The sequence below is a fragment of the Streptomyces sp. MB09-02B genome (genome assembly GCF_033794485.1).
Lineage (GTDB): Bacteria > Actinomycetota > Actinomycetes > Streptomycetales > Streptomycetaceae > Streptomyces.
On sequence record NZ_JARGEE010000015.1, the window covers coordinates 1 to 47,225 of the forward strand.

The window sequence follows — 47,225 nt, forward strand, 5'->3', positions numbered from 1 at the left end:
CGTATAGATTTTTTTTCCTTTTTCTGGGGCCTGGGAGTGTTGTTTAGGGGCCGCCCTTTGGTGGGGTGGGGGGGCAACCCGGTGCGAGAGCGTCGGCTGTGTGCCCACGGTCGGCTGAGGCTGCCGGGGGCATGGCGGCTGTGTGAGGAGGCCACGGACCGCAGGGTCTGCCGGGACCTCGAGGACCGTTGGGCCGCGGGGGCGACAGGGTCCGCAGGTTCGGGGTGTGAGGTGCGGGGTGCGGGGTGCGGGGATCAGAGCTGGCCCAGAGCCCAGAACCCCACCGCGAAACAGGCCAGGGCAAGCAGCAGGATCGGGACGACCACTTTGGCGGGCGGGCCCGAACGGCGCCGGCGAAGGGCCCTCGATCGACGTGGAACCTGCGGGGGCCGAGCGGTGTATGAACCAGTAGAGGCGTACGCGTGCTGCTGCACCGCCGGGGCTGGGGCCTGAGAGAGGCCCAACGGCGGGTGCGGCTGGGGGGAGGGCACATGCGCGGGTTCGGAGTGTTGCGCTGGGGCTGTTCGGACGGGTGTCCCGGCAAGGGGACTGGCCTGCTGCTCGGGTTGCTGCTGTGGGTGCTCCAGGCCGGGGGTGTGCTGCTCGGCCCGTCGCGATGCTGCGTGGGCGGTGAGTACCTGGGGCGGGGGCAGATGAAAGCTGCCGGTGTCCGACATCGTGGAGTGGCGCGGCGGTGCGGGGGCGTCTTCGGGCCGGGGCGGTACGGCGGAGGGGGGCGACTCGGGCGATATGTGACCGGCGTGGGTCGACGACGCCGAAGACGCCGACGACGTGGGGGCGGAGTCCTGAGACCAGTGACCGGTTCCTGTTCCCGTGCCGGCGCCTGAACCAGTGCTCGGGTCGTTGTCTGTGACACCAGCACCGGCACCGGCACCGAACCCGGAGCCATTGCCGGAGCTGATGGAGTCGGTCTGGGGCGGGGCGGTTGTGGGCATCGGCGGCGGAGCTACGGAGCCTGTGCCCGTGTATGGGGGCTGAGGGGCGGCGCTTGGGGGCGGTGCCAGTGGCGCGGGGGCCCTCCCGGGCTGGGACGGCGGGTCCATGGGCGGCGGGCTGTACGCCGGTGGATGGTGAGGCGGTGGTGGGGTCGCGTCCGTGCTGGGTGAGAGGGCGGGCGCCGAGGCGGCGGCGGAAGCGAGCGGCGATGAAGGGGCGTACAGATGAGGTGAGTTGGGAGGGGCGTAGGTTCCCGGGCCGGGAGTGGGGGAGGACGTGCCGCTGGTGTCAGCGCCGGTGCTTGTGCCTGTTTTGTCCAGTCCCGAGGCTTTGTGCAGGGGACCTTCGGGAGCGAAGCCTGTGGGTAGCGGACCGAGTTGGTCGAAGACCTCCACCAACTCGTCGTCGGGTCCCGGCTCCGGCAGCAGCTCGATGGCTGCGGCCAGGGCTTTGCGGGCGCCTGTGGCGGTGCGGAAGCGGGAGTTGGGGTCCGGCTGGAGCAGCGTGGCGATGACCTGCCACAGCGGCTCGGGGATGCCTCGCGGTGCCTTCGGAGTGCCATGGGCAGCGAAGTGCTCGATGAGGGCCTTGGCGTCGGGCTTCGCGCCCTCCAGCAGGTACAGGGCGACGAGGCCCACTGCGAAGAGATCGGCCGGGAAATCCGGATCCGCGCCCAGCATCTGCTCGGGAGCGAAGTAACCCGGCGTTCCCACCACGTAGTTGGTCTCGGTCAGACGGGGCTCGCCCAAGCGCATGGCGATGCCGAAGTCGGACAGGCGCAGGCGGGGGCGGGCCGTGCCCGTGGCTTCCAGGAGCACGTTGGCAGGCTTGATGTCGCGGTGGATGACGCCCTCGGCGTGCACGGCGGCGAGGCCGGACAGGAGTTGATCGAGCAGACCGCAGACGTAGGCGGGTGGAAGGGGACCGTAGTCGTTGACGAGGTTGACCAGTGAGCCTCCGGCCACCAGGTCCATGGTGAACAGGACCTTGTCGTCGTCGGCGGCCCAGCTGGCGGGGGCGAGCACATGCGGGTGGTCGATCCGTACGGCCTGCTCGCGGACGAAGCGCAGCAGAGCGTGCGCGTCACGCTGTTGCAGGACCTTGGCGGCCACATAGCGGCGGCGGCGGTGGTCCCAGGTGCGCCAGACCGCGCCGACTCCCCCGCGCCCGATCGGGTCGACCAGTTCGTACCGGCCGGCGAAGACCTCACCCATGGCTGTGCGTCGTTCCCCCTTCGGCTCCCCTCTTGGCTGCCCGTCGGCGGAGGGCACGGCGCTCGCGCCGCCCTCCGCGGAGCCGGCTCGCACATGCCCGGCTTCCCCCGGAGCTGGTACCCGCTTCTGTCCCCCTGCCGCTCTGTCTGTTCCTGCTTCCGGTTCCTGCTTCCGGTTCCTGCTTCCGGTTCCTGCTTCCGGTTCCTGCGCGGAGCCTACGTCCACGACGCCGCGGCTCACGAGGGGCCTACAGACCCCTTTCCCCGTTTTCGGCCTCGGCCCGGTCGCCGAACCCCCTTTCGGGGACCGGGCCTTGCGCTCAGTTCTGGTGGGACTGGTAGTGCGCCACCGCGTCCGAGGTGCGGCCCGCGCCGTACACCCGGAGGAACTCTGCCAGCTCAGGGTGGGTCGGGGCGAGGGTGTCCGCCGCCTCGATGATGTCGCCCGCGGCTGCCACCGAGCGAAGCAGCGACTGGATCTCGCGGACGACCCGCTTGACCGTGGGCGCCCCCGAACTCGTCGTCGACTGCGTGGTGTTGCTGAGCACCGATCCCCCCTGTGACTTCTTGATCTCATCCATGCGCTCGGTCGCCTCGGCGGCGCTCACGCTGCCGTCCGCGACCTGACCCGCCAGGTCCTGCAGCAACTGCACCCGCTGAACCACTGCCGGGTTGCCGATCTTGGCACGCTGACCGCTCATCAGCTGCGACAGCATCGGTGCGGACAGGCCCAGAACCCCCGCGAGCCGGGCCTGGTTGAGACCCAGGTCCTCGATGAGCCTACGGAAGAGCGCCCCCAACGGCTCTCCGTACCAGTTCCGCTGCAGCTCCCGGGCTCTTGCGGTCGCTTCCTGCTGTGCGGCGTCCATTGCGTCTCCCCATCGCTTCCCCAAATACCGCGGTTCGCTGTAGCGAACCACGACGAGCATCTTACGGAGAGTGGTCGTTCACGGGGACCCCCAATCTTTTTGCGAGATCCCGGGGGTGACCCGGTACTCTGGTCTGCGAAGCCTCCCGGTGGTCCTTCTCTCCGGGTGGGTGCTTCCCTTCCGGGGCCTTAGCTCAGTTGGTAGAGCGCTGTCTTTGCATGGCAGATGTCAGGGGTTCGACTCCCCTAGGCTCCACAGCGGATGGACCGGGCCGGATGTCATAGGACATTCGGCCCGGTCTTTTTTCCTGCCCCGGCACTGTGGTCGTGGGTGGCGTCCCGGGCGGTGGTCGTCGCGATCGCTATGTGTGCGCTCACCAGAAAGAAGGCTGCTGGAACGGGGCAACGGGCGGTGGCGCGTGTTGGCGTACGCATATGCGAAACCAGTGTTCTGGGTCACAGTGCTGGGTGGCGGAATATGCACGTCACCCTTCGCAACCGGATCAGTACCTTCCGAATGATGGGGTGGCGGGTCCTTGCCGGGCGCCGCTGTTTCACGTGAAACAGCCCTGTGGGGCAGAAGACGTTCAAGTCTTCTGCCCCACAGGGCTGTTGAAAGATGCCCCGCCGAACGAACCCTCGGGCAGGGCCGGGCCGGGCAGACAAACGTCCTCCGACGCCGGCAGTGGTGGAGAAAGTGGCTTCGGCTGCCGGTGCTCAGTCGTTTCTCAGCGGCGGTTGTCCCGGTCGGCGGCCTCGTCCTCAGCCTGCTTGGCTTCGACCTCGGGGTCGAGAACGGACTGGCCGCTACCGTCCACCGAGGACAGACGACCGGAGTCGGAGACCTCAGTGGCTGCGGGGGGCTCGACCAGCCAGTCGGGGTTGGCCTGCTTGTCCCACCACTTCCAGGCGGCGAAGGCGCCGCCCGCCAGGACACCCAGGACGGCCATGCCCTTGGCGGCGCGGCCTAGCCTCGCCCGACGCTGCTGCCTGCGGACCAGCCGCTGGATCTGCTGGGGTGAGACCTGTCCACGCAGTGCGGCCAGCGCCGCGACACTGCGGGCGGTGGCCTCCTCGCGGACCGGGCCGGCGGCGGCCACAGCCTGCTCGATACGGGGACGGGAGTAGTCGGCGGCCTGGCGGGCCGCCTTGCGGGTGCGTGCGGCGGCTTCATGGGCCGCGTGGTCGACCTTCGGCGGCACATGCGTGCGAGCCTGCTCCAAGCGCGGGACGACATGGGCGCCGTACTGGACGCGTGCCTGTTCCGCGGCCTGCGAAACCTTCGGCGCGAGTCGTACACGTGCCTCCTGCGCGTAGTGCGAGGCCTTGTCCTTGGCCGTGTCGGCGTAGGGCGCCACCACTTCCGCGGCGTGCAGCACGCTTCCCTTCGCCGAGCCGGTCGCGGCGCGCACGCTGTCGATGCGGGTCACGGGATCCTCCTCCTCGGTGGCGTACGTAATTCGACTTTCCACCCTTTTGGGGATCATGCCTCTCGGAGCGCTCCGGGGCATGTGCGGGCGGGCATCCGGGTCATGGTCTCGACCCCGGCCGATCATCGACAGGAGCCGCTCATGAATCCGGTCACGTGCAATAGAGGATGAATGCGGGACAACGGGAACTTGTCCACGACAGGGCCGACAATGCCACGGATCGCCGCGAAGCGCGCCGGTACCGGTGGTACTCGGCCGGTTTTCCGCGCGCCCGCCGTACAAGAGCGTGGGCGTCGGGGGACGGACGGCGTCGTCCGTGCGAGGATCGGGGGAGTCACAAAGGACAACGGAAGGCAGATCGTGGCAGAGCAGCTGTACGCCACCCTGAAGACCAACCATGGCGACATCGAGGTGCGGCTGCTGCCGAACCACGCGCCCAAGACGGTCCGTAACTTCGTCGAGCTCGCCCAGGGCGAGCGTGAGTGGACCAACCCGGCCACCGGCCAGAAGTCCACGGACAAGCTCTACGACGGCACGGTCTTCCACCGGGTGATCAGTGGATTCATGATCCAGGGCGGTGACCCGCTGGGCAACGGCACGGGTGGTCCCGGCTACCAGTTCGCGGACGAGTTCCACCCGGACCTCGGCTTCGACAAGCCCTACCTGCTGGCCATGGCCAACGCCGGACCGGGCACCAACGGCTCGCAGTTCTTCATCACCGTTTCCCCGACGGCGTGGCTGAACCGCAAGCACACCATCTTCGGTGAGGTCGTCGACGCGGCCAGCCAGAAGGTCGTGGACGCCATCGCCGGCGCTCAGACCAACCCGCGCACCGACCGTCCGGTCAACGACGTCGTCATCGAGTCGGTCGTCGTCGAGACCCGCCAGGGCTGAGCCCTCGGGCCCGCCGCCCGGGTCAAGCATCAACGGTTCTCCACCGGGACCGGGCCCCGAAAGGTTCACAAGGTCCCGAAGGGAACCAATCGCCCCGCTCGTCCGTAAGGATGGGCGGGGCGATGCGTTCCACAGGAGACGGAGGGACCCGATGGACCAGGTGCCGAGCCGCTCGCAGGACGCGCAGAGCCTGCCCACCTGCTACCGGCATCCGGACCGGGAGACGGGTATCCGCTGTACTCGCTGCGAGCGTCCGATCTGCCCCGAGTGCATGGTGAGCGCCTCCGTCGGCTTCCAGTGCCCCGACTGCGTCCGCAACGGCTCGGGCACGGGCCAAGCGCCTTCCGCCTCGGCCCCGCGCACTCTCGCGGGGGGCACGGTCGCCGCCGACCCCCGACTTCTCACCAAGATCCTTATCGGCGCGAACCTACTGCTCTTCCTGGTGACGCAAGCCATCGGCGACACCTTCACCGAGCGGTTCGCCCTCGTCGGACGGGACTGGGATTCCGATCTCGGCTCATTCCAGGGCGTCGCCGAAGGCCAGTGGTACCGCCTGGTCACGTCGATGTTCCTGCACAGCGGTGTCATGCACATCGCCTTCAACATGCTCAGCCTGTGGTGGATCGGCGGCCCGCTGGAAGCCGCCCTCGGCCGAGCCCGCTATCTGGCCCTCTACTTCGCCTCGGGCCTGGCGGGCAGCGCGCTCACCTACCTGCTCGCCGCGCCGAGCCAACTGACGCTCGGCGCGTCCGGCGCCATCTTCGGCCTCTTCGGCGCGACAGCCGTCCTCATGCGTCGGCTGAAGTACGACATGCGCCCGGTCATCGTCCTGCTGGTCATCAACCTGGTCATCACTTTCGGCTGGTCCGGCATCGCCTGGCAGGCGCATGTCGGCGGCCTCGTCGGCGGTGTGCTGATCGGCTACGCGATGGTGCACGCGCCGCGTGAGCGACGGGCGCTGGTCCAATACGGCGCCTGCGCCCTGGTCCTGCTGACCGTGGTCGTGATGACCCTGCTCAGGACCGCGCAGCTGACCTGAGGTGATGCCGGACCGTTACCGGTCGGGCGCTCCGTCGACACCGTTACAGCACTGTTGTCCACAGACCGTGGCGGATCTTGTGCATAGGGTGCGGGAACAGGTGTGCCCCCTGTTGCTCACCTGTGTTTTCGCAGGTCAGGCAGGGGGCGAACATGCTTGCGGATGCCGGTAGGCCAGTCGTACCGGCGTCAACGCCCAGTGAGTTATCCACAGATCGTCGTTCTTTTTCCCCACTGTGGAAAACGCCTGTGGATAACTCCGTGGATTGCTCTGGGGAGAACTACCTCCACCGAGCGGAGACCACTACTTCCACTGGGTCGAGACGCCGAAGCCGGCGGCGATGAAGCCGAAGCCGACCACGATGTTCCAGTTGCCGAGCGAGTCGATCGGCAACGAGCCGTCCGTCACATAGAAGACGACGATCCAGGCGAGCCCGATGAGGAACATGGCCAGCATGACCGGAGCCACCCAGCCGCGGCTGTTCAGCTTGATGTTCGTGGCCTGCTTGGACGGCGGCGGCGTGTAGTCGGCCTTCTTGCGGATACGTGACTTCGGCACGAGGGTCTCTCCTGTCGATGCGCTGCGTGGCCGCGCAGGGAACTGTGGCGGGCTCCGGGGCAGCGTACAAGGGGACACTGAATGCTCCCCCGGGCGTCCGTTAGCGTAGTGCTTCCGCGGCGCCTAAGGAGATAAGGGTACGTTGAGCAATTCAGCCGACTCCCCCGAGGCGGGTTCCGGCACCACCTCCCGAGGCGGTTTCCGGCCCGTGCGCGTGCTCACCGTCGGGGTCTTCGCCCTTGCCGGGCTGATCTTCTTCACCAGCTTCGACACGGCCAAGGGCACCAATATCCGTACGGACGCCTCGCTGCTGAAGCTCTCCGACCTGATCCAGGAGCGCAGCCACAAGAACGGGCAACTCGACGAGTCCAACGCGGTGCTCCGGGACGACGTGGAGGCCCTGGCCGAGCGGGACGACGGCAGCACCAAGGCCGAGGACGCCCGGCTCAAAGCGCTGGAGAAGAACGCCGGCACCCAGAAGCTCAGGGGGCAGGCCCTCACGGTCACCCTCAACGACGCTCCGCCGGACGCCACCGCCAAACTCCCCGGTTATCCCGAGCCGCAGCCCGACTACCTGGTCATCCACCAGCAGGACCTGCAGGCCGTGGTGAACGCCCTGTGGCTGGGTGGCGCCGAGGGCATCAAGGTCATGGACCAGCGGCTGATCTCCACCAGCGCCGTCCGCTGCGTCGGCAACACCCTGATCCTCCAGGGCCGCGTCTACTCGCCCCCGTACAAGATCCAGGCGGTCGGTGACCCGGAGAAGCTCCAGAAGGCGCTCACCGCCAGCGAGGCGATCCAGAACTACATGGTCTACGTGAACGTCTACGGGCTGGGCTGGAAAGTCACCGAGGACGGGCCGGTGACTCTTCCCGGCTACTCGGGCACAGTGGATCTGAAGTACGCGAAGCCCGTGGAGTGACGGCAGCCGGGGGACCCGTGTCGGTGCGCGTGATCGTGAGGACCGTCAGCGAGCTCTGCATCACCGTCGGCACCCTGATCGTGCTCTTCGTCGTCTACGTGCTCTTCTGGACCGGTGTGAAGGCCGACACCGAGATGGACCACCAGGTCGACCTGCTCCAGGAGCGGTGGGCGACACAGCCGACGAGGCCGACGTCCGGACCGGGCTCCTCGGCGGCTCCGGAGCCGCCCGTCGCGTACGAGAGCGGTGAGCCCTTCGCGCTCATGTACATCCCGCGCCTTGGTTTCACGTGGAACAAGCCCGTCCTGGAGGGCACGAAGACGGACACACTCAAGAAAGGACTCGGCCACTACGCGAACACCGCGCAGCTGGGGCAGAAGGGGAACTTCGCCGTCGCGGGCCACCGCCGCACCTACGGCGATCCCTTCAAAGATTTTCCCAAGCTGCGTCCCGGCGACGAGGTCGTACTGACCGACGGCGCGGACTGGTTCACGTACGTCATCGACAAGGGGCCCTACCGGACATTGCCCACGGACGTCCAGGTCATCGACCCCGTGCCGACGAAATCGGGCTACACGCGCGCGGGGCGCTATCTGACGCTGACGACGTGCGATCCGGAGTGGGGACACAGCCATCGCCTCATCGTCTGGGGCCATCTGGATTCCACACAGCCTGTCGAGTCAGGGAAACCGGAGGCACTACGCCGTTAGTCTGGTGGCGGTACGGCGTGATTCCGGTGCCGTGGTGTGAAGGAAGGGACGGCATGTACGGCTGGATCTGGCGACATCTGCCGGGTAACGCGTGGCTGAAGGCGCTGATGTCCATCGTGCTGACTCTGGCCGTCGTCTACGTCCTCTTCCAATACGTCTTTCCCTGGGCCGAGCCCCTGCTGCCCTTCAACGATGTGACGGTGAACGACCAGTGAGTGCCGCCCGACCCGCCCGGGTTCTCGTCGTCGACAACTACGACAGCTTCGTCTTCAACCTGGTCCAGTACCTGTACCAGCTGGGCGCCGAGTGCGAGGTGCTGCGCAACGACGAGGTGGCGACCTCCCACGCCCAGGACGGCTTCGACGGCGTGCTCCTGTCCCCCGGCCCGGGCACCCCCGAGGAGGCCGGCGTCTGCGTGGACATGGTCCGCCACTGTGCCGCGACCGGCGTCCCCGTCTTCGGCGTATGCCTCGGTATGCAGTCCATGCAGGTGGCGTACGGCGGCGTCGTGGACCGCGCGCCCGAACTGCTGCACGGAAAGACCTCGCTGGTGGAACACGAGGGCAAGGGGGTCTTCGCGGGCCTGCCCACACCCTTCACCGCGACCCGCTACCACTCCCTGGCCGCGGAGCCGGCCACCGTGCCGGCCGAGCTGGAGATCACGGCGCGCACGCACGACGGGATCATCATGGGCCTCAGGCATCGGGAGCTGCCGGTCGAGGGCGTGCAGTTCCACCCCGAGTCGGTGCTCACCGAGCACGGCCACCGCATGCTCGCCAACTGGCTGGCCGAATGCGGTGACCAAGGGGCCGTGGCCAGGTCGACGGGGCTCGCCCCCGTGGTGGGCAGGGCCACGGCGTGACGGCACTGCGCCCCGAGCGCGAGAGTGCCCCCTACGACGGCGAGGCCGCGTACGGGGGCGCCGAGTCGTTCGAGGCGGAGGCCTTTCAGCCGGTGGCGCCGTTCGGCGACACGGCCGAGCCTCACCAATGGACCGCCCAACAGGCCCCGCAGTTCGGGCAGGGCGACTGGTTCGGTCAGCAGCAGCCGTACAGGGAGCCCTCGTTCTCGTCATACGAGACCTACGAGCCGCGTCCCGAGCCCTCGTCCGGAGGGCTGTACGAGACCGACACCGCTCTGCAGCACCCTCCGATCGACGAGGAGACGGTGGCGCTCCGGGTGGAGGAGGCGCGGCGGATGGCCGCCGCGGCCCAGCCGATACCCGCGCCCCCGGCTCCCGGAGGCCGTGCGGCCCGCCGTAAGGCCGCGAGACGGCACGGGAGGCACGGGGGCTCCCCGGGGGGCCACGCGGGCTCCGGAACCGCTCAGGGGCCCGAGGAGGGCTTAGGAGAGGACGGCCTGTCGGCGCCCCGCTCCAGGATCGAGGCGCGACGGGCGGCGCGGGCGCGCAAGCCCAGCGTGGGAGTGATCGCAAGCCGGCTCATCGGCGAGGTGTTCATCACCACCGGCGTGGTGATGCTGCTCTTCGTCACCTACCAGCTTTGGTGGTCCAACATCCGCGCCCATCAGCAGGCGGGCCGGGAGGCGACGAGCCTCCAGGAGGAGTGGAAGAGCGGCAAGCGCGCGCCGGGCGCCTTCGAGCCCGGGCAGGGCTTCGCCATCCTGCACATCCCGAAGCTGGACGTCGTCGTGCCGATCGCCGAGGGCATCAGCAAGTCGAAGGTCCTGGACCGCGGAATGGTGGGTCACTACGACGAGAACAGCATCAAGACGGCCATGCCCGAGGACAAGGCGGGCAACTTCGGCATAGCGGGCCACCGCAACACGCATGGTGAACCGTTCCGGTACATCAACCGACTCAAGCCGGGCGACCCGATCGTCGTGGAGACGCAGGACACGTACTACGTCTACGACATGGCCTCGATCCTGCCGGTGACCCCGCCGTCGAACGTCAGCGTGCTCCAACCCGTGCCCCCGGGTTCCGGCTTCACCCAGCCGGGGCGGTACATCACGCTGACCACGTGCACGCCGGAGTTCACGAGCAAGTACCGCATGATCGTGTGGGGCAAGATGGTGGAGGAACGGCCGCGCAGCGAGGGGAAGCCCGACGCGCTCGTCCAGTAGGGGCTCGACCAAGGGCGGAAGAACTGTGGCAGTGACCACCGACGACACCGAAGAGAAGACGGACACGTCCGAGGCCACGCCGCGGCGCCGCGGCATGAGCCGGATCGCCATGGCGGTCAGTGTCTTCGGTGAACTCCTCATCACGGCGGGCCTGGTGCTCGGTCTGTTCGTCGTCTACTCGCTGTGGTGGACGAACGTCCTCGCCGACCGCGAGGCGGACAAGGAAGGGAACAAGGTCCGCGACACCTGGGCATCGGACGACGGCCCCGGCGCCCTGGACACCAAGGACGGCATCGGCTTCCTGCACGTCCCCGCCATGAAGAACGGCGAGGTCCTGGTGAAGAAGGGCACCTCCACCAAGATCCTCAACGGTGGCGTCGCCGGCTACTACACCGACCCGGTCAAGGCGACCCTCCCCAGCTCCGACAAGGACGGCAACTTCACCCTGGCCGCCCACCGCGACGGACACGGCGCGAAGTTCCACAACATCGACAAGCTCGAGAAGGGCGACGCGATCGTCTTCGAGACCCGCGACAACTGGTACGTCTACAAGGTCTACGACACCCTCACCGAGACCTCGAAGTACAACGTCAAGGTCCTCTCGAACATCCCCAAGGAGTCCGGCAGGAAGAAGGCCGGTAAATACATCACCCTCACCACCTGCACGCCCGTCTACACGTCCCGGTACCGATACATCGTGTGGGGCGAGCTGGAGCGCGTGGAGCGGGTGAACGCGGAGCGCACGCTGCCGAAGGAACTCCGCTAGCTACGGCTGGTGGGTTGTTCCCCCGCTGGGATGGTTCACGTGAAACATCCGGTTTCACGTGAAACATCGCGACCACGAAGGAGCCCCGGCAACCCCCTCAGGGAGGGTGCCGGGGCTCCTTCGTCGTACGGGGCAGGGGACTGGATCAGTTGCCCTGCCGTGGGCGGGTGGCGCTAACCGAAGTCGCCGCCGCCGAAACCGCCGCCATTGTTGTTGTTGCCGTTGTTGCCGCCGAAACCGACCGAAGCGAGGGTGATCGTCGTCTGGGCCGGGTCGGCTTCGTTGCCGCCGTCCGGGTCCTGGTCAGTGACGAGCGCGGTGTCGCTCTGGTCGCTTCCGCCCGCGAACTGGATGTTGGTGAAGCCGGCCGCCTGCAGGATCTGCTTGGCCTGGCCCACGGTCCGTCCGACGACGTTCGGGACCTCGGCCTCCTGCTCCTCGGCCGCCTTACCGATCTGGATGGTGACCGTGTCGCCCTTGTTGAGCTCGGAGCCTGCCTCGGGGCTGGTCGCGATGACCTTGCCGACGAGGTTGGGGTCTTGGGTCTCGACCTCGGTGCAGGTACCGACGAGGTTGTTGGCCTCCATCTGGGACTTGGCGGCGTCGCAGTCCCGACCGGTGACGGTCGGCACCGTGGCCTTCTCCTCGGCCTTGGCGACCTCCAGGGTGACCGTCGATCCCTTCTCCAACTCCGTGCCCGGGTCGGGGTCCTGGCTGAGGACGGTTCCGGGGTCTTCAGAAGACTCCGCCGACTCGGTCTCGACCTGCATGCCCTTGTCCTCGAGCAACTTGGTGGCCGCTTCGATGTCCTTGTCGATGACGTTGGGGATAGCGACCTTCGGAGCACCCGTCGAGATCACCAGGGCGATGGTGTCACCCTTCTTGACCGGGTCGCCCGCAGCTGGGTTCTGCGTGCAGACATTGCCGGTCTTCTCGTCCTCGCACGCGTCCTTGGTCGTCGTCACCTTGAGGTCGACGTTGTTGGCCGACTGTTTGGCATCCGCCTCGCTCTGCCCGATGAAGTTCGGTGTCTTGAGGGTGTCGTTGCCCGTGCCGTTGCCCGAGAACATCCACTGGCCGATGAGGACCGCGCCGATCAGCACCAGGACACCCGCGACGACCAGGAGGATCGTCGAGGTGTTGTTCTTCTTCTGCTGCTGGCGGCGACGGCCCTGGCGGTCGTCGTAACCGCCGTAGCCGTCGTCCGGGCCGACCGGCGGGAGCATCGTCGTGGCACCGGCGTCGGCGCGCAGGGCGGTGGTCGGCTGGTCGTCCGGGTAGCCGCCGTAGCCGACTGACCCCATGGCCGCCGTGGCGGCGACGGGCTGGCCGTCGAGGCAGGCCTCGATGTCGGCCCGCATCTCGTCGGCGGACTGGTAGCGGTAGTCCGGGTCCTTGACCAGGGCACGCAGGACGATGGCGTCCATCTCCGGAGTGATCTCCGGGTCGAAGACGCTCGGCGGCTGCGGCTCCTCCCGCACGTGCTGGTAGGCGACCGCCACGGGGGAGTCACCCACGAACGGCGGGCGGACCGTCAGCAGCTCGTAGAGCAGACAGCCGGTCGAGTACAGGTCGGACCGTGCGTCCACCTGCTCGCCCTTGGCCTGCTCCGGCGAGAGGTACTGGGCGGTGCCGATGACCGCGGACGTCTGCGTCATCGTCATACCGGAGTCGCCCATGGCGCGGGCGATACCGAAGTCCATGACCTTGACCTGGCCGTTGCGCGTCAGCATGACGTTGGCCGGCTTGATGTCGCGGTGGACGATCTGGTTGCGGTGGGCGTACTCCAGTCCCTGGAGGATGCCGATGGTCATCTCCATCGCCCGCTCCGGCAGCAGCTTGCGGCCGCTGTGGAGAAGCTCACGGAGGGTGGAGCCCTCGACGTACTCCATGACGATGTACGGGATCGAGACCCCGTCGATGTAGTCCTCGCCCGTGTCGTAGACCGCCACGATCGCGGGGTGGTTGAGCGAGGCGGCCGACTGGGCCTCCCGGCGGAACCGGGCCTGGAAGGTGGGGTCGCGCGCGAGGTCCGCTCGCAGCGTCTTCACCGCCACGGTGCGGCCGAGGCGGGTGTCCATCGCGAGGTAGACCTCCGCCATGCCACCACGGCCGAGCACCTGGCCCAGCTCGTACCGGCCGCCGAGGCGACGCGGCTCTTCCATAGCTTCCTACCAGCCCTCTCCGTCGGTCCCGACCGCACCCATGTGTGGTCCGGCGGCTGTGCTCCGGGCATACGGTACCCGGCTCGCCTTCTGTGACCTGGCCAACCGCGTCACCCGATACAGGACCGGTATCGCAACGTGCACCGATGTGAAGGCGACGTGAGCGGGGTCACTTCTTGCTGTTGATCACTGCCTGCATCACGCTCTTCGCGATCGGGGCGGCCAGACCGCCACCGGAGATGTCACCGCGGTCGGCCGCGCCGTCCTCGACGACCACGGCCACGGCCACCGGCGAGCTGCCGTCGCTGAGCTGGGCGTACGCGATGAACCAGGCGTACGGCTTCTCACTGTTGTTGAGGCCGTGCTGCGCGGTACCGGTCTTGCCGCCGACGGTGACGCCGTTGATCTTCGCCTTGCCGCCCGTGCCCTGGGGGTCGTTGACGACGGTCTCCATCATGTCCTGGAGCTTCTGGGCGGTCTCACCCGAGATCGCCTGGGACAGGGGCTCGGGCTCATGCGTCTCGATGATGTCGAGGTTGGAGGCGCGCAGCTGGTCGACCATGTACGGCTTCATCAGCTCGCCGTCGTTGGCGACGGCGGAGGCGACCATGGCCATCTGCAGCGGGGTGGCCCGGTTGGAGGCCTGACCGATGCCGCCCATGGCGTTCTGCGGATCGTTGTCCTCGGGGTACACGCTCTCTGCGGCGCGGACCGGGACGTCCATCTCGTCCTCGTTGAAGCCGAACTTCTCGGCCTGCTCGATCATCTTGTCGTTGCCGACGTTGTGCGACATATTCGCGAAGACCGTGTTGCAGGAGACCATCAGCGCGTACCGCAGGCTGGCGTTCTTGCACACGCCGTGCTCGTTGGTGAGGTCGGTCGTCGTGCCGGGCAGCTGGTACGGGTCGGGGGTCTTGGTCTTGTCGTCGATGCCCGAGACGATGCCGTTCTCGAGCGCCGCGGCCGCCGTGACCACCTTGTACGTGGAGCCCGGCGGGTAGGTCTCGCGCAGCGCGCGGTTCAGCATCGGCTTGTCGGGGTCCTTCTCCAGCTTCGAGAAGGTCTTGCTGTCCTTGGTGCTGATCCCGGCGAACGTGGACGGGTCGTAGGACGGCGTGGAGGCCAGGGCGAGGATCGCGCCGGTCTTGGGGTCGAGCGCGGCGACGGCGCCCTTCTTGTTGCCGAGGCCCTCGAAGGCCGCCTTCTGCGCGGCGGCGTTGAGGGTGGTGACGACGCTGCCGCCCTCCTTCTTCTTGCCGGTGAGCATGTCCAGCGTGTTCCGGAAGAAGAGCCGGTCGTCGTTCCCGGTGAGGATGCCGTCCTCGAGGCTCTCCAGCTGGGTGGCGCCGATGATCTGGGAGGAGTAGCCGGTGACCGGCGCCCACATCTCGCCGTTCTTCCACGTGCGCTTGTACTTGTAGTCGAGCCCCTCGGAAGCGACGGACCCTGTGATGGCCTTGCCGTCGACGATGATGTCCCCGCGAGGCGTGGCGTAGCGCTCGATCGCGACGCGACGGTTGTTCTTGTCGGTGGCGAGAGTGTCCGCCTGGACGTACTGGAGCCAGTTGTTGCGGATGAGCAGGGCGAGGACCAGGAGCCCGCAGAAGATCGCGATGCGGCGCAGGGGCTTGTTCATGACGGGCGGACCACCTGGGTCATCTCGGCGTCGGGGTTCGGTGCGGGCGCGGGCGCGGGCCGGCGTGCGGTGTCGCTGATTCTGATCAGGATGCCGATGAGTGCCCAGTTGGCGATCACCGAGGAACCGCCGTAGGCCAGGAACGGCATCGTCATACCGGTCAGGGGGATGAGGCCCATCACACCGCCGGCGACGACGAAGACCTGGAGGGCGAACGCGCCGGACAGGCCGACGGCGAGCAGCTTGCCGAACGGGTCGCGGGCGGCGAGGGCCGTGCGGATGCCGCGCTCCACGATCAGCCCGTAGATCAGCAGGATCGCCATCACGCCGGTCAGCCCCAGTTCCTCACCGAAGGTGGCGAGGATGAAGTCGGAGTTCGCGGCGAAGCGGATGAGCTCGGAGTGGCCCTGGCCCCAGCCGGTGCCGAGGGTGCCGCCGGAGCCGAAGGCCCACAGGGCCTCCATGGACTGCGCGGAGTGGCCGGCCACGGTCTTGGAGAGCTCCCACTCGCCCATGGGGTCCAGCCAGGCCTGTACACGCTGCTGCACGTGGATCTCGAACGAGGCCACGCCGACCGCGCCGGCCGCGGACATCAGCAGCCCGAAGACGATCCAGCTGGTTCGTTCGGTCGCGACGTACAGCATGATCACGAACATGCCGAAGAACAGCAGCGAGGTACCGAGGTCGGTCTCGAAGACCAGGATGAGGATCGAGATCGCCCAGACGACGATGATCGGGCCGAGGTCGCGGCCGCGCGGCAGGTACAGGCCCATGAAGCGGCGGCTGGCCAGTGCGAGCGCGTCGCGCTTCACCATCAGGTAGCCGGCGAAGAAGATCGCCAGCACGATTTTCGCGAACTCGCCCGGCTGGATGGTGAAGCTGCCGACCTGGATCCAGATCTTGGCGCCGTAGGTGAGTTCCGCGCCGAGGCCCGGCACCAGGGGGAGCAGCAGGAGGACCAGCGCGCCGGCCATGGAGATGTAGGTGTAGCGCTGGAGGGTGCGGTGGTCCTTGAGGAAGATCAGTACGGCGATGAGGAGCGCGATGCCCATCGCTGTGTAGACCAGCTGGTTGGTCGCCTTGCCGCCGGCCTGTCCGATCTGCTGGAGCAGTTTCGACTGGTCCAGTCGCCAGATCGCCACCAGCCCCAGCCCGTTCAGCAGCGTGGCCAGCGGGAGCATCAGCGGGTCGGCGTACGGCGCGAACTTGCGGATGACGAGATGGCCGATGCCGGCCAGCACCCCGAGGCCGATGCCGTAGGCGGCGAGTCCGGCGGGCACCTGGTCGTTCAGGGCGAGACCCACGTTGACGTAGGCGAACACCGGGATGACGACGGCGAACGCCAGCAGCGCCAGCTCGGTGTTGCGTCGGCTCGGGGTGCCGATCGCGCCGATCGTGGACGTGTGCTGCGTCGACGGGTTGGTAGTACTGCTCATCGTGTGACTGGGCCCCTCGCGGCTTGCCTACTGCTCACCGCACCGTGAGACCAGTTCCTGCTCCTCCTCCGAGAGGCTGGGGCCGGTCGACGGTGTGGGTGCGGTCTGGGTCGGGGTCGGGGACGTCGACGATGTCGACGTCGGGGACGGTGTGGCCTTGGACGTGAGGGAGGTCTTCGTGGTTCCCGTGACTCCGCCGGCCTCGCCCTCGCCCGTCTTGGCGTTGCTGTCCGCCGCCTCGCGGCGCTCGGCGTTCTTCTTGCACGCCGACGCCTGGGTGGACAGCTCCTCGATCTTCTTCCGGGCGTCGCTCAGACCGCCCTCGGCGATCGTGGCCTCGACCAGCTTCTGCTGGTAGGGCGGCAGGTACTTGAGTTCGATCTCGGGGTGGTCCTTCTCGACCTTCGAGAGCGAGATCCAGGCCAGGTCCTGGCTGATGCCGCGGTACAACGCCACGTGGTCGTCCTTGGAACCGACGTAGTACTGCGTCTGCGTCCAGCGGTAACCGCCGTACGCGCCCCCGCCGACCATGGCGAGGGCGAGGATGCCGAAGAAGGATCTCTTCAGCCACCTGCGCTTCTTGCGCGGCTTGACGAAGTCGTCGTCGGAGTAGTCGCCGAAGCTGCCCGCCGCCGGCATGTATCCGGTGGCGTCGCCCGAGCCGGGCGGGCCGAACTCGCCGCCGCCTTGGCCGTGCCCCTGACGGCCGAGACCGGAGGCCCGGCCGGCGGGGGTCTGCATGATGCCGTTGTCCTGGAGGTGGAGCTGGTTCTCGGCGACCGCGCCGACCACGACCGGGGTGTCGGAGAGCTGCCCGGCGAGGGTGTCTCCGGTGTCGAGGTCGAGGACGTCGGCGACGATGACCGTGATGTTGTCCGGACCGCCGCCGCGCAACGCGAGCTGGATCAGCTCCTGAACGGTCTCCTGCGGGCCCTGGTAGCTGGCGAGGGTGTCCTCCATCGTCTGGTGGGACACCACGCCGGACAGGCCGTCGGAGCAGATCAGGTACCGGTCGCCGGCGCGGACCTCGCGGATGGAGAGGTCGGGCTCCACGTGGTCGCCGCTGCCCAGCGCGCGCATCAGCAGGGAGCGCTGCGGGTGGGTGGTGGCCTCCTCTTCCGTGATGCGGCCCTCGTCGACCAGACGCTGCACCCAGGTGTGGTCCTGGGTGATCTGGGTGAGGACGCCGTCCCGCAGGAGGTAGGCGCGGGAGTCGCCGACGTGGACGAGGCCGAGTCGCTGACCGGTCCACAGCAGGGCGGTGAGCGTGGTGCCCATGCCCTCCAGCTGCGGGTCCTCCTCGACCATCGAGCGCAACTGGTCGTTGGCGCGCTGCACGGCGGTGCCGAGCGAGGTGAGGATGTCGGAGCCGGGGACGTCGTCGTCGAGCGTGACGAGGGTGGAGATCACCTCGGAGGAGGCGACCTCACCGGCCGCCTGGCCGCCCATGCCGTCGGCGATCGCGAGCAGCCGCGGACCGGCGTAGCCCGAGTCCTCGTTGCCCTCGCGGATCATGCCTTTGTGCGATCCGGCGGCGAAGCGCAGTGACAGACTCATGCGCACCTCGCCCGTCGGCTCCGGGTACATCCGCACGGTGCCCACCCTCCGGTCGGGAGCGCGCCGGGAGCCCTGGTGGGGGCCGCCCCTGCGTGCTCGCTCCGCTCGCGCCTATTCATGATGTAGCACTACTTCCGCAGCTCGATGACGGTCTTGCCGATGCGGATCGGCGCGCCCAGCGGAATCGGCGTGGGAGTCGTCAGTCGGTTCCGGTCGAGGTATGTGCCGTTGGTGGACCCCAGGTCCTCGACGATCCACTGGCCGTCGCGGTCCGGGTAGATCCGGGCGTGCCGGCTGGAGGCGTAGTCGTCGTCCAGCACGATCGTGGAGTCGTGTGCGCGGCCCAGGGTGATGGTCTGGCCCTGGAGCGCCACGGTCGTCCCCGTCAGTGTGCCCTCGCTCACGACGAGCTTGGTCGGGGCGTTGCGCCCACGACGGCCGCCACCGCCGGCGGGAGGTGCGGGCTGCTGGCCGCGCTGCTGCGGGGGCGCGGCCTGGCGGGCGGCCGCAGGCGGCCGCGCGCTCTCCCGGCGCGACCCCCGCTGGGTGACACGCGTACCGAACAGGTCGCTGCGGATGACCTGCACGGCCACGATCACGAACAGCCACAGTACGGCCAGGAAACCCAGCCGCATGACCGTGAGGGTCAGCTCTGACATTGCCCCCGCTTCACCCTTCGGCTTGCCGGTAAATGATGGTGCTGCTGCCCACGACGATCCGCGAGCCGTCGCGGAGCGTAGCGCGGGTGGTGTGCTGCCCGTCCACCACGATGCCGTTGGTGGATCCGAGATCCTGGATCGTCGAGGGCGTTCCGGTCCGGATCTCGCAGTGCCGGCGGGAGACGCCGGGGTCGTCGATCCGCACGTCGGCTTCGGTGCTGCGTCCCAGCACCAGCGTCGGGCGGGAGATCTGATGGCGGGTGCCGTTGATCTCGATCCAGTAGCGCGTGCGTCCCCCGCCCGCCGGAGCGGCGGGCGGCCGCTGGCCGAGCGGGGCGGGACGGCCGCCGGGCGGCGGTGTGGCCGGCATGGGCGGGGCACCCGTGGGCGCGGCGGTGGGCGGGTAGCCGTAGCCGCCGGGGCGGCCCGCGGCGGGGCTCGCCGGGGCGCCCGAAGGGGCCTGCTGGTCCGTGGAGCCGGCCAGCGTACGGCTGCGCACCCGGTACAGACCGGTGTCGAGGTCGTCGGCCTTCTCCAGATGGACCTTGATGGGGCCCATGAAGGTGTACCGCTGCTGCTTGGCGTAGTCGCGCACCATGCCGGCGAGCTCGTCGCCGAGCTGGCCGGAGTAGGGGCTGAGGCGCTCGAAGTCGGGCGTGCTCAGTTCCACGATGAAGTCGTTGGGGACGACCGTGCGGTCACGGTTCCAGATGGTCGCGTTGTTGTCGCACTCCCGCTGGAGCGCTCCCGCGATCTCCACGGGCTGGACCTCGGACTTGAACACCTTGGCGAAGGTGCCGTTGACCAGACCTTCGAGGCGCTGCTCGAACTTCTTCAGGACTCCCATGGGGCACCTCCTCCGTCGTCACCGCTCTGCGTACCGCATCGGTACTGCTTACTGATCGTATCCACGCGCCGGGAAATCGGCTGGTTCCCCCTGTCGGCCCGGTCGACCGGTGTCACCCGGCCTCGACGCCCACTGAAGTCCCCTCCCGGATTCCCATCGGAGCCCCTCTTCGAACTACCCCGTCCGAACTCTGCCAAGGATCGTAGAGGCGGCGCGAGACCAGTGTCCCGCACCGGACTGTGCGCCCCGTCCCTCTCCCATGGAGATGACCGGGACCGGTACGAGGTTGATACGTGAACCAGCACTCGTTGATACGTGACAGAAGGGGGCGTGTGTTCGGTCCGTACTGGTCGGCCGGTCCCGGGGGTCCGGCGTGGGATCGGCCGCGATCAAGTGATGTGAAGCCACCCTCTCCAGCGTGCTAATCTTCTCGATGTCGGAAGGCGCCGACACCGCAAGGGACGGGGCCTGAGGACACACTCAATGCGCGGGTGGCGGAATAGGCAGACGCGCTGGATTCAGGTTCCAGTGCCCGCAAGGGCGTGGGGGTTCAACTCCCCCCTCGCGCACAGCGAAGCGGTCCCATCGTGATCACGATGGGACCGCTTCTTTTTGTCGTTGGAACTGCGCGCGGAGCGGCAGGTCGGCTGGCTGGGCGGGACTCTGGAGTGTGAGGAGTCTCTCAGGAGATTCGGTAAGGGCTTTCGGCTTCCGGTGGTGCGGGACGGCGTGGGGGCGTGCCGGATGCTGTGTGCGCGGTCGGATGCGTCAGGGGAGTCAAACTCACGCGAATCGTCGTAGATATGAGCGCGAGCGATGTTTCACGTGAAACAGTGCCGAGAGCGTGCAAGTAGCCGCGCCAAGCGGGTCATTGGCCTCGGTAAACCCGTCAGTACCGTTGACGCTCGTCTGTCACATACCTATCTTCTGGTCGGGAATTCGCACAACGTTCGCAGTTTCGAACATGATGCTCGCTTTGTCCGGCATCCCACTCCACCCCCACACCCATCTCTGCCAGAGACGAGGCGCCCATGGCACCGCCCCTCTCCAGACGCTTTCTCCTCCAGTCCGCGATAGTCGCCGCGGCCGCACCAGGGGTCTCCTTGGGGGCGGGCGGCGGCCGTGCGGTCGCCGCCACGGTCCCGACGCCGTCCAGCTGGTCGGTGCGGCCCTTCGAGCTCAAGGACGTGTCGCTCGGCCAGGGCCTTTTCGCCGACAAACGTCAGTTGATGCTCGACCACGGCCGCGGCTACGACGTCGACCGGTTGTTGCAGGTCTTCCGCGCCAACGCGGGACTCTCCACCAAGGGCGCGGTCGCGCCCGGCGGCTGGGAGGGCCTGGACGGCGAGGCCAACGGCAATCTCCGCGGCCACTACACCGGCCACTTCCTGACGATGCTGGCGCAGGCGTACGCGAGCACCGGGCAGCAGGTGTACGTCGACAAGATCCGCACCATGGTGGGTGCGCTCACCGAGGTGCGTGAGGCGCTGCGCAAAGATCCACGCATGCTGGCCGTCACCGGCAAATGGGGCGGCGCGCACGAGAACGTCCGAGGCTCGTACCAGTACGTCGACCTGCCGGCCGCTGTGCTCGGCGGTGCCTCGGCGATCACCCTGTCGGTCTGGGTGAAGCCCACGCACAATGCCAACTGGCAGAGGATCTTCGACTTCGGCAACAACACGACCCGGTACATGTACCTGGCCTCCCGCAACAGCAGCGGGGTGCCACGCTTCGCGATCACCAACAGCGGTGCGGGCGGGGAGCAGGCCCTCAACGGCACCGCCGCCCTGCCGCTCAATCAGTGGAGCCACCTGGCCGTCACGATCAGCGGCACCACGGGCACCCTGTACGTCAACGGCACCGCCGTGGCCCAGAACACCTCGATGACGCTCAACCCGTCCGTCCTGGGCACCCTGACGAACAACTGGCTGGGCCGCTCGAACTACGCCGACGACCCGGTCTTCGCGGGCGCCTTCGACGAGTTCAACATCTGGGGGAGGGCGCTGACCGCGGCCGAGATCACCTCGCTGCAGACCAACGAGGCCAAGAGGTCCTCCGCGGGGCTCGGCAATCTCGCGTCCTACTACTTCTTCGCGACCTCCGGTGGCACGTTCGACGATGCCTCCGGACGTGGCCTGACCGCCACGCTGCGCCGCACCTGGGGCGGACCGAGTCACCCCGGCTTCCTGGCGGCGTACCCGGAGACGCAGTTCATCGACCTCGAGACGCGGACCACCGCCGACTACACCAAGGTGTGGGCGCCGTACTACACCGCACACAAGATCCTCAAGGGCCTGCTCGACGCCTACCTCGCGACGGACGACGCCCGCGCGCTCGACCTCGCCTCCGGCATGTGCGACTGGATGTACTCGCGGCTGTCCAAGTTGCCCGACGCCACGCTGCAGCGGATGTGGGGCATCTTCTCCAGTGGTGAGTTCGGCGGCATCGTCGAGGCGATCGTCGACCTGCACACGATCACGGGCAAGGCCGAACACCTCGCGCTGGCCAAGCTGTTCGACCTCGACCGGCTCATCGACGCCTGTGCCGCCGGCAACGACATCCTGGACGGCCTCCACGCCAACCAGCACATCCCGATCATGACCGGTTACGTCCGGCTGTACGACGCGACGGGCGAGACGCGCTATCTGACCGCCGCGAAGAACTTCTGGGGCATGGTGATCCCGCAGCGCATGTACGGGATCGGCGGTACCAGCACGGCCGAGTTCTGGAAGGCGCGCGGCGTCATCTCGGGAACGATCAGCGACACCAACGCCGAGACCTGCTGCGCGTACAACCTGCTCAAGCTGAGCCGGACCCTGTTCTTCCACGAGCAGGACCCGAAGTACATGGACTACTACGAGAGGGCCCTTCTCAACCAGGTCCTCGGCTCCAAGCAGGACAAGGCCGACGCCGAGAAGCCGCTGGTCACGTACTTCATCGGGCTGAAGCCCGGTCATGTGCGCGACTACACCCCCAAGCAGGGCACCACCTGCTGCGAGGGCACCGGCATGGAGAGCGCCACCAAGTACCAGGACTCGGTGTACTTCACCAAGGCCGACGGCAGCGCGCTGTACGTCAACCTGTACAGCGCGGCCACGCTGAACTGGTCCGCGAAGGGCGTGACGATCGCGCAGAGCACCGACTATCCCCGGGAGCAGGGCTCCACGATCACGGTAGGAGGCGGCAGCGCGGCCTTCGAGCTGCGGCTGCGGGTGCCGTCCTGGGCCACCGCCGGTTTCCGGGTGACCGTCAACGGCAGCGCGGTGAGCGGTACTCCGGCCGCGGGGAGCTACTTCACGATCCCCTCCCGCACCTGGCGCGCCGGGGACGTCGTACGAGTGACGATGCCGTTCCGGCTGCGCGTGGAGAAGGCGCTCGACGACCCGTCGCTCCAGACGCTGTTCTACGGACCGGTCAACCTGGTCGGCAGGAGCAGTGCCACCAGCTATCTGTCGGTCGGGCTGTACCGCAACGCGGGACTCTCCGGTGACCTGTTGCCCTCCCTCGCGCCGGTGAGCGGAAAGCCGCTGCACTACACGCTGGACGGCACCGAGTTCGCTCCCTTCCACGAGGGGACCGAGGATCCGACCCACGCCTACGTCAAGCGTTCCGAGCCGAAGGTCGTCCTCGGCGGTACCGATTCGGGCGTCGCCAACCCGGCGAAGTCCGACGGGACGACGCTGTTGGACGAGATCTGGGCCGGGGCGCCGTTCGCCGACAAGGCCGCGTTGGTGGCGCGGGTGCAGTCGACCGTCGGCTCCTGGGTGTCAGCCGGACTGCTGAGCCAGGCCGACGGCCAGAAGGTGGTGACCACCGCGCAGAACGCGTCCTACGCGGCCTGACGGCGCGGGCGCACGGCGACAAGGGCGGCCGCTCCTCCTCGCGGGGCGGCCGCCCCGCGCGTTCCGCGGAGGGCCTGGCTAGGCGGCGAGGCGGGCGGCCAGGCTCTTGGCCTTGGCGACCGCGTCGTCGAGGGCCTTGGCGCGGGAGGCCTCCGAGAGCGGGACCAACTCGCTCATCGCGGGGTTGTGCGGGGCCATGGTGAGCTCCGGGACGATGAAGTCGACCTCCAGCCCGAGCATTTCGGAGAGGATCGCCGTCAGGTAGTTCTGCACGTACTCCAGGGGTTCGCGGGGCGTGCCCGGAGCGTAGGAACCGCCCCGGCTGGCGACGACGGTGACCGGGGTGCCCTTCGTCTTCGAGTCCTCGTTCAGGGCGGTGCGGCCGATGAGGACGACGTTGTCCAGCCATGCCTTGAGGGTGGACGGGACCGAGAAGTTGTACATGGGCGCGCCGATCAGGATCGCGTCCGCCTGCTCCAGCTCCACGATGAGCTTCTCCCGCTCGGCGAAGGCCGCGGCCTGCTCCGGGGTGCGCTCGGCCGGTTCGACGAAGCCGGCGGTGTGGGCGTCGGCGCCGATGTGCGGCACGGGATCGGCGTGCAGGTCGCGATAGATCACCGTGCCGTCCGGGTGCTGGTCCTCCCATGCCTTGCGGAAGGTCTCCGTCACCGTGCGCGACGTCGAGGCGGTGGCGGGAAACGCGGACGAGTCCAGGTGCAGCAAGGTAGCCATGCGTACTCCAGAGAAGTGGCTTCGTTTTCGTATCTAACTATAGATAACACAGTTACTTACTTTTTTTCATCCCCATGCGAACGGGTCAGTACCCTTGCCTCATGGCGGAGCAGCAGCGGGACATCCACGGCGCGGAGCCGTGTCGGCGGGTCGACGACGGCATCACCCGGGTCTTCGCCCTGCTCGGCAAGCGTTGGACGGGGCCGATCGTGGCCGTGCTGATGCCGCATCCGGCGCACTTCGTCGATCTGCGCAGGGCGATCCCCGGGATCAGCGAGCGCATGCTCTCCGACCGGCTCACCGAACTCGCCGCGGCCGGCCTGGTGGTCCGTGAGGTCGACGAGGGGCCGCCGCTGCGCGTCACCTACCGGCTGACGGCGGCCGGGGAGGCACTGGGACCCGCGCTCACGGAGCTGAAGGACTGGGCACTGGTCCATCTGCCGCAGGACTGGCCGTGCGCGGGGTCGGCACGCTAGCGGGGCGGCGGACGGACCCGGTTTTCCACAGGTGTGGACGGGTGCGGCGCGGAGTTGTCCACAGGGTCTGACGCGTTTCGGCCACCGGCTGTACCGTCGTCACGAGTTGATGTTCGTGCGTGGACGGGTGCGGGGGAGGCGGTCGCTGTGACCGAGGTCGGTGTGACGACGGCGGGGGCGGGAACCGAGTCGGAGTCGGCGGGATCCAGGCAGGTCGGCGTGGGGGCCGTGGCAGGGGCGGCCGCAGCGCGGGTGCCGGGGGTGACGGGATTCGCCCGGTGGCCCGCCCTGGGGTCGCCCAAGGAAGAGGGCAAGGCACTGCGCACCAGGGTGCCGCGCAGTGCGCACGCCGACCTGACACTCACCACCGACCGGCCGGACGCGGTGTCCGCGGTCGAGGAGTCCAACCGCGGCCGGATCCCCGAGCTCACCCCGATAAGGGTCGGCAGGATGGCGGCCACCCCCTTCGCGTTCCTGCGCGGCTCGGCGGGCCTCATGGCCCATGACCTGGCCCGTACGCCCATCACCGGAATCGGCGCACAGATCTGCGGCGACGCCCACGCGGCCAACTTCGGTCTGTACGGGGATGCCCGCGGGGAACTCGTCATGGACCTCAACGACTTCGACGAGACCGTGCACGGCCCGTGGGAGTGGGACCTCAAGCGCCTCGCCGCCTCGCTGGTGCTCGCCGGACGCGAGGCGGGCGCCGACGAAGACATCTGCCGCAAGGCCGCGTACGACGCGACGGGCGCCTACCGGCGCACCATGAGGCTCCTCGCCAAGCTCTCGGCGCTCGACGCGTGGAACGCCATCGCGGACGAGGAACTCGTCTCCTACACCGACGCCCACGACCTGCAGGGCACGCTGGAGCGAGTGGCGGAGAAGGCGCGCGCCAACACCAGCGGCCGTTTCGCGGCCAAGGCGACCCGGGAGGTGGAGGGCGGAGGCCGCCACTTCGTGGACGCCCCGCCGGTGCTGCGCCGCGTGGACGACAAGGAGGCCGCCGTCGTGGTCACCTCCCTGACGCAGTACCTGACCACGCTCTCGGAGGACCGCCATCCGCTGCTCGCCCGGTACGCCGTGCAGGACGTGGCGTTCCGGGTGGTCGGCACCGGCAGCGTGGGCACCCGCTCGTACGTCGTCCTTCTCTTGGACCACCGGGGTGAAGCGCTCGTCCTCCAGGTGAAGGAGGCCCGCCCGTCGGCCCTGGAGCCGCACCTCGCGACCGTCGGCTTCGAGGTCCCGGAGGTGGATCACGAGGGGCGTCGGGTGGTCCTCGGCCAGAAGCGCATGCAGGTCGTCAGCGACATGTTGCTGGGCTGGACCACCGTCGACGGACTCCCCTTCCAGGTACGCCAGTTCCGCAACCGCAAGGGCAGTGTCGACCCCGCCGCCCTGGCCGCCGATCAGATCGACGACTACGGCCGCATGACCGGCGCCCTCCTCGCCCGCGCCCACGCCCACAGCGCCGACCCCCGTCTCCTCTCCGGCTACTGCGGCAAGAACGACGAACTCGACGAGGCGACGGCCACGTTCGCCGTCACCTACGCGGACCGCACGGAGGCGGATCACGCGGACCTGGTGGCCGCGGTGCGGGCAGGGCGGATCGCGGCGGAGTCAGGGGTCTGAGGGCAGGGGTCCGGGGATCTGGGGCAAGGGATCGAGGCGGGAGACGAGGGCGGACGGAGAGGCCGGCCGGGGGTGCTCCGGTGTTCGTACGGATGCGCGAAGGCCAGGTGTCCGGTGGCTTGCGGTTCGGCCGGGAGTCGTGGCCTAGGCTGGGTCGGGTGACGACCCCGGAAGCCGACCAGACACCGTCCGAGCGCTCCACCGAGCCCGTGGAGACCACGGAGCCCGGCGCGAGCACCGCGCCCGGCGGAGCGACACCGCCCGCCGACGGCGACGCGTCTGCTGAGACGCGGGGGTCAAGTCAGACTCCAGGGTTTGCTGGGACGGCGGGGTCTGCTGGGACGGTGGGGTCCGATGTGGGGCCGGCATTCGCCGATGGGGAGGGGGATGCCGGGGAGGCGGGCTCCGGGCGGCCCGAGGAGCGGTTGGAGCGGGCCGTGCGGGCGGCCGAGCAGGCGTTGATCGAGTACGAGATCGCCGTGGAGACCTTCCGGGTGGAGGTCGAGAACTTCTCCCGGTTGCATCACCAGAAGCTCGGCCCCATGTACGCCCGGCTGGACGAGCTGGACGCCCAGATCGCCGAGGCGAAGGCGGCGCGCACCGGTGACCCCGAGGACGTGCGCAAGGCGCAGGAAGCGCGCGCTCGGGTCATGCCCATGCCGGGCGTGGAGGAGTTGTTCCACGGCTGGATGGACTCGGAGGGGCTGTTCCCCGAGGCGGCGGCCATGCTCACCGACCAGCCCGTGCGGTCACCGGAGCGGGTGCGACCGAGCGACGAGGCCCGCAGGCTCTACCGCGAACTCGTGCGCAAGGCGCACCCCGACCTGGCGCGGGACGACAGGGAGCGGGAGCGGCGGGACGAGTTCATAGCCCGGGTGAACGCCGCGTACGGGCGCGGTGACGAGGTGCTGCTGCGGGAGCTGTCGGAGGAGTGGGCGGCCGGGCCGGTGCCGGAGGAGCGCAGGCCTAGTCGCGCCGAGGAGCTTTACGCACGGTTGGAATGGCTCGCCCAGCGCAAGGAGCTTCTCGCTCTCCTCGCCCGTGAGCTGGAGGAGGGCGCCATCGGCTCGATGCTCCGCCTCGCGCCGGACGACCCCGACCGCCTCCTCGACGAGATCGCCGACCAGCTGCTGGCGGAGGTCGAACAGCGGGAGGCGGAGCTGGCGGGGTTGGTCGGCCGGCATGGCGAGGGCGGTCCGGACGGTCCGGATGGTCAGGGCGGTTAGGGCATCTGCGGCGGGGGGTCTGGGGCGGGGTGGATGAGCGTGTCTGGCCTGTCGGCCAGTCGGCTCTGTGGCTCGATGGCTCTGTCCGGTCGGAGCTCGGAGTGATTCGGACTGCCGGGGCTTCGGACTGCGGCCGTTCGGTCGGGTAGCGTCGGACGCATGCATTTCGGAGCGGGTGTGCCCACGGTCGAGGTCGGAGACCTCAAGGACGACGACTTCCTGCTGGACGTCCGGGAGGACGACGAGTGGCAGGCGGGTCATGCCGAAGGGGCGCTGCACATTCCCATCAGTGAGTTCGTGGCGCGCTACGGCGAGCTCACCGAGGCGGCGCCGCAGGACGGCAGGGTCCATGTGATCTGCCGCTCGGGCGGGCGCTCGGCGCAGGTCACCAACTATCTCGTCCAGCAAGGTATCGACGCCGTGAACGTCGACGGCGGCATGCAGGTGTGGGCGGCCGTCGGTCGTCCGGTGGTGGATGACAAGGGCGGGGCGGGCTTCGTTCTCTAGGGAACGTGGCGGGTCGGGGCGCGCAGTGGAGAGGACGTACGGATCGGACGGGCGCGCCCCGCATTGAGGCGTGCGCGGCGCTCAGCCCAGGGGGTGTGCCGCCAGTAGGTCTCCGAGGGCCTCCTCGTGGGCCGCTGCGGGGCCGAGCGACAGTTCGAGGTGCTTGGCCCAGGCGTGATAGCGGTGCAGGGGGTAGTCGACGTCGGCGCCGAAGCCCCCGTGCAGATGCTGTGCCGTCTGCACGACCCGTCGTACCCCTTCCGAGGCCCAGATCTTGGCCACGGCGACATCGCCGCAGGCGGGCAGCGCACCTCCCGCGCCGGAGGTGATGCGCCAGGCGGCCTGCCACAGCGTCGCCTCCATCGCGCGCAGGTCGATGAAGCGATCGGCGGTCTGTACGGCGACGGCCTGGAACGAGGCGATGGGGAAGCCGAACTGTTCGCGTTTTCCTGCGTATTCGCTGGTCATGCCGAGAGCTCCTTCCCCCAGGCCGAGCGCCAACGCGCAGGTGCCGGTGGCCAGCAGGTCCCGTAGCCGGTCCCATGCGCCTTCCGTGTCGAGGACGTGCCGGTCGGTGATTCGGGCCGTGTCCAGGCGCAGTTCCGCGAGCCGTTCGCCGGCCGTGGAGATCTGCTCGGCGACTGTCACCCCTTCGTGGAGGCGGGGGACGAGGGCGAGGACGGTACGGCCGTCGGCGGCCGCGACCGTGTTCGGCTCAGTACCCCTGATGCCCTCAGTTCCGGCGGGTCCATTGATTCCCTCAGTTCCCTCGGGCCCCTCAGGTGTCACGGGTCCCTCGGCTTGTTCGGCGGAGACGAGCGCGGCTACCGACGCCGGTGCGACCGTTGCGGGGACGACGATGAAGTCCGCGTTGTAGGCCCAAGGCACCGCCGTCTGTATGCCGTCCAGGACCCAGACGCCGCGCTCGTCCCGGCGGGCGGTCACGGCGAGTTCCGCCGGATCGTGTCCGGTGCGGCCGTGCGCGGCGACGGTCAGGACGGCCTCGCCCCTGCCGACGCGCGGGAGTAGCTCCGCCTTCAGCTCCTCGCCGCCGTGGGCCTGCACGGCCACGGCGGCCGCGCTGCTCTCCAGCAGTGGGCCCCTGGCCAGCACCTTCGCCGACTCGCGCAGGACAAGGCACAGGGCGATCGGATCGAGCCCCGACCCTCCGTACGCGGGGTCGAGCAACAGGCTGAGCAGGTCCGCGTCGGCGAGCTTCGCCCACAGGGCCCGGTCGAAGTCGTCGGCGACCGCCCCCGGCACGAGCGACGGGCTGGGCACTGCGTCCGGCGCGACCCCGGCGAACACCGCCCTCGCCGCCTCGGCCGCCGCCTGCTGCTCCTCGGTGAAGGTGAAGTCCACGGTCCCGCCCCTTCCGTGTCGCCGATGACGGGGCGTCAAGATAGAACAGGTTCTAGAAGAAGGGAATGGTGTGGCGGGGCCGACGCGGTGGCCGGGCGGCGAACGCCTGGTCGAACGGGTGGAGGCGCGGCTGGGGCTGCTTTCGGGGGAGAAGCGGGCCACACCGGGCCGTAAGGTGTCCCCCGCTGTGGATAACCTCAGGGGTGCCGTGTGAGCGGTGTGACGATGTGACTGCTGTGGCCGTCGGGGCTGTGCCGGAGGAACGCGGCTGAGTAAGTTCCGGTGGAGAAGTCGACCGGGTAGTGGAAATCGGGGAGCTGGGCGCAATGGACGCGAACGACGAGGACTCGAACGCCCGGCGAGGGCCGGACGAGCCCGAGAGCGACGCGGCCTCCGCGAGCGATACGCCCCCGAAGGGCCCGAAGGGCGGGCCGGCCCGTGCGGCGACCCCGGCCCCCACTGACCTGCCTCCGTCCCTGTCGCGGCCGGCGGCACCATCGCAGTCGCCGCCCCCTTCGGATTCGTCATCCGGACCACCGGTGGAATCGTCGACGGTGTCGCCCTCCCGTTCGCGATCGGAGAAGATAGCCGGGCCGGGGCAGCCGGCCTCCGGGATCGCCGCGCTGACGCTGCCGTACCAGATCGCCGTGGCGCTGGTGCTCGCGATCGTGGCGGTGGCGACGTGCGCGCATCTCGGGCTGGTGTTCCTGCACATAGCGCCCTCGAACACGCTGACGAAGCAGCATGGCCGAGTGGTCGACGAATGGGTCTATCCGGAGTTCGAGCAGAACTGGAAGCTGTTCGCGCCGAACCCGCTGCAGCAGAACATCGCCGTGCAGGCGCGCGCAGAGGTCCGCACGGCCGACGGGAAGGTGCTGACGACCGGCTGGTACGACCTGTCGGCGCTGGACGGCGCCGCGATCGACCACAATCCGGTGCCGAGTCACACCCAGCAGAACGAACTGCGTCGAGCCTGGGACTTCTACACCGCCACGCATGACGGAGAGCACCGCGCCACCTCCTCGCGCGGTGATCTGTCGGAGCGCTATGTGCGCCGCATCGTCGTGATGCGCCTCGACCGCGAGCAGGCCGGCGGCCCCGGCGGTGGGATCGAGCGGATCCAGCTCCGGTCCCGTACCACCAACGTGCAGCCGCCCGAGTGGAGCGAGGAAAAGGTGTCCGACAAGCCCGTCGTCCGCGAACTGCCCTGGTGGTCGGTGACCGACGACGACCGGACGGACGCCGACACCGGCACCGACACCGGCACCGACGCGGCCGGTGATGGCCGGGCCGTCACCGGTCGGACGGAGGCGAGCGCCGGATGAGCTCCATGAGCCCTCCGCACCCGGCTCCGCCGGTGAGCCCCATAGGACGCCTCGTCGCCGCGATCGGCAACGGCATCACCCGTGTCACCGATCGCGCGCTGGGCCCGTACCAGAGCGCCATCATCCGGATCGGCTTCTCCGCGACCTGGCTGCTGTTCCTGCTGCGCGAGTTCCCGCACCGGCGCGAGCTGTACGGCCCCGAGGGGCCCTGGAGCTTCGAGCTGGCCCAGCGGCTGATCGCGGACAACGACGCCTTCACGGTGCTGATGTGGTCCGACAGCATGGTGTGGTTCGAGATCGTCTACGCCCTCGCCATTCTGTCGACCTTCCTGCTGCTGCTCGGCTGGCGCACCCGCGCCGTGAGCGTCCTGTTCATGGTGGGTGTCCTCTCGCTGCAGAACCGCAGCGTCTTCATGGGGGACGGTGGCGACAACGTCATCCACCTCATGGCGATCTACCTCGTCTTCGTCCGCTGCGCCCAGGTCTGGTCGCTGGACGCGCGGCGCGCACGGCGCACGCGCGAGCGCCAGGCACGCGACGGCAGGGCGCAGGAGGACGTGGTCGGTCCCGCCCTGTGGTGTGCGCTCGGCTTCGCGCTGCTGGTGTCGACGTTCGGTGGTCTGATCCCCGGGGGCCTGCTGGGCGGCTGGCTCACCTTCTTCTGGGGGCTGTGGGCGGTGCACGGCCTGTGGTGGGCCGCCGGACGCATCGAGTCGGACACCAAGCCGCGCGCGCTGCTGGACATCGTCGGCAATCTCGCGCACAACGCCGCCCTGGTCGTGATCATGGCAGAGGCGTGTCTGATCTATGCGGCGGCCGGCTGGTACAAGGTCCAGGGTTCGCGCTGGCAGGACGGCACGGCCGTCTACTACCCGTTCCACCTGGACTACTTCTCGCCCTGGGCTGCGCTCTCCGACCTGATGTCGTCCAGCGGCACGATGGTGATGCTGGTGACGTACGGGACAGTGATCGTGCAGGTCGCCTTCCCGTTCACGCTCTTCAACCGGCGGGTCAAGAACGTCCTGCTGGCGGTCATGATGACCGAGCACGCCGTGATCGCCGTCGTGCTGGGGCTGCCGTTCTTCTCGCTCGCGATGATCGCCGCCGACGCCGTGTTCCTGCCGACGCCCTTCCTGAAGCGCCTGGGTGGCCTGGTGACACGCGCGCGTGACCGCGTCCTGCGTCGTGTGCCGCATGGGCGCGGCCGGACGATCCCGGGCCCGCGCGATCCGGGGCAACCCACGCTCCCCCACGAGAAGCAGGAGAAGCAGGAGAAAGGGGCGACCGAGCAGCCCCACGTAGGCTTCACCGCATGAACGATCCGGTGAGCGCGCCTGCGGGCGAAGCGGCTGCCGGGCCTGCGGGCGGACCGGTTGGCGGACCTGCGGTCGACCCGGTGGGCGGATCCCCCGCCCGTCCGGCCGACGCCTCGGTGAGCGCATCGCCCGCCTACCCGAGCGGGGACGCCGTGCGGGCCTGGCGCCGCCTCGTCGACACCGCCGTCCTGCTCGACGGGTTCCACGCCCTCAAGCACGCCGTACGCTTCGGCGCCGAGGTGCCTGTGGCCGTCACCGTCGACCGTGCGGCGGCGCTCACCCTCGCCGACGACCTGGCCCCGGACGTACGGGACCGGCTCGCGGGCCTCCTCCAGGAGGTCCCGGAGGAGACGTACCGGACCCTCGTGGCGCGTCCGCACCCCACCGCCGTGGCCGCCTTGGCCGTACGTCCCTCGCGTGAGGCCCATCTGGCGGCGCTCGCCCGCAGGCCGCGCACCGCCCCGGTCGTCGTCCTCGACAACCCGCGCAACCTGGGCAACGCGGGGGCCGTGATCCGGCTGGCCGCCGGTTTCGGCGCGACCGGTGTGGTCACCACGGGCACCTTGGATCCCTGGCACCCCACCGTGGTGCGTGGCGGGGCGGGCCTGCACTTCGCGACCGCCGTCGAGCGCCTGAGCGTGGACGATCTGCCCCCGGGCCCCGTCTTCGCGCTCGACCCCGAGGGTGTCGACATCCGGGGGCTGAAGCTCCCGGACGACGCCGTCCTCGCCTTCGGCTCCGAACGCAGCGGGCTCTCCACCGAACTGCGCTCACATGCCGACCACCTGCTGTCGCTCCCGATGCGTCCCCAGGTCTCCAGCTACAACCTGGCGACGAGCGTGGCGATGACGCTGTACCACTGGAGCATGGGTTCGGGCGCCCCCTGAGGGGGCGCCCGAACGGTGCGATCCGCTACGCCTCGCGGCGCACCTCGACCACCCGGAACCGATTGGCGACGAACGCCCCGTCGCACAGGGCCGCGTTCGCCGCCGGGTTGCCACCGGATCCGTGGAAGTCCGAGAACGCCGCGGTCTGGTTCACATAGACGCCGCCCGTGAGGTTCAGCGACAGCTGCGCGCACTCCTCCAGGCACACCTCCTCGACGGCCTCGGCCATCTCGTCGGAGGTCGTGTACGCGCCGACGGTCATCGCGCCCTTCTCTGCGATGGTCCGGCGCAGCAGGTCCAGTCCGTCCGCCGCCGAGTCGACGGCGACGGCGAACGACACCGGCCCGAAGCACTCGCTCAGGTACGCGGCTTCGTCGTCGGTCCGCTCCCAGTACTTCCGCGCGCCGTCGAGCTTCACGATCACCGGCGTCCGGACGACCGCGTCGGGGAACTCGGGATGGGTGATCTCCCGGGAAGGGAGCGCGACTTCGCCGAGCGAGGCGGCCGCTTCGAGGCGGGCCTTGACGTCGGGGTTCACGATCGCGCCGAGCAGCGCGTTCGCGCGCGCGTCGTCGCCGAGCAGGCCGCCGACCGACTTGGCGAGATCGGCGACGACCTCGTCGTAGGACTTGGCGCCCTGGTCGGTGGTGATGCCGTCGCGGGGGATGAGCAGGTTCTGCGGGGTGGTGCACATCTGGCCGCTGTACAGGGACAGGGAGAAGGCCAGGTTGGAGAGCATGCCCTTGTAGTCGGCGGTGGAGTCGACGAGCACCGTGTTGACGCCGGCCTTCTCCGTGTAGACCTCCGCCTGGCGGGCGTTGGCCTCCAGCCAGTCACCGAAGGACGTGGAGCCGGTGTAGTCGATGATGCGGATCTCGGGGCGGGTCGCCAGGTCCTTGGCGATGCCCTCGCCGGGGCGCTCCGCGGCCAGCGCGACCAGGTTGGGGTCGAAGCCGGTCTCGGTGAGGACCTCGCGGGCGACCTGCACCGTGAGGGCGAGCGGCAGCACCGCGCGCGGGTGAGGCTTCACGAGAACCGCGTTGCCGGTGGCGAGGGAGGCGAACAGGCCCGGGTAGCCGTTCCACGTCGGGAAGGTGTTGCAGCCGATGACCAGGGCGATGCCGCGCGGGACGGGCTTGAAGCTCTTGGTGAGCGCGAGGGGGTCGCGCTTGCCCTGGGGCTTGCTCCACGCCGCCTCGTCGGGGGTGCGGACCTGCTCGGCGTACGCGTAGGCCACCGCCTCCAGGCCCCGGTCCTGGGCGTGCGGGCCGCCGGCCTGGAACGCCATCATGAAGGCCTGGCCGCTGGTGTGCATGACGGCGTGGGCGAACTCGTGGGTGCGGTCGCTGATGCGCTTGAGGATCTCCAGACACACCGCCGCGCGCGCCTCCGCGCCCGCGTCGCGCCACGCGCGCTGGCCGGCCTTCATGGCGGGCAGCAGCGTGTCCACGTCCGCGTGCGGGTAGGTCACGCCCAGCTCGATGCCGTACGGGGAGGTCTCGCCGCCCACCCAGTCGTCGGTGCCGGGCTGGCCGAGGTCGAGGCGGGTGCCGAGGAGGGCGTCGAAGGCGGCTTTGCCCTCGGCCATGCCCAGGCTGCCGTTCTCGCCGTACGCCTTGGGGTGCTCGGGGTGGGGCGACCAGTACGCGCGGGTGCGGATCGCTTCCAGGGCCTGGTCGAGAGTGGGCCGGTGCCTGGCGATCAGGGCGTGCGCGGACGGTTCGGCGGCCATGCTTGACCAACTCCTCACGTCAGAGGCTCTTCGTCGAGCTCTGACCTGGGCAGGAACAGGCGGACAGAGTTAGAGTAACCGAACGATCGGTCGGGACAAGGGGGTCCGCCGCATCTGTGGACAACCCCGTGCGGGAGGATCGCGCACATGACAGCACTCGACCTCAGCAGCCCCGTGGCCGTCGTCGGCACCGGCACCATGGGCCAGGGCATCGCCCAGGTCGCGTTGGTCGCCGGCCATCCCGTACGACTGTTCGATTCCGTTCCCGGTCGTGCCCGGGAGGCCGCCGAGGCGATCGGCGCCCGGCTCGACCGGCTCGTCGCGAAGGACCGTATGACGGGCGCCGACCGGGACTCGGCGCGCGCCCGGCTGCACCCCGCCGAGAGCCTCGCCGACCTCGCGGACTGCGGCCTCGTCGTCGAGGCGGTCCTGGAACGGCTGGACGTCAAGCAGGAGCTGTTCCGCGCACTGGAGGACGTCGTCGGCGAGGACTGCCTGCTCGCCACCAACACCTCCTCCCTGTCCGTCACGGCCATCGGCGGCGCTCTGCGCACCCCAGGCCGTTTCGTGGGCCTGCACTTCTTCAACCCCGCGCCGCTGCTGCCCCTCGTCGAGGTCGTCTCCGGGTTCGCCACCGACGTCACGTCGGCCACGCGCGCGTACGAGCTGGCGCGGGTCTGGGGCAAGACGCCGGTCGCCTGCGCGGACACCCCCGGCTTCATCGTCAACCGCATCGCCCGGCCGTTCTACGCGGAGGCCTTCGCGGTGTACGAGTCGCAGGCCGCCGAGCCCGTCACCATCGACGCGATCCTGCGGGAGTGCGGCGGCTTCAGGATGGGCGCCTTCGAACTGACCGACCTCATCGGGCAGGACGTCAACGAGTCCGTCACCCACTCCGTGTGGCAGGCCTTCTTCCAGGACGTGCGCTTCACGCCGTCGCTGGCCCAGCGACGGCTCGTGGAGTCCGGCCGGCTCGGCCGCAAGACGGGACAGGGCTGGTACGAACACACCGATGGCGCCGAGCGCCCCGAGCCGCACACCGCCGAACCGGTACCGGCACCCGCGTACGTCGTCGTCGAGGGCGACCTAGGCCCCGCCTCCGACCTGCTCGCCCTGATCCGGGAGGCGGGCATCCCCGTCCGCGAGGACGAGGAGGACCACGGCACCCGGCTCGTCCTGCCGAGCGGCGGCCAGCTGGCCCTCGCCGACGGGCAGACCTCCGTGGAGTTCCGCGACGTCGTCTACTTCGACCTGGCGCTCGACTACCGCAGGGCCACCCGGCTCGCGCTCTCCGCCTCCCAGGACACCTCACCACAGACACTCGCCGAGGCCACCGGACTCTTCCAGGCGCTCGGCAAGGACGTCAGCGTCATCGGGGACGCCCCCGGCATGATCGTGGCCCGCACGGTGGCACGGATCATCGACCTCGCGCACGACGCCGTCGCCAAGGGCGTGGCCACCAAGGAGGACATCGACACGGCGATGCGCCTGGGCGTCAACTACCCGCTGGGGCCCTTCGAATGGAGCCGCAGGCTGGGCCGGAACTGGGCGTACGCCCTCCTGGACGATCTGCACCTGCGCGACCCGTCCGGGCGCTACGCGCCGTCCCTGGCGCTCTACCGCCACGCCTACGCCTCCGACAAGCGGGAGGGCACCTCCTCATGACCACCGCCAAGCGCGACACGTACACCCCGGAGACGCTGCTGTCCGTCGCCGTCCGGGTCTTCAACGAGCGTGGCTACGACGGCACGTCCATGGAACACCTGTCCAAGGCGGCCGGCATCTCCAAGTCGTCGATATACCACCACGTCACCAGCAAGGAGGAGCTGCTGCGCCGGGCCGTCAGCCGGGCGCTGGACGGTCTCTTCGGGATCCTCGACGAGGAACCCGCGCGCGAGGGGCGGGCGGTGGAGCGCCTGGAGCACGTCGTGCGGCGCATGGTCGAGGTGCTCATGAACGAGCTCCCCTACGTGACCCTGCTCCTGCGGGTGCGCGGCAACACGGACACCGAGCGCTGGGCGCTGGAGCGGCGCCGCGACTTCGACCACCGGGTCGCCGAACTGCTGAAGGCGGCGGCGGCCGACGGGGACGTCCGGGGTGACGTGGAGGTGCGGCTCGCGACCCGGCTGGTCTTCGGGATGATCAACTCGATCGTGGAGTGGTACCGGCCGGACGGGCGGGGCATGGGCGAGCGGGAAGTCTCCGAAGCGGTGACGCACCTGGTCTTCTCGGGGTTGCGCGCCCAGGGGTGAGCGCCCCTCGGTGAGCGCGGGCGCCTGGATGTCGTGCTCGGGACAGCCTGGTCGTCCTGCCCCTCAGCCCTCCGGTTCCACGTCCTCCTCCTCGAACACCAGCAGCGTCCGGGTGCTGAGCACCTCCGGGATGGCCTGGAGCTTGGTGAGGACGACCTCGCGCAGGGCTCTGTTGTCCGAGGTGTGCACCAGCAGCAGGACGTCGTAGTCGCCGCCCACCAGCGCGATGTGGGCGGCGCCGGAAAGTTGGCGCAGCTGGTCGCGGACCGTGCGCCAGGAGTTCTGCACGATCTTGAGCGTGATGTAGGCCGAGGTGCCCTTTCCGGCGCGCTCGTGGTTCACGCGCGCCCCGAAGCCCCGGATCACGCCGTCCTCGATGAGGCGGTTGATGCGCGCGTAGGCATTGGCACGGGAGACGTGGACCCGTTCGGCCACGGACCGTATCGAGGCGCGGCCGTCTGCCTGGAGCATGCGCAGGATGTCCTGGTCTATGGCGTCCAGCGGTCGAGGGGGCGGCAGGGCCGGGCCGTGCTCCGGCGGCTCGGCCATTTGTTCAGGTGCCATGTGCCCCCGCCTCCCTACCATGGACGTACTGCGTTCATTTGAGGTTGTGCAGAACCGTTTGTCCACAGCCTCAGGGTGCCTGTAGCCAAAATGCGCCAACGACCGAACAATCGGTAGGTGAGACGCGTCACAGCCGTGCCGCGTCCCTGAGCCACTCCCACGAGGAGGTGCCGTATGACGGTCATGGAGCAGCGGGGCGCGTACCGCCCGACACCGCCGCCCGCCTGGCAGCCCCGCACGGACCCCGCGCCGCTGCTGCCCGACGCCCTGCCGTACCGCGTGCTCGGCACGGACGCGGCCGCCGAAGCCGACCCCGCGCTGTTGCGTCGGCTCTACGCCGAGCTGGTGCGCGGCCGTCGCTACAACACGCAGGCCACGGCCCTGACCAAGCAGGGCAGGCTCGCCGTCTACCCCTCCAGCACCGGCCAGGAGGCCTGCGAGGTCGCCGCCGCACTCGTCCTCGAGGAGCGGGACTGGCTCTTCCCGAGCTACCGCGACACGCTCGCCGCCGTCGCCCGCGGCCTCGACCCCGTCCAGGCGCTCACCCTGCTGCGCGGCGACTGGCACACCGGCTACGACCCGCGCGAGCACCGCGTAGCGCCCCTGTGCACCCCCCTCGCCACCCAGCTCCCGCACGCCGTGGGCCTCGCGCACGCCGCCCGCCTCAAGGGCGACGACGTGGTGGCGCTCGCCCTGGTCGGCGACGGCGGCACCAGCGAGGGCGACTTCCACGAGGCGCTCAACTTCGCCGCCGTCTGGCAGGCCCCGGTGGTCTTCCTCGTCCAGAACAACGGCTTCGCGATCTCCGTGCCGCTCGCCAAGCAGACCGCTGCCCCGTCACTGGCCCACAAGGCCGTCGGCTACGGGATGCCGGGCCGCCTGGTCGACGGCAACGACGCGGCGGCCGTGCACCAGGTGCTCGCCGAGGCCGTGGCGCACGCGCGCGCGGGACGCGGCCCCACCCTGGTCGAGGCGGTGACGTACCGCATCGACGCCCACACCAACGCCGACGACGCCACCCGCTACCGGGGCGACGCCGAGGTCGAGACCTGGCGCGCACACGACCCGATCGCCCTCCTGGAGCACGAGCTGACCGAGCGCGGACTCCTCGACGAGGACGGCATCCGGGCCGCCCGGGACGCCGCCGAGACGATGGCGGCCGACCTGCGCGAGCGCATGAACCAGGACCCGCTCCTTGACCCCATGGACCTCTTCGCCCACGTCTACGCCGAACCCACCCCCCAACTGCGCGAACAGGAAGTCCTGCTCAGGGCCGAGCTGGCGGCGGAACACGAAGGGGCGCACCGATGACCACCGTCGCCCTCAAGCCCGCCACCATGGCGCAGGCGCTCACCCGCGCCCTGCGCGACGCCATGACCGCCGACCCCACCGTGCACGTCATGGGCGAGGACGTCGGCGCCCTCGGCGGTGTCTTCCGGGTCACCGACGGCCTCGCGAAGGAGTTCGGCGAGGACCGCGTCACCGACACCCCGCTCGCCGAGGCGGGCATCCTGGGCACGGCCGTCGGCATGGCCATGTACGGGCTGCGGCCGGTCGTGGAGATGCAGTTCGACGCGTTCGCCTACCCGGCGTTCGAGCAGCTCATCAGCCATGTCGCCCGGATGCGCAACCGCACGCGCGGTGCCATGCCGTTGCCGATCACCATCCGCGTCCCCTACGGCGGCGGCATCGGCGGCGTCGAGCACCACAGCGACTCCTCCGAGGCGTACTACATGGCGACCCCCGGTCTGCATGTCGTCACGCCCGCCACCGTCGCCGATGCCTACGGGCTGCTGCGCGCCGCGATCGCGTCCGACGACCCGGTCGTCTTCCTGGAGCCCAAGCGCCTGTACTGGTCGAAGGACACCTGGAACCCCGAGGAACCGCAGAGCGTCGAGCCGATCGGCCGCGCGGTCGTGCGCCGCACGGGCCGCAGCGCGACGCTGATCACCTACGGCCCGTCCGTGCCCGTCTGTCTGGAGGCCGCCGAGGCGGCCACGGCCGAGGGCTGGGACCTCGAAGTCGTCGACCTGCGTTCCCTGGTGCCCTTCGACGACGAGACGGTCGCCGCGTCGGTACGGCGCACCGGACGCGCGGTGGTCGTGCACGAGTCCGGCTCCTACGGCGGCCCGGGCGGCGAGATCGCGGCCCGCGTGACCGAGCGCTGCTTCCACCACCTGGAGGCGCCCGTGCTGCGCGTCGCCGGGTTCGACATCCCCTATCCGCCGCCGATGCTGGAACGGCACCATCTGCCCGGCGTCGACCGGATCCTGGACGCCGTGGGGCGCCTGCAGTGGGAGGCGGAGAACTGATGGCCCAGGTGCTGGAGTTCAAGCTGCCCGACCTCGGCGAGGGACTGACCGAGGCCGAGATCGTCCGCTGGCTCGTCCAGGTCGGGGACGTCGTCGCGATCGACCAGCCCGTGGTCGAGGTCGAGACGGCCAAGGCCATGGTCGAGGTCCCCTGCCCCTACGGCGGCGTCGTCACCGCCCGCTTCGGCGAGGAGGGCACCGAACTGCCCGTCGGGGCACCGCTGCTGACGGTGGCGGTGGGAGCGCCGGTCGCCGACGGTTCCGCCGGGCCGACGGGCGCGGGCGCCGCCGACGCGAACGAGGGCTCCGGCAACGTGCTGGTCGGCTACGGCACCGGGGCGCCCCCGGCGCGCCGCAGGAGGGTGCGGCCGGGAGAGCCGATCCGGCCCGTGGGCCGGGTGGCGCCGACGGTGGCGCTCGACTCCGTCGGGACGGCGGCGGCCCCGGTCACCTCTCCCGAGCGGCCGGACGGGCACAGGTCGGCCTCCGCCGCCGAGCGCCCGGACGGGCCTGTGCCGGTGATCTCCCCGCTCGTCCGCCGTCTCGCCCGTGAGCACGGGCTCGACCTGCGGAAGCTGCGGGGCTCGGGACCCGAGGGCCTGATCCTGCGGGCGGACGTGGAGCACGCACTGCGGGCCGCCACGGCTCCGGTTCAACCACCCCGGGCCGTGACCGCGACGCCTGCCGCCGCCCCGGTCGAGCGGACCGCGCCCGCAGAAACCGCGTCCGGCACCCGTGTCCCCCTCCGCGGCGTCCGTGGCGCCGTCGCCGACAAGCTCTCCCGCAGCCGACGCGAGATCCCGGACGCGACCTGCTGGGTGGACGCCGACGCGACAGAGCTGATGAACGCCCGAACGGCCATGAACGCGGCCGACGGGCCGAAGATCTCCCTCCTGGCGTTGCTCGCCCGTATCTGCACCGCGGCGCTCGCCCGCTTCCCCGAGCTCAACTCCACGGTCGACATGGAGGCCCGCGAGGTCGTACGACTGGAGCAGGTGCACCTCGGGTTCGCCGCGCAGACGGAACGAGGGCTGGTCGTGCCCGTGGTGCGGGACGCGCACACCAGGAACGCGGAGTCCCTCGGCGCGGAGTTCGCCCGGCTGACCGAGGCGGCACGCACCGGCACACTGACGCCCGGCCAGCTGACCGGCGGCACCTTCACGCTGAACAACTACGGCGTGTTCGGCGTCGACGGCTCCACGCCGATCATCAACCACCCCGAGGCAGCCATGCTCGGCGTCGGCCGCATCGTCCCCAAGCCCTGGGTGCACGAGGGCGAGCTGGCCGTACGGCAGGTCGTGCAGCTCTCGCTCACCTTCGACCACCGGGTGTGCGACGGTGGCACGGCGGGCGGCTTCCTGCGCTACGTGGCGGACTGCGTCGAACAGCCGGCGGTGCTGTTGCGCACGCTCTGATCACCGGCTTTGTCCGGCGGGTCCGGCTGCTGGGGCGTCGTCCGACCCGACCGGGTCGGCAACGCGCGGCCTCCCCCGCGTTCCCAGTGATCGCGCAGGCCCGCATACTCGGAGGGTGACCGCGTACGAGCCCCCGGGCGGCCCCGGTACCGACGTGTTCGACGCCGTCGTGCTCGCCGGGGGCGCCGCCCGGCGCCTCGGCGGCACGGACAAGCCCGCCGTGCGCGTCGGCGGGCGGGCCCTGCTCGACCGTGTGCTGAGCGCCTGCGCCGGGGCCGGGACGACCGTGGTCGTCGCCGACCCCCGGCCCACCGCGCGGCCCGTCCTGTGGGCCCGCGAGGACCCCCCCGGCGGAGGCCCCCTCGCCGCGCTGGGCGCCGGTCTCCGGCACACCACCGCGCCGTACGTCGTCGTCCTCTCCGCCGACCTGCCGTTCCTGGACGAAGGGATGGTACGCCGGCTGCTCGACGCCCTCATGGCCGACGAGGGGACCGCCGACGGCGTCCTGGTCACCGACCACGACGGCCGCGACCAGCCGCTCGTGGCCGCCTACCGGGCCGAGTCCCTCCGCCGAGAGCTCGCGCGGCTCGCCGCCGAGCACGACGGCCTGACCGGGCTCCCCCTGCGGCGGCTGAGCGCCGCACTGCGCCTCACCCGTATCACCGACCCCCTCGCGTCCTTCGACTGCGACACCTGGGACGACATCGCCGCCGCCCGCGCACGGATCAGGGAGCATGGCCACGTGTTGGATGAATGGATTTCCGCAGTCAAGGACGAGCTGGGGATCGACCTCGACGTCGACATCACCGAGCTGCTCGACCTCGCCCGTGATGCCGCCCACAGCGTGGCCCGGCCCGCCGCCCCGCTGACCACGTTCCTCGTCGGCTACGCCGCCGCCAAGGCCGGGGGAGGCCCCGAGGCGGTCACCGAGGCCGCCCGTAAGGCCTCCGCGCTGGCCCTGCGCTGGGCCGACGAGGCCACTGCCGGGACCGAGCCGGACGCCGAGCCCGAAGCAGCCCCGGAGGTCCAGCCCCATCCCGGGCCCGGCGCCGGCCAGGACACCGGTCCGGCCGCCGGATGACCGCCCAGGACGCCGAGGAACTCGACGTGGAGGAGGCGCTGGCCGTGGCCAACGACAGGCCCGTCCGGGGGCCGGCCGAGCCGGGCTCCCCCCGCGAGACCCCCACGACCGGTCAGACCGGCGCGCACCGGGCCAAGGACGACGCCCACCACCGGGCCACCTCCTGGCCCGAGGCCCGGGCCGTCGCCGAACGCGCCGCCCGCTCGGCCGGGCGCCGGGCCCCCGTGTCGGTCACCGTCGACAAGGCCCTCGGCCTGGTGCTCGCCGCCCCGCTCACCGCCCTCACCGACCTTCCCTCCTTCGACACCTCGGCGATGGACGGCTGGGCGGTCGCGGGCCCCGGCCCCTGGGCGGTACGGGAGGACGGTGTGCTGGCGGGCCACGGCCAGCCCGTACGGCTCACGGACGGGGAGGCGGTCCGGATCGCCACCGGCGCCCGTATCCCGCCGGACACGACCGCCGTCCTACGCAGCGAACACGGCCGCACCGACGACAAGGGGCGGCTGCATCCGACCCGGGACCTCGCCCACGGGCAGGACATCCGCCCACGAGGCCAGGAGTGCCGCAACGGCGACCAACTGCTGCCGCTCGGGACGCAGATCACCCCGGCCGCGCTGGGGCTCGCGTCGGCCGCCGGGTACGACACGTTGAGCGTGCTCCCCCGCCCGCGCGTCGAACTGCTCGTCCTGGGCGACGAGCTGCTCACCGAAGGGCTGCCGCGCGAGGGCTCGATCCGGGACGCCCTCGGTCCGATGCTGCCCTCCTGGCTCCGGGCACTGGGCGCCGAGGTCACCGCCGTACGCCGCCTCGGCGACGACGCCGACGCCCTGTACCGGGCGGTGAAGAAGTCCTCCGCCGACCTCATCGTCACCACGGGTGGCACGGCGTCCGGACCCGTCGACCATGTCCACCCCACCCTGCGCCGCGTCGGGGCCGAACTCCTCGTCGACGGGGTGAAGGTGCGTCCGGGCCACCCCATGCTGCTGGCCCGGATCAAACCGGATCAGTACCTCGTCGGGCTGCCCGGCAACCCACTGGCCGCCGTGTCCGGGCTGTTCACGCTCGCCGAGCCGCTGCTGCGCACCCTCGCCGGGCGCGCCGCCCCGGACCCGTACACGATGCCGCTGCGGGAGGCGGTGCACGGGCACCCGCACGACACGCGGCTCGTCCCTGTCAGCCTGCGGGGTGATGACGCCCTGCCGCTCCACTACAACGGTCCCGCTATGCTCCGCGGCATCGCCACCGCTGATGCCCTTGCCGTCGTACCGCCCGGCGGCGCCCGTGCCGGGCAGGAGCTGGAACTGCTTGATCTGCCCTGGGCGACGGCGGGCATCCAGGTGTGTTTCACGTGAAACATCGACATGGCTCACCGGCCTTGCGACCACCGGTGTTTCACGTGAAACAACGAGCAGCCGGGGGCGGAGTGCAGCCAGGGGATGTACGCCGAAACGGGGAGTGTTTCACGTGAAACTACCGGGCCAGGACGCGATCGCCCGCAATGCGGACGAGCGTCACGTGACCCACCAGGTGAGATTGCCGAAACAAGAGGTCGAGCGGCCCATCCGTCAGGTCGGCAAGCGACTGGCGATGGCCCTGTTCGTGCTGGTCGCCACCGCCTTCATCGTCTATGCCGACAACGAGGGGTACAACGACAATTCCGACGGCTCCGTGGATCTGCTCGACGCGTTCTACTACGCCACCGTCACCCTCTCCACCACCGGCTACGGCGACATCACCCCGGTCAGCGATGCTGCCCGGTTCACCAACATCTTCGTGATCACGCCGTTGCGTGTGCTGTTCCTGATCATCCTGGTCGGCACCACGCTGGAGGTGCTCACGGAGCGCACGCGCGAGGAATGGCGACTGAACCGCTGGAGGGCGGCCTTGAGGGAGCACACCGTTGTCGTCGGCTGGGGGACGAAGGGGCGGTCGGCGGTCCAGACCGTCTGCGCGACGGGCCTGAAGAAGGAGCAGGTCGTTGTCGTGGACCCCAGCTCGAAGGCCATCGAGGCGGCGGCCTCCGAGGGGTACACGGGGGTGGTCGGCGACGCGACCCGCAGTGATGTGCTGCTGCGGGCCGAGCTGCAGAAGGCACGCCAGATCATCATCTCCACCGCGCGCGACGACACCGCCGTACTGGTCACGCTGACCGCCCGCCAGCTCAACCGAGGCGCGAAGATCGTGGCCGCGGTCCGGGAAGAGGAGAACGCGCCGCTGCTGAAGCAGTCCGGGGCCGATGTCGTCATCACCAGTGCCAGTGCGGCCGGACGGCTCCTCGGGCTCTCCGTGCTCAGCCCCGCCGCCGGCATGGTGATGGAGGACCTCATCCAACAGGGCAGCGGGCTCGACATCGCCGAACGGCCGGTCATAAAGGCCGAGGTGGGGCGAGGCGTACGGGAGACGGAGGACTTGGTGGTCAGCGTGCTGCGCGGCCACCGGGTGCTCGGCTACGACGATCCGTCCATCGGGGAGCTGCAGTTGACGGACCGGCTGATCACCATCGTCCGGGCCACCCCGAGTACGAAGATCACTCCCGAGACGAAGCATCTGCCGTAGTGGGAGCGGAACGGTAGCGGAACGGGAGCGAAGCGGCACCGACAAGGGTGGTGGCCCCGGGGTCCAGCCCCGGGGCCACCCTCTTGGAGCGATCGCCTACTTGCGGTTGTAGAGCCGCATCGTGATCGGTCCGAAGACCAGCACGAACAGGGCGGACCAGCCCAGCGTCCAGGCGATCTCCGCCGTCGGCCACTCGCCCGCCATCAACTCGCGGACCGCCGAGGCCAGATGCGTGACCGGGCTGTTGTTGACGAACGCCTGGAGCCAGCCCGGCATGGTGCTCGGGTCGACGAAGACGTTGGACAGGAAGGTCAGCGGGAAGATCACCATCATGCTGACGCCCATCACGGACTTCTCGGTGCGCAGCATGAGGCCGAACATCGTCCAGATCCACGAGAACGAGAACGAGAAGACGATGAGCAGCGCGACCCCGGCGACCACACCGATCACGCCACCGTCCGGGCGGTAGCCGAGGATCATGCCGACGGTGAGCATCACCACGGACGCGATCGCGTAGCGCAGGGCGTCGCCCAGCAGATAGCCGACCATCGTCGACGGCCGCCAGATGGGCAGCGAGCGGAACCGGTCGAAGACACCCTTCTCGATGTCCGTGTTGACCGAGACGCCGGTGTACATCGTGATCATCACGACCGACATCACCAGGATGCCCGGCAGCAGGAACTGGATGTACTCCTCCGGAGAGCCGGCCAGCGCCCCGCCGAAGAGGTACGTGTACATCAGCACCATCATGATCGGGAAGGCGGTGACGTCGAAGAGCTGCTCCGGCACATGCTTGATCTTGAGCATGGCCCGCCAGCCGAAGGTCAGTGACGCCGACAGGGCGCTGGGCCGCGGCGGGCGTTCCTTGGCGATGAGCAGCGCGGCGAGCGACTCGGCGCTGACGGGTGCGAGTTCCTTGCTGTCGGTGGTGGTCGCCGTGCTCATGCCGCTGCCTCGTCCTTCGTCTCGGGGGCGTCGGCCTGCGTGGCGGCCGCCTTGGTGTCGTGTCCGGTGAGGGCGAGGAACACCTCGTCCAGGCTGGGCTGGCCCAGCGAGAAGTTGTCGACCGTGATACCGGTGCGGGCCAGCTCGGCGAGCGCCCGGGCGGCGGCCTCCGCGGCCCCCTGACCGTTGGCGGATCCCGCGCCGACGCGCGCCGTCAGGGCCACCGGGTCCGGCTCGCGCTGCACGTCGGCGTCGAGGGCGAGCCGCAGCACCTGCTCGGCCTGCGGCCGCTGGGCCGGGTCGCGCAGCCGCAGATGGACGGAACCGGCGCCCACGGACGCCTTCAGCTCACCCTTCGTGCCCTCCGCGATCACCTTGCCCTGGTCGATGACCGCGATCCGGGACGCCAGTTGGTCCGCCTCGTCGAGATACTGCGTGGTCAGCAGCACGGTCGTGCCCTGGGCGACCACCGCGCGCACGATGTCCCACACCTGGTTGCGGCTGCGCGGGTCGAGCCCGGTCGTCGGCTCGTCCAGGAACAGCAGGTCGGGCGTGTTGAGGATGGACGCGGCGATGTCGATACGGCGCCGCATGCCGCCCGAGTAGTGCTTGACCTGCTTTCCGGCCGCCTCGCTCAGCCCGAAGGCCTCCAACAGCTGCCCGGCGCGCTGCCGTGCCGTCCGCTTGTCGTGGCCGAGGAGCCGGGCGAGCAGCACCAGGTTCTCGGAGCCGGTGAGGTCCTCGTCCACGGAGGCGTACTGCCCGGTCAGGCTGACCCGGCCGCGTACCTCGTCAGCCTCCCGGACGACGTCGTGTCCGAAGACGTGCGCCTGGCCGCCGTCGGGGCGCAACAGGGTGGCGAGCATCTTCACCGTGGTGGTCTTGCCGGCGCCGTTCGGGCCGAGGACGCCGTAGACCGTGCCGGCGGGCACGGCCAGGTCGACGCCGTCGACGGCCCGGGTCTCGCCGAACGTCTTCACCAGACCTGCGGTCTCGATCGCGAGGCCGGACGTCTGTGCGCTCATGTTGAGATCCTTCCGCGTACGGGGCCCGTGTCCGGGTCGGGGCTATGCAAGGGGAGACCGCCGGGACGGCCGGAACTCATCGGTCGCCGCGCGGGAAAACACAATCGCTTCGGCTGCTTCGGCTGCTTCGGCTGCTTCGGCTGCTTCGGCTGCTTCGGCCGCTTCGGCATCGAGGCGAGCGCGTCGGCGGGCCCGTGCGGCCGTAAGGTCTCCACGGTCTCTCCGATGCGGGCCGATTGCACCCCCTGTGACGCCCGACCATTACCCTTTCTCTTATAAAAATCTCCAACCCACAGAAA

The 47,225-nt window shown here is 69.8% G+C and carries 40 protein-coding genes and 2 tRNA genes; 26 read left to right on the forward strand and 16 right to left on the reverse strand.

Annotation, left to right across the window (positions count from 1 at the left end):
- Positions 1-254: 254 nt before the first annotated feature.
- Together P1P70_RS04240 and P1P70_RS04245 are read right to left on the reverse strand one after the other, a co-directional pair.
- Complete coding sequence (locus P1P70_RS04240; protein ID WP_319234694.1) at positions 255-2,171, reverse strand: serine/threonine-protein kinase; 1,917 nt, start codon at positions 2,169-2,171, stop codon at positions 255-257.
- 319 nt (positions 2,172-2,490) lie between these two features.
- On the reverse strand, positions 2,491-3,039 hold the full coding sequence (locus P1P70_RS04245) for a helix-turn-helix domain-containing protein (protein WP_033530590.1): 549 nt from the start codon (positions 3,037-3,039) through the stop codon (positions 2,491-2,493).
- A gap of 182 nt (positions 3,040-3,221) precedes the next feature.
- Here P1P70_RS04245 and P1P70_RS04250 point away from each other — a divergent pair.
- Positions 3,222-3,294: transfer RNA gene (locus P1P70_RS04250), tRNA-Ala, on the forward strand.
- A gap of 472 nt (positions 3,295-3,766) precedes the next feature.
- Here P1P70_RS04250 and P1P70_RS04255 read toward each other — a convergent pair.
- Positions 3,767-4,468 (reverse strand): DUF5324 family protein, encoded by a 702-nt coding sequence (locus P1P70_RS04255; RefSeq protein WP_319234695.1) that lies wholly within the window; start codon positions 4,466-4,468, stop codon positions 3,767-3,769.
- 360 nt (positions 4,469-4,828) lie between these two features.
- Between P1P70_RS04255 and P1P70_RS04260 the strand changes: the two genes are divergently transcribed.
- Entirely contained in the window at positions 4,829-5,362 is a 534-nt protein-coding gene (locus P1P70_RS04260) for a peptidylprolyl isomerase (RefSeq protein ID WP_152170211.1), read from the forward strand.
- Between the two features lie 151 nt (positions 5,363-5,513).
- Positions 5,514-6,401: a rhomboid family intramembrane serine protease gene (locus P1P70_RS04265; protein WP_319234697.1), complete on the forward strand. Its 888-nt coding sequence runs from the start codon at positions 5,514-5,516 to the stop codon at positions 6,399-6,401.
- 303 nt (positions 6,402-6,704) lie between these two features.
- Here the strand turns inward: P1P70_RS04265 and crgA are convergent, their stop codons facing one another.
- A complete protein-coding gene (crgA, locus tag P1P70_RS04270) occupies positions 6,705-6,959 on the reverse strand; it encodes a cell division protein CrgA (RefSeq protein ID WP_045558527.1) in 255 nt (84 codons plus the stop codon).
- A 142-nt stretch (positions 6,960-7,101) separates the two neighbouring features.
- Here crgA and P1P70_RS04275 point away from each other — a divergent pair, with 142 nt between their 5' ends.
- Genes P1P70_RS04275 through P1P70_RS04300 form a run of 6 tightly spaced genes read left to right on the forward strand, consistent with a single transcriptional unit; the run spans position 7,102 to position 11,442 of the window.
- Positions 7,102-7,881 carry a DUF881 domain-containing protein gene (locus P1P70_RS04275; RefSeq protein WP_319234698.1) on the forward strand — a complete coding sequence of 260 codons (780 nt, stop codon included), beginning with the start codon at positions 7,102-7,104 and terminating at the stop codon, positions 7,879-7,881.
- A gap of 17 nt (positions 7,882-7,898) precedes the next feature.
- Positions 7,899-8,591, forward strand: coding sequence for a class E sortase (locus tag P1P70_RS04280; RefSeq protein WP_319234699.1), 693 nt, complete (start codon positions 7,899-7,901; stop codon positions 8,589-8,591).
- A gap of 53 nt (positions 8,592-8,644) precedes the next feature.
- Complete coding sequence (locus P1P70_RS04285) at positions 8,645-8,806, forward strand: hypothetical protein (protein WP_237314026.1); 162 nt, start codon at positions 8,645-8,647, stop codon at positions 8,804-8,806.
- Positions 8,803-9,453 carry an aminodeoxychorismate/anthranilate synthase component II gene (locus tag P1P70_RS04290; protein WP_319234701.1) on the forward strand — a complete coding sequence of 217 codons (651 nt, stop codon included), beginning with the start codon at positions 8,803-8,805 and terminating at the stop codon, positions 9,451-9,453. The genes P1P70_RS04285 and P1P70_RS04290 overlap by 4 nt, the downstream gene beginning before the upstream one ends.
- On the forward strand, positions 9,450-10,676 hold the full coding sequence (locus P1P70_RS04295) for a class E sortase (RefSeq protein ID WP_319234703.1): 1,227 nt from the start codon (positions 9,450-9,452) through the stop codon (positions 10,674-10,676). Before P1P70_RS04290 ends, P1P70_RS04295 begins: the two co-directional genes overlap by 4 nt.
- A gap of 25 nt (positions 10,677-10,701) precedes the next feature.
- Positions 10,702-11,442, forward strand: coding sequence for a class E sortase (locus tag P1P70_RS04300; protein WP_319234705.1), 741 nt, complete (start codon positions 10,702-10,704; stop codon positions 11,440-11,442).
- A gap of 173 nt (positions 11,443-11,615) precedes the next feature.
- Here the strand turns inward: P1P70_RS04300 and pknB are convergent, their stop codons facing one another.
- From pknB to P1P70_RS04330, 6 genes are all read right to left on the reverse strand, one after another.
- Positions 11,616-13,607, reverse strand: a complete 1,992-nt coding sequence (gene pknB, locus P1P70_RS04305; RefSeq protein ID WP_319234707.1) for a Stk1 family PASTA domain-containing Ser/Thr kinase — start codon at positions 13,605-13,607, stop codon at positions 11,616-11,618.
- Between the two features lie 169 nt (positions 13,608-13,776).
- Complete coding sequence (locus P1P70_RS04310) at positions 13,777-15,243, reverse strand: peptidoglycan D,D-transpeptidase FtsI family protein (RefSeq protein ID WP_319234708.1); 1,467 nt, start codon at positions 15,241-15,243, stop codon at positions 13,777-13,779.
- The gene (locus P1P70_RS04315; RefSeq protein WP_319234709.1) at positions 15,240-16,679 is read right to left on the reverse strand and encodes an FtsW/RodA/SpoVE family cell cycle protein; all 1,440 of its coding nucleotides are present in this window, start codon (positions 16,677-16,679) and stop codon (positions 15,240-15,242) included. The genes P1P70_RS04310 and P1P70_RS04315 overlap by 4 nt, the downstream gene beginning before the upstream one ends.
- Positions 16,680-16,706: 27 nt before the next feature.
- Positions 16,707-18,266: a Stp1/IreP family PP2C-type Ser/Thr phosphatase gene (locus P1P70_RS04320; RefSeq protein ID WP_319234750.1), complete on the reverse strand. Its 1,560-nt coding sequence runs from the start codon at positions 18,264-18,266 to the stop codon at positions 16,707-16,709.
- 98 nt (positions 18,267-18,364) lie between these two features.
- Positions 18,365-18,895, reverse strand: coding sequence for an FHA domain-containing protein (locus tag P1P70_RS04325; RefSeq protein WP_319234711.1), 531 nt, complete (start codon positions 18,893-18,895; stop codon positions 18,365-18,367).
- Positions 18,896-18,905: 10 nt separating this feature from the next.
- On the reverse strand, positions 18,906-19,742 hold the full coding sequence (locus tag P1P70_RS04330) for a DUF3662 and FHA domain-containing protein (protein WP_319234713.1): 837 nt from the start codon (positions 19,740-19,742) through the stop codon (positions 18,906-18,908).
- Between the two features lie 485 nt (positions 19,743-20,227).
- On the opposite strand from P1P70_RS04330, the gene P1P70_RS04335 reads away from it, so the two are divergent.
- Both P1P70_RS04335 and P1P70_RS04340 read left to right on the forward strand, forming a co-directional pair.
- Positions 20,228-20,311, forward strand: a tRNA-Leu gene (locus tag P1P70_RS04335).
- A gap of 462 nt (positions 20,312-20,773) precedes the next feature.
- Positions 20,774-23,584 carry a beta-L-arabinofuranosidase domain-containing protein gene (locus P1P70_RS04340; RefSeq protein WP_319234715.1) on the forward strand — a complete coding sequence of 937 codons (2,811 nt, stop codon included), beginning with the start codon at positions 20,774-20,776 and terminating at the stop codon, positions 23,582-23,584.
- 78 nt (positions 23,585-23,662) lie between these two features.
- On the opposite strand, the gene P1P70_RS04345 is transcribed toward P1P70_RS04340, so the two are convergent.
- On the reverse strand, positions 23,663-24,316 hold the full coding sequence (locus P1P70_RS04345; RefSeq protein WP_319234717.1) for an FMN-dependent NADH-azoreductase: 654 nt from the start codon (positions 24,314-24,316) through the stop codon (positions 23,663-23,665).
- A 101-nt stretch (positions 24,317-24,417) separates the two neighbouring features.
- Between P1P70_RS04345 and P1P70_RS04350 the strand changes: the two genes are divergently transcribed.
- The 4 genes from P1P70_RS04350 (at position 24,418) to P1P70_RS04365 (ending at position 28,154) form a co-directional block, all read left to right on the forward strand.
- On the forward strand, positions 24,418-24,792 hold the full coding sequence (locus tag P1P70_RS04350; protein WP_319234719.1) for a helix-turn-helix domain-containing protein: 375 nt from the start codon (positions 24,418-24,420) through the stop codon (positions 24,790-24,792).
- Between the two features lie 147 nt (positions 24,793-24,939).
- Positions 24,940-26,421, forward strand: coding sequence for a DUF2252 domain-containing protein (locus tag P1P70_RS04355; protein ID WP_319234721.1), 1,482 nt, complete (start codon positions 24,940-24,942; stop codon positions 26,419-26,421).
- A gap of 158 nt (positions 26,422-26,579) precedes the next feature.
- The gene (locus P1P70_RS04360) at positions 26,580-27,647 is read left to right on the forward strand and encodes a hypothetical protein (RefSeq protein ID WP_319234723.1); all 1,068 of its coding nucleotides are present in this window, start codon (positions 26,580-26,582) and stop codon (positions 27,645-27,647) included.
- A gap of 177 nt (positions 27,648-27,824) precedes the next feature.
- Positions 27,825-28,154 (forward strand): rhodanese-like domain-containing protein, encoded by a 330-nt coding sequence (locus tag P1P70_RS04365; protein WP_319234751.1) that lies wholly within the window; start codon positions 27,825-27,827, stop codon positions 28,152-28,154.
- 81 nt (positions 28,155-28,235) lie between these two features.
- Here the strand turns inward: P1P70_RS04365 and P1P70_RS04370 are convergent, their stop codons facing one another.
- Complete coding sequence (locus tag P1P70_RS04370) at positions 28,236-29,516, reverse strand: acyl-CoA dehydrogenase family protein (protein ID WP_319234725.1); 1,281 nt, start codon at positions 29,514-29,516, stop codon at positions 28,236-28,238.
- A 326-nt stretch (positions 29,517-29,842) separates the two neighbouring features.
- Between P1P70_RS04370 and P1P70_RS04375 the strand changes: the two genes are divergently transcribed.
- The 3 genes from P1P70_RS04375 to P1P70_RS04385 are packed head-to-tail and all read left to right on the forward strand — an operon-like array spanning position 29,843 to position 33,044.
- Positions 29,843-30,841: a DUF5819 family protein gene (locus P1P70_RS04375; protein WP_319234727.1), complete on the forward strand. Its 999-nt coding sequence runs from the start codon at positions 29,843-29,845 to the stop codon at positions 30,839-30,841.
- 5 nt (positions 30,842-30,846) lie between these two features.
- Positions 30,847-32,157 (forward strand): HTTM domain-containing protein, encoded by a 1,311-nt coding sequence (locus P1P70_RS04380; RefSeq protein ID WP_319234752.1) that lies wholly within the window; start codon positions 30,847-30,849, stop codon positions 32,155-32,157.
- Complete coding sequence (locus P1P70_RS04385; RefSeq protein WP_319234729.1) at positions 32,154-33,044, forward strand: TrmH family RNA methyltransferase; 891 nt, start codon at positions 32,154-32,156, stop codon at positions 33,042-33,044. The genes P1P70_RS04380 and P1P70_RS04385 overlap by 4 nt, the downstream gene beginning before the upstream one ends.
- Before the next feature lie 25 nt (positions 33,045-33,069).
- On the opposite strand, the gene paaN is transcribed toward P1P70_RS04385, so the two are convergent.
- The gene (gene paaN, locus P1P70_RS04390) at positions 33,070-34,776 is read right to left on the reverse strand and encodes a phenylacetic acid degradation protein PaaN (protein ID WP_319234730.1); all 1,707 of its coding nucleotides are present in this window, start codon (positions 34,774-34,776) and stop codon (positions 33,070-33,072) included.
- A gap of 147 nt (positions 34,777-34,923) precedes the next feature.
- Between paaN and P1P70_RS04395 the strand changes: the two genes are divergently transcribed.
- Both P1P70_RS04395 and P1P70_RS04400 read left to right on the forward strand, forming a co-directional pair.
- Positions 34,924-36,441, forward strand: a complete 1,518-nt coding sequence (locus P1P70_RS04395) for a 3-hydroxyacyl-CoA dehydrogenase (protein ID WP_319234732.1) — start codon at positions 34,924-34,926, stop codon at positions 36,439-36,441.
- Entirely contained in the window at positions 36,438-37,028 is a 591-nt protein-coding gene (locus P1P70_RS04400; RefSeq protein ID WP_319234735.1) for a TetR/AcrR family transcriptional regulator, read from the forward strand. The genes P1P70_RS04395 and P1P70_RS04400 overlap by 4 nt, the downstream gene beginning before the upstream one ends.
- 63 nt (positions 37,029-37,091) lie before the next feature.
- Here the strand turns inward: P1P70_RS04400 and P1P70_RS04405 are convergent, their stop codons facing one another.
- Entirely contained in the window at positions 37,092-37,577 is a 486-nt protein-coding gene (locus tag P1P70_RS04405) for an Lrp/AsnC family transcriptional regulator (RefSeq protein ID WP_013002201.1), read from the reverse strand.
- 189 nt (positions 37,578-37,766) lie between these two features.
- Between P1P70_RS04405 and pdhA the strand changes: the two genes are divergently transcribed.
- From pdhA to P1P70_RS04435, 6 genes are all read left to right on the forward strand, one after another.
- Positions 37,767-38,903: a pyruvate dehydrogenase (acetyl-transferring) E1 component subunit alpha gene (gene pdhA / locus P1P70_RS04410; protein WP_319234736.1), complete on the forward strand. Its 1,137-nt coding sequence runs from the start codon at positions 37,767-37,769 to the stop codon at positions 38,901-38,903.
- Positions 38,900-39,904, forward strand: a complete 1,005-nt coding sequence (locus tag P1P70_RS04415) for an alpha-ketoacid dehydrogenase subunit beta (RefSeq protein ID WP_319234737.1) — start codon at positions 38,900-38,902, stop codon at positions 39,902-39,904. The genes pdhA and P1P70_RS04415 overlap by 4 nt, the downstream gene beginning before the upstream one ends.
- The gene (locus tag P1P70_RS04420; RefSeq protein WP_319234739.1) at positions 39,904-41,319 is read left to right on the forward strand and encodes a dihydrolipoamide acetyltransferase family protein; all 1,416 of its coding nucleotides are present in this window, start codon (positions 39,904-39,906) and stop codon (positions 41,317-41,319) included. Before P1P70_RS04415 ends, P1P70_RS04420 begins: the two co-directional genes overlap by 1 nt.
- A 115-nt stretch (positions 41,320-41,434) precedes the next feature.
- Positions 41,435-42,400 carry an NTP transferase domain-containing protein gene (locus tag P1P70_RS04425; RefSeq protein ID WP_319234741.1) on the forward strand — a complete coding sequence of 322 codons (966 nt, stop codon included), beginning with the start codon at positions 41,435-41,437 and terminating at the stop codon, positions 42,398-42,400.
- Positions 42,397-43,752 carry a molybdopterin molybdotransferase MoeA gene (locus tag P1P70_RS04430; RefSeq protein WP_319234743.1) on the forward strand — a complete coding sequence of 452 codons (1,356 nt, stop codon included), beginning with the start codon at positions 42,397-42,399 and terminating at the stop codon, positions 43,750-43,752. The genes P1P70_RS04425 and P1P70_RS04430 overlap by 4 nt, the downstream gene beginning before the upstream one ends.
- 112 nt (positions 43,753-43,864) lie before the next feature.
- Positions 43,865-44,956 (forward strand): potassium channel family protein, encoded by a 1,092-nt coding sequence (locus P1P70_RS04435; protein WP_319234745.1) that lies wholly within the window; start codon positions 43,865-43,867, stop codon positions 44,954-44,956.
- 96 nt (positions 44,957-45,052) lie between these two features.
- Here the strand turns inward: P1P70_RS04435 and P1P70_RS04440 are convergent, their stop codons facing one another.
- On the reverse strand, positions 45,053-45,901 hold the full coding sequence (locus P1P70_RS04440) for an ABC transporter permease (protein ID WP_319234747.1): 849 nt from the start codon (positions 45,899-45,901) through the stop codon (positions 45,053-45,055).
- On the reverse strand, positions 45,898-46,926 hold the full coding sequence (locus P1P70_RS04445) for an ATP-binding cassette domain-containing protein (RefSeq protein ID WP_319234748.1): 1,029 nt from the start codon (positions 46,924-46,926) through the stop codon (positions 45,898-45,900). The genes P1P70_RS04440 and P1P70_RS04445 overlap by 4 nt, the downstream gene beginning before the upstream one ends.
- Positions 46,927-47,225 lie beyond the last annotated feature (299 nt).

What these genes read in the sequence shown, in the direction of transcription:
- P1P70_RS04430 (WP_319234743.1), top strand. Translation starts at nt 42,397, where the DNA reads ATGACCGCCCAGGACGCCGAGGAACTCGACGTGGAGGAGGCGCTGGCC.
- P1P70_RS04240 (WP_319234694.1), bottom strand. Translation starts at nt 2,171, where the DNA reads ATGGGTGAGGTCTTCGCCGGCCGGTACGAACTGGTCGACCCGATCGGG.
- P1P70_RS04330 (WP_319234713.1), bottom strand. Translation starts at nt 19,742, where the DNA reads ATGGGAGTCCTGAAGAAGTTCGAGCAGCGCCTCGAAGGTCTGGTCAAC.
- P1P70_RS04285 (WP_237314026.1), top strand. Translation starts at nt 8,645, where the DNA reads ATGTACGGCTGGATCTGGCGACATCTGCCGGGTAACGCGTGGCTGAAG.
- P1P70_RS04380 (WP_319234752.1), top strand. Translation starts at nt 30,847, where the DNA reads ATGAGCCCTCCGCACCCGGCTCCGCCGGTGAGCCCCATAGGACGCCTC.
- P1P70_RS04325 (WP_319234711.1), bottom strand. Translation starts at nt 18,895, where the DNA reads ATGTCAGAGCTGACCCTCACGGTCATGCGGCTGGGTTTCCTGGCCGTA.
- P1P70_RS04440 (WP_319234747.1), bottom strand. Translation starts at nt 45,901, where the DNA reads ATGAGCACGGCGACCACCACCGACAGCAAGGAACTCGCACCCGTCAGC.
- P1P70_RS04400 (WP_319234735.1), top strand. Translation starts at nt 36,438, where the DNA reads ATGACCACCGCCAAGCGCGACACGTACACCCCGGAGACGCTGCTGTCC.
- P1P70_RS04345 (WP_319234717.1), bottom strand. Translation starts at nt 24,316, where the DNA reads ATGGCTACCTTGCTGCACCTGGACTCGTCCGCGTTTCCCGCCACCGCC.
- P1P70_RS04340 (WP_319234715.1), top strand. Translation starts at nt 20,774, where the DNA reads ATGGCACCGCCCCTCTCCAGACGCTTTCTCCTCCAGTCCGCGATAGTC.
- P1P70_RS04375 (WP_319234727.1), top strand. Translation starts at nt 29,843, where the DNA reads ATGGACGCGAACGACGAGGACTCGAACGCCCGGCGAGGGCCGGACGAG.
- P1P70_RS04385 (WP_319234729.1), top strand. Translation starts at nt 32,154, where the DNA reads ATGAACGATCCGGTGAGCGCGCCTGCGGGCGAAGCGGCTGCCGGGCCT.
- P1P70_RS04415 (WP_319234737.1), top strand. Translation starts at nt 38,900, where the DNA reads ATGACCACCGTCGCCCTCAAGCCCGCCACCATGGCGCAGGCGCTCACC.
- paaN (WP_319234730.1), bottom strand. Translation starts at nt 34,776, where the DNA reads ATGGCCGCCGAACCGTCCGCGCACGCCCTGATCGCCAGGCACCGGCCC.
- P1P70_RS04245 (WP_033530590.1), bottom strand. Translation starts at nt 3,039, where the DNA reads ATGGACGCCGCACAGCAGGAAGCGACCGCAAGAGCCCGGGAGCTGCAG.
- pdhA (WP_319234736.1), top strand. Translation starts at nt 37,767, where the DNA reads ATGACGGTCATGGAGCAGCGGGGCGCGTACCGCCCGACACCGCCGCCC.
- P1P70_RS04420 (WP_319234739.1), top strand. Translation starts at nt 39,904, where the DNA reads ATGGCCCAGGTGCTGGAGTTCAAGCTGCCCGACCTCGGCGAGGGACTG.
- P1P70_RS04265 (WP_319234697.1), top strand. Translation starts at nt 5,514, where the DNA reads ATGGACCAGGTGCCGAGCCGCTCGCAGGACGCGCAGAGCCTGCCCACC.
- P1P70_RS04445 (WP_319234748.1), bottom strand. Translation starts at nt 46,926, where the DNA reads ATGAGCGCACAGACGTCCGGCCTCGCGATCGAGACCGCAGGTCTGGTG.
- P1P70_RS04310 (WP_319234708.1), bottom strand. Translation starts at nt 15,243, where the DNA reads ATGAACAAGCCCCTGCGCCGCATCGCGATCTTCTGCGGGCTCCTGGTC.
- P1P70_RS04315 (WP_319234709.1), bottom strand. Translation starts at nt 16,679, where the DNA reads ATGAGCAGTACTACCAACCCGTCGACGCAGCACACGTCCACGATCGGC.
- P1P70_RS04350 (WP_319234719.1), top strand. Translation starts at nt 24,418, where the DNA reads ATGGCGGAGCAGCAGCGGGACATCCACGGCGCGGAGCCGTGTCGGCGG.
- P1P70_RS04395 (WP_319234732.1), top strand. Translation starts at nt 34,924, where the DNA reads ATGACAGCACTCGACCTCAGCAGCCCCGTGGCCGTCGTCGGCACCGGC.
- P1P70_RS04405 (WP_013002201.1), bottom strand. Translation starts at nt 37,577, where the DNA reads ATGGCCGAGCCGCCGGAGCACGGCCCGGCCCTGCCGCCCCCTCGACCG.
- P1P70_RS04320 (WP_319234750.1), bottom strand. Translation starts at nt 18,266, where the DNA reads ATGTACCCGGAGCCGACGGGCGAGGTGCGCATGAGTCTGTCACTGCGC.
- pknB (WP_319234707.1), bottom strand. Translation starts at nt 13,607, where the DNA reads ATGGAAGAGCCGCGTCGCCTCGGCGGCCGGTACGAGCTGGGCCAGGTG.